Source organism: Paenibacillus sp. FSL H3-0469, from assembly GCF_038051945.1.
Lineage (GTDB): Bacteria > Bacillota > Bacilli > Paenibacillales > Paenibacillaceae > Paenibacillus_AQ.
Map to the genome: position 1 here is coordinate 4493855 of NZ_CP150302.1, position 57671 is coordinate 4551525.

At 52.0% G+C, this 57671-nt stretch carries 53 protein-coding genes, 3 rRNA genes and 1 riboswitch (2 of these 57 running past the window's edge); of the genes, 49 read left to right on the plus strand and 7 right to left on the minus strand.

Features of this window, described 5'->3' with window-relative positions:
• The 3 genes from NSS83_RS19800 to rpmH form a co-directional block, all read right to left on the minus strand.
• Nucleotides 1–585 carry the 5' portion of a YidC/Oxa1 family membrane protein insertase gene (locus tag NSS83_RS19800; RefSeq protein WP_341183175.1) on the minus strand. Its footprint begins 354 nt before the window's first position, so only the first 585 of its 939 coding nucleotides appear in the window; its start codon is at nucleotides 583–585; the stop codon falls past the left edge of the window.
• Nucleotides 586–672: 87 nt separating this feature from the next.
• On the minus strand, nucleotides 673–1023 hold the full coding sequence (gene rnpA / locus NSS83_RS19805) for a ribonuclease P protein component (protein ID WP_341183174.1): 351 nt from the start codon (nucleotides 1021–1023) through the stop codon (nucleotides 673–675).
• Between the two features lie 480 nt (nucleotides 1024–1503).
• Nucleotides 1504–1638: a 50S ribosomal protein L34 gene (rpmH, locus tag NSS83_RS19810; protein WP_039295761.1), complete on the minus strand. Its 135-nt coding sequence runs from the start codon at nucleotides 1636–1638 to the stop codon at nucleotides 1504–1506.
• A gap of 759 nt (nucleotides 1639–2397) precedes the next feature.
• Between rpmH and dnaA the strand changes: the two genes are divergently transcribed.
• The 6 genes from dnaA (at nucleotide 2398) to gyrB (ending at nucleotide 8722) form a co-directional block, all read left to right on the plus strand.
• A complete protein-coding gene (gene dnaA, locus NSS83_RS19815; RefSeq protein WP_036699882.1) occupies nucleotides 2398–3744 on the plus strand; it encodes a chromosomal replication initiator protein DnaA in 1347 nt (448 codons plus the stop codon).
• 196 nt (nucleotides 3745–3940) lie between these two features.
• On the plus strand, nucleotides 3941–5083 hold the full coding sequence (gene dnaN / locus NSS83_RS19820; RefSeq protein WP_036699883.1) for a DNA polymerase III subunit beta: 1143 nt from the start codon (nucleotides 3941–3943) through the stop codon (nucleotides 5081–5083).
• A gap of 47 nt (nucleotides 5084–5130) precedes the next feature.
• The gene (gene yaaA, locus NSS83_RS19825; protein ID WP_036699885.1) at nucleotides 5131–5361 is read left to right on the plus strand and encodes a S4 domain-containing protein YaaA; all 231 of its coding nucleotides are present in this window, start codon (nucleotides 5131–5133) and stop codon (nucleotides 5359–5361) included.
• Between the two features lie 20 nt (nucleotides 5362–5381).
• Nucleotides 5382–6500, plus strand: a complete 1119-nt coding sequence (gene recF / locus NSS83_RS19830) for a DNA replication/repair protein RecF (RefSeq protein WP_036728069.1) — start codon at nucleotides 5382–5384, stop codon at nucleotides 6498–6500.
• 16 nt (nucleotides 6501–6516) lie between these two features.
• Nucleotides 6517–6765, plus strand: a complete 249-nt coding sequence (locus NSS83_RS19835; protein ID WP_036728071.1) for an extracellular matrix/biofilm biosynthesis regulator RemA family protein — start codon at nucleotides 6517–6519, stop codon at nucleotides 6763–6765.
• A gap of 46 nt (nucleotides 6766–6811) precedes the next feature.
• Nucleotides 6812–8722, plus strand: a complete 1911-nt coding sequence (gene gyrB / locus NSS83_RS19840; protein WP_341183173.1) for a DNA topoisomerase (ATP-hydrolyzing) subunit B — start codon at nucleotides 6812–6814, stop codon at nucleotides 8720–8722.
• Nucleotides 8723–8819: 97 nt separating this feature from the next.
• Here the strand turns inward: gyrB and NSS83_RS19845 are convergent, their stop codons facing one another.
• A complete protein-coding gene (locus tag NSS83_RS19845) occupies nucleotides 8820–9707 on the minus strand; it encodes a YheC/YheD family protein (RefSeq protein WP_341183172.1) in 888 nt (295 codons plus the stop codon).
• A gap of 295 nt (nucleotides 9708–10002) precedes the next feature.
• Between NSS83_RS19845 and gyrA the strand changes: the two genes are divergently transcribed.
• From gyrA to NSS83_RS19875, 6 genes are all read left to right on the plus strand, one after another.
• Nucleotides 10003–12549, plus strand: coding sequence for a DNA gyrase subunit A (gene gyrA / locus NSS83_RS19850; RefSeq protein WP_341183171.1), 2547 nt, complete (start codon nucleotides 10003–10005; stop codon nucleotides 12547–12549).
• A 160-nt stretch (nucleotides 12550–12709) separates the two neighbouring features.
• Complete coding sequence (locus NSS83_RS19855; RefSeq protein WP_341183170.1) at nucleotides 12710–13810, plus strand: HD-GYP domain-containing protein; 1101 nt, start codon at nucleotides 12710–12712, stop codon at nucleotides 13808–13810.
• Nucleotides 13811–14186: 376 nt separating this feature from the next.
• A 16S ribosomal RNA gene (locus tag NSS83_RS19860) occupies nucleotides 14187–15747 on the plus strand.
• Nucleotides 15748–15997: 250 nt separating this feature from the next.
• A 23S ribosomal RNA gene (locus tag NSS83_RS19865) occupies nucleotides 15998–18923 on the plus strand.
• 144 nt (nucleotides 18924–19067) lie between these two features.
• Nucleotides 19068–19184 (plus strand): 5S ribosomal RNA (gene rrf, locus NSS83_RS19870).
• The 16S, 23S and 5S rRNA genes sit together here, the layout of an rRNA operon.
• 263 nt (nucleotides 19185–19447) lie before the next feature.
• Complete coding sequence (locus NSS83_RS19875; protein ID WP_341183169.1) at nucleotides 19448–19867, plus strand: hypothetical protein; 420 nt, start codon at nucleotides 19448–19450, stop codon at nucleotides 19865–19867.
• Nucleotides 19868–19950: 83 nt separating this feature from the next.
• Here the strand turns inward: NSS83_RS19875 and NSS83_RS19880 are convergent, their stop codons facing one another.
• Nucleotides 19951–20475 carry a hypothetical protein gene (locus NSS83_RS19880; RefSeq protein WP_341183168.1) on the minus strand — a complete coding sequence of 175 codons (525 nt, stop codon included), beginning with the start codon at nucleotides 20473–20475 and terminating at the stop codon, nucleotides 19951–19953.
• Between the two features lie 210 nt (nucleotides 20476–20685).
• Between NSS83_RS19880 and NSS83_RS19885 the strand changes: the two genes are divergently transcribed.
• From NSS83_RS19885 to rsmI, 10 genes are all read left to right on the plus strand, one after another.
• On the plus strand, nucleotides 20686–20871 hold the full coding sequence (locus tag NSS83_RS19885; RefSeq protein WP_036696352.1) for a sigma factor G inhibitor Gin: 186 nt from the start codon (nucleotides 20686–20688) through the stop codon (nucleotides 20869–20871).
• A gap of 217 nt (nucleotides 20872–21088) precedes the next feature.
• Complete coding sequence (locus tag NSS83_RS19890; protein WP_341346342.1) at nucleotides 21089–22819, plus strand: aminotransferase class I/II-fold pyridoxal phosphate-dependent enzyme; 1731 nt, start codon at nucleotides 21089–21091, stop codon at nucleotides 22817–22819.
• The gene (gene tmk, locus NSS83_RS19895; RefSeq protein ID WP_341183166.1) at nucleotides 22820–23461 is read left to right on the plus strand and encodes a dTMP kinase; all 642 of its coding nucleotides are present in this window, start codon (nucleotides 22820–22822) and stop codon (nucleotides 23459–23461) included. It begins immediately after the preceding gene.
• A gap of 114 nt (nucleotides 23462–23575) precedes the next feature.
• Nucleotides 23576–23905, plus strand: a complete 330-nt coding sequence (locus NSS83_RS19900; protein WP_036723983.1) for a cyclic-di-AMP receptor — start codon at nucleotides 23576–23578, stop codon at nucleotides 23903–23905.
• A gap of 38 nt (nucleotides 23906–23943) precedes the next feature.
• Nucleotides 23944–24387 (plus strand): YaaR family protein, encoded by a 444-nt coding sequence (locus tag NSS83_RS19905; protein ID WP_341183165.1) that lies wholly within the window; start codon nucleotides 23944–23946, stop codon nucleotides 24385–24387.
• 16 nt (nucleotides 24388–24403) lie between these two features.
• Nucleotides 24404–25378, plus strand: a complete 975-nt coding sequence (gene holB / locus NSS83_RS19910) for a DNA polymerase III subunit delta' (protein ID WP_036696363.1) — start codon at nucleotides 24404–24406, stop codon at nucleotides 25376–25378.
• Between the two features lie 149 nt (nucleotides 25379–25527).
• Nucleotides 25528–26328, plus strand: coding sequence for a stage 0 sporulation family protein (locus NSS83_RS19915; RefSeq protein WP_036696365.1), 801 nt, complete (start codon nucleotides 25528–25530; stop codon nucleotides 26326–26328).
• Nucleotides 26329–26359: 31 nt separating this feature from the next.
• Complete coding sequence (gene yabA / locus NSS83_RS19920) at nucleotides 26360–26722, plus strand: DNA replication initiation control protein YabA (protein ID WP_341183164.1); 363 nt, start codon at nucleotides 26360–26362, stop codon at nucleotides 26720–26722.
• 130 nt (nucleotides 26723–26852) lie between these two features.
• Nucleotides 26853–27629, plus strand: a complete 777-nt coding sequence (locus tag NSS83_RS19925) for a tRNA1(Val) (adenine(37)-N6)-methyltransferase (RefSeq protein WP_341183163.1) — start codon at nucleotides 26853–26855, stop codon at nucleotides 27627–27629.
• Nucleotides 27626–28531 (plus strand): 16S rRNA (cytidine(1402)-2'-O)-methyltransferase, encoded by a 906-nt coding sequence (gene rsmI / locus NSS83_RS19930; RefSeq protein ID WP_341183162.1) that lies wholly within the window; start codon nucleotides 27626–27628, stop codon nucleotides 28529–28531. Before NSS83_RS19925 ends, rsmI begins: the two co-directional genes overlap by 4 nt.
• Nucleotides 28532–29162: 631 nt before the next feature.
• On the opposite strand, the gene NSS83_RS19935 is transcribed toward rsmI, so the two are convergent.
• Nucleotides 29163–29417 carry an AbrB/MazE/SpoVT family DNA-binding domain-containing protein gene (locus NSS83_RS19935; RefSeq protein ID WP_019914502.1) on the minus strand — a complete coding sequence of 85 codons (255 nt, stop codon included), beginning with the start codon at nucleotides 29415–29417 and terminating at the stop codon, nucleotides 29163–29165.
• A gap of 275 nt (nucleotides 29418–29692) precedes the next feature.
• On the opposite strand from NSS83_RS19935, the gene NSS83_RS19940 reads away from it, so the two are divergent.
• The 13 genes from NSS83_RS19940 (at nucleotide 29693) to NSS83_RS20000 (ending at nucleotide 42274) form a co-directional block, all read left to right on the plus strand.
• Entirely contained in the window at nucleotides 29693–30976 is a 1284-nt protein-coding gene (locus NSS83_RS19940; RefSeq protein ID WP_341183161.1) for an HD domain-containing protein, read from the plus strand.
• A gap of 53 nt (nucleotides 30977–31029) precedes the next feature.
• Nucleotides 31030–31800 carry a TatD family hydrolase gene (locus NSS83_RS19945; protein WP_341183160.1) on the plus strand — a complete coding sequence of 257 codons (771 nt, stop codon included), beginning with the start codon at nucleotides 31030–31032 and terminating at the stop codon, nucleotides 31798–31800.
• A 199-nt stretch (nucleotides 31801–31999) separates the two neighbouring features.
• Nucleotides 32000–32224, plus strand: a riboswitch (cyclic di-AMP (ydaO/yuaA leader).
• 288 nt (nucleotides 32225–32512) lie between these two features.
• Entirely contained in the window at nucleotides 32513–33673 is a 1161-nt protein-coding gene (locus NSS83_RS19950; protein ID WP_341183159.1) for a 3D domain-containing protein, read from the plus strand.
• A 161-nt stretch (nucleotides 33674–33834) separates the two neighbouring features.
• Nucleotides 33835–34386, plus strand: coding sequence for a ribonuclease M5 (gene rnmV / locus NSS83_RS19955; RefSeq protein ID WP_341183158.1), 552 nt, complete (start codon nucleotides 33835–33837; stop codon nucleotides 34384–34386).
• A complete protein-coding gene (rsmA, locus tag NSS83_RS19960) occupies nucleotides 34383–35267 on the plus strand; it encodes a 16S rRNA (adenine(1518)-N(6)/adenine(1519)-N(6))-dimethyltransferase RsmA (protein WP_341346343.1) in 885 nt (294 codons plus the stop codon). Before rnmV ends, rsmA begins: the two co-directional genes overlap by 4 nt.
• 74 nt (nucleotides 35268–35341) lie before the next feature.
• Complete coding sequence (yabG, locus tag NSS83_RS19965) at nucleotides 35342–36250, plus strand: sporulation peptidase YabG (protein WP_341346344.1); 909 nt, start codon at nucleotides 35342–35344, stop codon at nucleotides 36248–36250.
• 270 nt (nucleotides 36251–36520) lie between these two features.
• The gene (locus tag NSS83_RS19970) at nucleotides 36521–36796 is read left to right on the plus strand and encodes a Veg family protein (RefSeq protein ID WP_036696386.1); all 276 of its coding nucleotides are present in this window, start codon (nucleotides 36521–36523) and stop codon (nucleotides 36794–36796) included.
• A gap of 144 nt (nucleotides 36797–36940) precedes the next feature.
• Nucleotides 36941–37120, plus strand: a complete 180-nt coding sequence (locus tag NSS83_RS19975) for a small, acid-soluble spore protein, alpha/beta type (RefSeq protein ID WP_036696389.1) — start codon at nucleotides 36941–36943, stop codon at nucleotides 37118–37120.
• Nucleotides 37121–37278: 158 nt separating this feature from the next.
• Nucleotides 37279–38133, plus strand: coding sequence for a 4-(cytidine 5'-diphospho)-2-C-methyl-D-erythritol kinase (gene ispE / locus NSS83_RS19980; RefSeq protein ID WP_340946788.1), 855 nt, complete (start codon nucleotides 37279–37281; stop codon nucleotides 38131–38133).
• Between the two features lie 110 nt (nucleotides 38134–38243).
• Nucleotides 38244–39071 (plus strand): pur operon repressor, encoded by an 828-nt coding sequence (purR, locus tag NSS83_RS19985; RefSeq protein ID WP_036723965.1) that lies wholly within the window; start codon nucleotides 38244–38246, stop codon nucleotides 39069–39071.
• A gap of 209 nt (nucleotides 39072–39280) precedes the next feature.
• Nucleotides 39281–39568 carry a septation regulator SpoVG gene (spoVG, locus tag NSS83_RS19990; RefSeq protein ID WP_036696395.1) on the plus strand — a complete coding sequence of 96 codons (288 nt, stop codon included), beginning with the start codon at nucleotides 39281–39283 and terminating at the stop codon, nucleotides 39566–39568.
• 243 nt (nucleotides 39569–39811) lie between these two features.
• Complete coding sequence (gene glmU, locus NSS83_RS19995; RefSeq protein WP_341183154.1) at nucleotides 39812–41212, plus strand: bifunctional UDP-N-acetylglucosamine diphosphorylase/glucosamine-1-phosphate N-acetyltransferase GlmU; 1401 nt, start codon at nucleotides 39812–39814, stop codon at nucleotides 41210–41212.
• Between the two features lie 108 nt (nucleotides 41213–41320).
• On the plus strand, nucleotides 41321–42274 hold the full coding sequence (locus NSS83_RS20000) for a ribose-phosphate diphosphokinase (protein WP_019914487.1): 954 nt from the start codon (nucleotides 41321–41323) through the stop codon (nucleotides 42272–42274).
• A 103-nt stretch (nucleotides 42275–42377) separates the two neighbouring features.
• Here the strand turns inward: NSS83_RS20000 and NSS83_RS20005 are convergent, their stop codons facing one another.
• Nucleotides 42378–42578, minus strand: coding sequence for a hypothetical protein (locus tag NSS83_RS20005; RefSeq protein WP_036696494.1), 201 nt, complete (start codon nucleotides 42576–42578; stop codon nucleotides 42378–42380).
• A gap of 91 nt (nucleotides 42579–42669) precedes the next feature.
• Here NSS83_RS20005 and pth point away from each other — a divergent pair, with 91 nt between their 5' ends.
• From pth to spoIIE, 14 genes are all read left to right on the plus strand, one after another.
• On the plus strand, nucleotides 42670–43230 hold the full coding sequence (gene pth, locus NSS83_RS20010; RefSeq protein ID WP_341183153.1) for an aminoacyl-tRNA hydrolase: 561 nt from the start codon (nucleotides 42670–42672) through the stop codon (nucleotides 43228–43230).
• A 90-nt stretch (nucleotides 43231–43320) separates the two neighbouring features.
• On the plus strand, nucleotides 43321–43551 hold the full coding sequence (locus tag NSS83_RS20015; protein WP_340750471.1) for an anti-sigma-F factor Fin family protein: 231 nt from the start codon (nucleotides 43321–43323) through the stop codon (nucleotides 43549–43551).
• A 132-nt stretch (nucleotides 43552–43683) separates the two neighbouring features.
• Nucleotides 43684–47208 (plus strand): transcription-repair coupling factor, encoded by a 3525-nt coding sequence (gene mfd / locus NSS83_RS20020; protein ID WP_341183152.1) that lies wholly within the window; start codon nucleotides 43684–43686, stop codon nucleotides 47206–47208.
• Nucleotides 47195–48244: a peptidylprolyl isomerase gene (locus tag NSS83_RS20025; RefSeq protein ID WP_341346345.1), complete on the plus strand. Its 1050-nt coding sequence runs from the start codon at nucleotides 47195–47197 to the stop codon at nucleotides 48242–48244. Before mfd ends, NSS83_RS20025 begins: the two co-directional genes overlap by 14 nt.
• 307 nt (nucleotides 48245–48551) lie before the next feature.
• Nucleotides 48552–49094, plus strand: coding sequence for a stage V sporulation protein T (gene spoVT / locus NSS83_RS20030; RefSeq protein ID WP_209879194.1), 543 nt, complete (start codon nucleotides 48552–48554; stop codon nucleotides 49092–49094).
• Between the two features lie 208 nt (nucleotides 49095–49302).
• Nucleotides 49303–50955 carry a polysaccharide biosynthesis protein gene (locus NSS83_RS20035; RefSeq protein ID WP_341183150.1) on the plus strand — a complete coding sequence of 551 codons (1653 nt, stop codon included), beginning with the start codon at nucleotides 49303–49305 and terminating at the stop codon, nucleotides 50953–50955.
• Between the two features lie 72 nt (nucleotides 50956–51027).
• On the plus strand, nucleotides 51028–52527 hold the full coding sequence (gene mazG / locus NSS83_RS20040) for a nucleoside triphosphate pyrophosphohydrolase (RefSeq protein WP_341346346.1): 1500 nt from the start codon (nucleotides 51028–51030) through the stop codon (nucleotides 52525–52527).
• Nucleotides 52528–52812: 285 nt separating this feature from the next.
• Nucleotides 52813–53085: an HU family DNA-binding protein gene (locus NSS83_RS20045; protein WP_076082787.1), complete on the plus strand. Its 273-nt coding sequence runs from the start codon at nucleotides 52813–52815 to the stop codon at nucleotides 53083–53085.
• Nucleotides 53085–53363 carry an RNA-binding S4 domain-containing protein gene (locus tag NSS83_RS20050; RefSeq protein ID WP_036723951.1) on the plus strand — a complete coding sequence of 93 codons (279 nt, stop codon included), beginning with the start codon at nucleotides 53085–53087 and terminating at the stop codon, nucleotides 53361–53363. Before NSS83_RS20045 ends, NSS83_RS20050 begins: the two co-directional genes overlap by 1 nt.
• A 141-nt stretch (nucleotides 53364–53504) precedes the next feature.
• Nucleotides 53505–53789 carry a sporulation protein YabP gene (gene yabP / locus NSS83_RS20055; RefSeq protein ID WP_341015453.1) on the plus strand — a complete coding sequence of 95 codons (285 nt, stop codon included), beginning with the start codon at nucleotides 53505–53507 and terminating at the stop codon, nucleotides 53787–53789.
• A complete protein-coding gene (gene yabQ / locus NSS83_RS20060) occupies nucleotides 53786–54349 on the plus strand; it encodes a spore cortex biosynthesis protein YabQ (protein WP_341183148.1) in 564 nt (187 codons plus the stop codon). The genes yabP and yabQ overlap by 4 nt, the downstream gene beginning before the upstream one ends.
• Nucleotides 54350–54380: 31 nt before the next feature.
• The gene (locus NSS83_RS20065) at nucleotides 54381–54716 is read left to right on the plus strand and encodes a septum formation initiator family protein (protein ID WP_341183147.1); all 336 of its coding nucleotides are present in this window, start codon (nucleotides 54381–54383) and stop codon (nucleotides 54714–54716) included.
• 125 nt (nucleotides 54717–54841) lie between these two features.
• Entirely contained in the window at nucleotides 54842–55342 is a 501-nt protein-coding gene (locus NSS83_RS20070; protein ID WP_036696437.1) for a S1 domain-containing RNA-binding protein, read from the plus strand.
• A gap of 521 nt (nucleotides 55343–55863) precedes the next feature.
• Nucleotides 55864–57671, plus strand: partial view of a stage II sporulation protein E gene (gene spoIIE, locus NSS83_RS20075; protein ID WP_341346347.1) — the 5' portion only. The gene runs 700 nt beyond the window's last position; the window shows 1808 of its 2508 coding nt (coding positions 1–1808); the start codon lies at nucleotides 55864–55866; the stop codon falls past the right edge of the window.

A 57671-nucleotide genomic window follows, 5' to 3' on the forward strand; every position in this document is an offset into this window, starting at 1 on the left:
ACGGGTCTGAATAAATGTCGTAGCAGCGGCAAGGAGCGGCAGGATGAACAGGTGATCGGGTTTGCCGAGCTGCAGCCACAGGAAGTCATGTAATCTAAGATCCGGATTGTAGTAGATCGAGTTGTATAGGGCGATGAAGATTGGCATTTGCACGATCAGCGGCAGACAGCCCGCCATCGGATTGACCTTGTTCTCCTGGAACAGGCGCATTGTTTCCTGCTGTACCTTTTCGGGCTCATCTTTATATTTTTTCTTAATCTTCTCAAGTTCCGGCTGAATTGCCTGCATGGCACGCGAGCTCTTGACCTGCTTAATCGTAAGCGGAAGAATCAGCGTGCGGACAATGATAACCATTACTAGAACGGCTAGACCATACTGGCCGTTGAACCACTTCGCGAAAGTATCCAGGGCAATGGCGAAATAATACACAACATTACTCTGCCAGAAGCCTCCATTTTTCAAATCCTCCGTAGTGTGCGTCACTGTTGTCGCAGACGGAGAGCATCCCGACAGAACAGCGATCATTAGAACCATTAACCCGAGGAGAAGAAACATTTTTCCTCGCTTAGTCTTCATTAGAGACACTTCAAAACCCCTCTCATAAACATTCCATTGCACCGTAAATCATAACATAATTATGGATACAAATAAACAAGCCCTCTTCAGGCTCTTTTACTTGCGTAAAGCCTTGAGCAGCTTGGCTTTGCGCAGCACATGCAGCACGCTTTTCTCCAGCTCGGCGTAATCCTTGGAGAGCGCTCCTTTTCTGACAATGAAAACGATATCCAGATTGCCGGCAATTTCCGCCTCGTGATGACGTACAATCTCCTTGACCAGCCTTCTCATCCGGTTGCGGACTACGGCATTCCCGACCTTCTTGCTGACGGATATGCCCACGCGGAATCGTTCCACTTCTCTTCTGGGGAACCAATATACCACATACTGATGATTCGCAAATGACTTCCCATGGCGGTATACGCGGCTGAAGTCGGCACGGTTTCGTAATCGTAAACTTTTGCGCACGGAAATCTCCTATTCAAATACCGGAATTGCTCCAGGCTCCGGAATTTCATCTTCTAATTAGTATTGTCATTCAAGGGAGACCATAAACAGTTACCTCGGCGGCCCTGGAGATCCCCTGCCGACAAACATAGACAGCTTGTGGAAGCTACAATCATGTGAATTTGAATTCTTATATCTTCAAGTGGAAACGGCTTTGCCGTCCTTTTTAAGGACGGTACCGTTTCAGCGAGAAATAGAAGGATAAGTTATCGTGTGCAACATATAAATTCTTATATTTTAAAAAAAGCCCCGCAGTAGCGTTAACATCCCCTGCAGAGCCTATCATTTATTGTTGCCGCAGCAGAAGTCATGCGTGGGTTATCCGCTCGCTGAGCGTCATCGCATTCTGCGCTATATATAGAAGAGAAATAAAAACAGCTGATGCATTCTGCAAATAAAGCGTAAAAAAGGACCACAGCAGTGGTCCCAAAGTGGCCTATCTTACGCACTCAAAACTTTTCTGCCTTTCAAGCGGCGGGCTGCCAGCACTTTGCGGCCGTTTTTCGTGCTCATTCTTTTGCGGAAACCATGCACCTTTTTGCGTTTGCTCACATTTGGTCTGAACGTCGGTCTCATGTATTGCACCTCCCTTACAGGAACTAATTACTGTCATATAAGCAGAAACGGACTAAGCCGTCCTTAAAGTAGGGACAGTATCTACAAGTATTATCAATTTAATTTGGAGACATATCCTCACAGAAAACACCTTTATATATTTAAACATATTTTTGCGCTAAAAGTCAACCATCTCTCTTTCTCCCTCTTTTTCAGGTTGCTCCCCTTGTGCCCTCATTTTTGGGACCAGCCCGAAAGCCTGAGTCTTATCCCCAGGGCGCCCCGCCTCTTCACTAATTCAAACCCTGAACCGCTTATCCACAAAGGAACACATCCAAAATAATAATCCACAGGCTTGTCCAGTTATCCACCTGTGATTAATTCCGGGCGGATTTTGCTCACAGGTGAGTACAACCTGTGTATAAAAAAATTGGCACGATCGCGGAAACTGTCGAACGGTAAACAAATTATCAACAATATGTAGTGGTGTGCCTAAAAATTATACACAAGTGATTGAATTTGTGGATAAAATAGCGTCGCTCATTGAAAAATAAGGGGCGTTTTGCTATGATGGTATTACTTTTGAATGTGAATAGATTTGTTTGTTCAATAAATTATCAACAAGCTGTGGATAAAGTTGTGAACAATTCAAATTTATCCATATTTTTTTGTCTCTTGAAGTTGCATACTGGGGATAAGATTCAGCACCAACCCATTTTCTTCGACATTTCCACTTCATGGCTGATGCCACATTTGGAAGATTTAAAGGAGTGACAGTCTGTGGACAGCCATACTTCCGAATTATGGCAGCAAATATTATCGATTATTCAAACCAAACTAAGCAAGCCGAGCTTTGATACCTGGTTCAAGGCCACCAAGGCCATGACGTTCAATTCCCAGGCTCTAATCATCTCGGCGCCTACAACCTTTGCCGTAGAATGGCTGGAAAGTCGCTATACCAAACTGGTAGGAGCAACGGTATATGAAGTTACCGGACAGCAGGTGGAAGTCAAATTTGTCATTGAGGAGAACAAACCCTCTGAGCCTGTGGTTCAGCAAAGTGCGCCTACTCCCGTTGTTTCGCGCGAAGAAGCACAGACGCATTTGCTCAATCCCAAATACACCTTCGACACGTTCGTGATCGGTTCAGGCAACCGTTTTGCGCATGCAGCCTCCCTTGCTGTAGCCGAAGCGCCGGCCAAAGCCTATAACCCTCTGTTTCTGTATGGAGGCGTAGGTCTCGGAAAGACTCACCTGATGCATGCGATCGGCCATTATGTGCTGGAGCATAACCCCAACAACAAGGTGATTTACATCTCCTCCGAGAAATTCACGAATGAATTCATCAACTCCATCCGTGACAACCGCGGCGAAAGCTTCCGCAACAAGTACCGCAACGTTGACATTTTGCTGATTGACGACATCCAATTCCTGGCCGGCAAGGAGTCAACGCAGGAGGAATTTTTCCATACGTTCAATGCTCTTCATGAAGAACGCAAGCAAATTATTATCTCCAGCGACCGCCCTCCCAAGGAAATTCCTACGCTGGAGGAACGGCTGCGTTCCCGGTTCGAATGGGGACTGATTACAGATATCCAGCCTCCTGATCTTGAGACGCGGATTGCCATTCTGCGCAAGAAGGCCAAGGCGGAGAACCTGGATATCCCGAACGAAGCCATGATGTATATCGCCAACCAGATCGACACGAATATCCGGGAGCTTGAAGGCGCGCTGATCCGTGTAGTGGCTTATTCTTCCCTGACGAACCAGGATGTGACGACACATCTGGCAGCTGAAGCGCTGAAGGATATCATTCCTTCGAGCCGTCCGAAGATGATCACCATTAACGATATTCAGCAAAAAGTCGGTGAATACTACAATTTGCGCATGGAGGACTTCAAAGCGCGGAAACGCACGAAGGCTGTGGCTTTTCCAAGGCAGATTGCCATGTATCTCTCCCGTGAGCTGACGGATTATTCGCTTCCTAAGATCGGCGAGGCCTTCGGAGGACGCGACCATACGACCGTTATTCATGCCCATGAGAAGATTACGCAGCAATTAAAGGTAGACCAGGAGCTCTATAAAGTGGTAAATAATCTTTCGGAGAAAATTAAAAATCCTTCCTAAGAGGAACAAAGAGCCTATACACAATCTATACACATGTGGGTAGGCTTAATTTTATGCTGTTTAGCGACTTATCCACATAAACGGAGCCCCTACTACTAATACTATTAAATAACTATAATAATTCATCTTCTAAGAGCAGGTTTCAAAGAGCATTTACGTACACCCATTTCCCAATTTTTCAGCTAGGAGTGAAATCATGAAAATCAGCATTCTCAAAAATGAACTTAACGAATCCATCGGACATGTCTCCAAAGCAATCTCCAGCAGAACAACTATCCCTATTCTGACCGGTATCAAGTTTGAGGTTAGCCATCAGGGCGTTACGCTGACTGCAAGCGATACGGATATTTCCATTCAGTCCTTTATCCCCGCCGAGAATGACAGCCAGACGATCGTCAAGGTAGAGCAGCCGGGCAGCGTAGTGCTCCCTGCCAAATTTTTCGTTGAGATTATCAAGAAGCTTCCCTCCAAAGAAATTCACATGGAAGTCAAGGAAGGCTTCCAGACCTACATCTCCTCCGGCTCTACGGAGATTCAGATTGTGGGTCTCGATCCTGAAGAATTCCCTGTTCTGCCAAGCATTGAGGAGAATGAAACCATCTCCATGCCCGGTGATTTGCTGAAGAATATGATCAAGCAGACCGCCTTCTCCATCTCCACTCAAGAGACAACACCGATCCTGACAGGCATTCTGTGGAATCTGGCCGACAATGAATTCAAATTCACGGCTACCGACCGCCACAGGCTCGCCACCAGAGCTGCACACCTGGAGGGTACAGAGAATATCCAGTTCGCGAATATTGTCATTGCCGGCAAAACGCTGAACGAGCTCAGCAAAATTATCCCTGATCAGAATATGCTGGTGGATATTGTCGTCGCAGATAACCAGGTGCTGTTCAAAATCGACAAAGTGCTGTTCTATTCGCGGATTCTGGATGGCATTTATCCGGATACTTCTAGAATTATTCCAACCACCTACAAAACAGAACTAACCTTGGACACAAAAAAATTAAGCGAATCGATCGACCGCGCTTATTTGCTGTCCCGTGAAGAGAAAACGAACATCGTCCGGATGCAGACCCTGGAGAACGGCGATGTGGAGATCTCCTCCAGCTCCTCCGAGCTAGGGAAGGTTCGTGAAGAGCTGGAAGTCATGGATTTCAAAGGCGAGCCGCTGCGCATCTCCTTCAACTCCAAATATATGCTCGATGTGCTGAAGGTGGTCGAGAGCGAGCAGCTCGTAATCGCCTTCACCGGCATGATGAGTCCGATTATTCTCAGACCGCTCGATGAGAGCCGCAGCCTGTATGTGATTTTGCCATACCGGACAACTAATTAACGCCCTGTTCATGAACATGTGGATAAGTGGCCGAAAGGATCAAAAACATGAAAAAAATAGTTATCCACAGTGGATATATTAAGCTCGACCAGTTCCTGAAGCTCTCTGATTGTGTATCCACAGGGGGGATGGCCAAGGCGCTGCTGCAGGAAGGACATGTGCAGGTGAACGGTGAGGTGGAAGAACGGCGTGGCCGGAAGCTCTACCCGGGTGATACTATCGAGGTACAGGATAACGGCGTGTTTGAAGTTGAGGGCGGCGGAGTCAAGGAGGAGTAACCCTAAGGAGGAACAGGCTCTTGTTTGTCAAAAATATCGGACTGCAGGATTACCGCAACTATGGGCTGCTGCGTCTTGAGCATCTGGGCGATGTGAATCTCATTCTCGGACAGAACGCCCAGGGTAAAACCAATCTCATGGAGGCTTTGTTTGTCCTCGCGATGACCAAAAGCCACCGGACCTCCAAGGACAAGGAGCTGATCTCCTTCGATGCCCCGGCGGGCTCCGCGCAGATTGTTGCTGAAGTAGAGCGCAAATATGGGGATCTTAAGCTGGAGCTGACCCTGTCCCCGCAGGGCAAGAAGGCCAGAATTAACGGACTGGAGCAGCGCCGGCTCAGTGAATTCGTAGGCTCGCTGAACGTGGTGATGTTTGCCCCGGAGGATCTGGAGATTGTCAAAGGTACCCCGGGCATCCGGCGCCGGTTCCTTGATATGGAGATTGGCCAGGTTCAGCCGAGCTACCTGTTTCATCTGCAGCAGTACCAGAAAATTCTCCTCCAGCGCGGCAATCTGCTGAAGCAGTTATGGGGCAAGGAGGCTGGCGGCCGGGAGCTTCTGGACATCTGGGATGCCCAACTTGTAGAACATGGTGTTAAAATCGTCAAAAAAAGGAAACAATTCATAAAGAAGCTGCAGATATGGGCAGAAAGCATCCACCGTGGCATCACAAACGGCGGAGAAGAGCTCAAACTGCTCTATGTCCCCTCGTTTGGTGAGCGTGAAGAGGAAGATGAAGCTGTCTTATTGGACAAATTTATGTTAAAGTTATCACAAACAAGAGATCAGGAAATCAGGCGCGGCATGACGCTGACGGGTCCCCATCGGGATGACCTGTCCTTTTTTATCAACGGAAGAGAAGCTCAGGTCTACGGTTCCCAGGGGCAGCAACGTACGGCAGCTTTATCGCTCAAGCTGGCGGAAATTGAACTGATCCATGAGGAGATTGGAGAATACCCTGTGCTGCTTCTTGATGATGTTTTGTCCGAACTTGATCCCTATCGTCAGACCCAGCTTATCGAAACTTTTCAGAGCAAGGTGCAGACCTTCATCACTGCGACCGGTGTTGAGGGACTGAATGCTGATAAATTAAAGGGTGCAATCCTGTATCATGTTCATGGCGGCAAAGTGGGGTTATAAAGAGCGGAGGAAGACCATGTATATTCATTTGGGCGGAGAAAAAATTATTCGATCCTCAGAGCTGATTGCTATATTTGATATATCGATTGAGAAATCCTCCAAGGTATCGAAGCAGTTTATGACTCATTCCCAGCAGGATAAGAAGCTGGAACGCATTGGTGAAGAGGAAGCGAAGTCTATTGTCGTGACCAGGAATACTGTCTACTACTCCCCGATCTCCTCCTCCACTCTCAAAAAAAGAGCCAAGATCTTGTTAGAAATATAAGGTTCCACAAGTTACATGAGATAATCTGAAAGAAGTAGGTGAAGGCATGTCAATGAATCAACCGACATATGATGAGAGCCAGATTCAGGTACTGGAAGGGCTGGAAGCAGTTCGGAAACGTCCCGGCATGTACATTGGCTCCACCAGCTCCAAAGGTCTGCATCATTTGGTCTGGGAGGTTGTCGATAATAGTATCGATGAGGCGCTGGCAGGTTTTTGCGACCGGATTCAAGTCATAATTACTGAAAATAATAGTGTGACTGTTATTGACAACGGGCGCGGAATTCCTGTTGGTGAGAACGTCAAGCTGAAGAAGTCCACACTTGAAGTGGTCATGACTGTCCTGCATGCAGGCGGTAAGTTCGGCGGCGGGGGTTACAAGGTGTCCGGCGGTCTTCACGGCGTAGGGATCTCTGTGGTTAATGCCTTGTCCGAGAAGGTAGTTGTCACTGTCAAACGTGACGGGCATGTCTACCAGCAGGAGTACAACCGCGGCGTGCCGCAATATGACATCAGAGTGATCGGGGATACAGAGGAGACGGGGACCACCACGACCTTCCACCCGGACCCGGATATTTTCACCGAAACGACTACGTTTGAATACTCCACGCTCCTTACCCGTATCCGAGAGCTGGCCTTCTTGAACAAGGGCATTGAGCTGTCACTTCTGGATGAACGGACCGGAGTCAGCAATACGTTCAAGTATGAAGGTGGTATTGTGGAGTATGTGAAATACCTTAACGAGAAAAAAGAAGCTCTTCATGAGGATCCCATCTACGTGGAAGGCTCACGGGATATGATCGCGGTTGAAGTGGCTCTCCAATATAACGATTCATACACAGAGAACATCTATTCGTTCGCTAATAATATCAATACCCATGAAGGCGGAACGCATGAATCCGGCTTCAAGAGTGCCTTGACGCGGATCATTAATGACTACGCACGCAAGGCCGGCGTAATCAAGGACAGCAGTCAGAATCTGACCGGGGATGATGTCCGGGAGGGTCTGACGGCAATTATCTCGGTCAAGATTCCTGAGCCGCAGTTCGAAGGTCAGACCAAGACCAAGCTCGGCAACAGTGAAGTCCGGGGGATTGTAGAATCGCTGTTCGGCGAGAAGCTGCAGGAGTTCCTGGAGGAGAACCCTGCCGTCTCACGTAAGGTGCTGGAGAAGTCATTGCAGGCTTCCCGTGCCCGTGAAGCGGCCAAAAAGGCCCGTGAGCTGACTCGCCGCAAAAGTGCGCTTGAAGTCAGCGCCCTGCCTGGCAAGCTGGCAGACTGCTCCTCCAAGGATGCGTCCATCAGTGAGCTGTATATCGTCGAAGGTGACTCCGCCGGCGGATCTGCCAAGCAGGGCCGGGACCGCCACTTCCAGGCCATCCTGCCGCTGCGCGGCAAGATTCTGAACGTGGAGAAGGCCCGGCTAGACCGGATCTTGTCCAATGCTGAAATCCGGGCGATTATTACCGCACTCGGAACCGGGATCAGTGATGATTTCGACCTCTCGAAGGCGCGTTACCACAAGGTTGTCATCATGACCGATGCGGACGTCGACGGCGCCCATATCCGAACACTACTGCTGACCTTCTTCTACCGCTATATGCGGAAGATTGTCGACGCAGGGTATATCTATATCGCCCAGCCGCCGCTCTTCAAGATTGAGCGCAACAAGGTGGTGCGCTATGCACAGACCGAGAAGGAGCGCGATGAGATCATTGCTGCCTTCGGCGAGAACGTGAAGGTTAACGTACAGCGCTACAAGGGTCTGGGTGAGATGAATGCTGCTCAGTTATGGGACACGACGATGGACCCTGAGAGCCGCACCATGTTGCAGGTAACCATTGAGGACGCCATGCTAGCGGACAGCATCTTTGATACCCTGATGGGTGACAATGTTGAACCGCGCCGCGAATTCATTCAGGAGCATGCCCAATCGGTTAAGAACCTGGATATTTAAAGAGCACATAGCGAACCTCCGGATTATCCCTTGCGGATGAAGCCGGAGGTTTTTTAGTGAGAGAGAGTTTATAGCCTTGCCGCTTGAATACATAGAGCTAGACGTTCGATATTCGCTTGCGGCGGCTGCTTACGGACTTCCGGTTAGGCTTCAACCGGCCATAGGCCACAGCATAACGGTGGATTCTGCGGTAAATTGCTTTGTTCGGGAACAATTTGAAGACAATGATGGAGGGTAAGGTGTTTACTTCAAGCAGCCATAGATCGTGATGCTGGTCGATGGCTACATCAAGCCCCAGCTCCTTAAGACCTGGATAAGCCGTTTCGAGCTGAGCTCCGATCCGGACGCCCAGAGATTTGAGCTGCTGGGTAGTCGCAGACAGTTCGTCACTGGTCATATGCTCCTTGAACAGGGTATCTACCGGAAAAACACTGCCCCCGCTGTGATAATTCGTGATTACCTTCTGCGGTGCGGCGACCCTTCCAAGCATGCCCGTAGTCTCCCAGCTGCCCTGGGGATTCTTCTGGGTAAGCACCCGCAGGTCGAAGGGACGATCCTGATGCTGCAGCAGATCAATGCCCTGCTGGACCAGATAGCTGCGGTCTCTAATCCGTGGTACCAGTGCGGCATGAAGCTCTTCGGGGCTATTAAAGACCTCGGCGTCCTTCGCATACCTGAGAATATACATCAGCTTCGGCTCTGCCGGTACTTCTGCTTCACTGTCCGGAGCAGCTGTCACCGGTTCACGTGTCTCCGGCTGCTGTCCACTGGGACTTAGGTGTACAATCCTCTGCTCGGCTCTCATTACTCCGCTGCCATAGGTGCCGCGGTCGGGCTTTATATATACCGTGCCGTGCAGATGAAGCATTTCTTTCAGATCCTCCAGGCTGTATTTGCGCGTTTCCGGGATATAGACCGAGAGCTGACGGTTTTGCAGAATGACTTTCGTTTTTGCCCATTTGCTGGACACGCGTTGAATCCTCATGTTCTGCCTCCGTTTCTTTATTCATAGCGAATTTTCAGGACAAGAAAGCAAAATAATGTTATAATATAAGGATATGAGATTATGCTTTTTGGGACGAAAACAGGGGCATGAAGCCAATTCTCTTGTCTCTACAGTCTATGTACTGAAGACAGCTGCGGAGAGGGCGTATACCCTTATCCGTACTAAAAGAAAATCAATATAGACGATAACAGGCTATCATGTTTAATTGTGCTGGTTTTGTGAAAGTAATATAATATAGGGTAGCGGTTTTTAACTGAAGGAGGTCCACCAACTCATGGCTGAACAAAATAACCCGCAAGTCAAAGATCGGGACATTGGCGTGGAAATGCGCGAATCCTTTATGGATTACGCAATGAGCATCATTGTAAGCCGGGCTTTGCCGGATGTGCGGGATGGACTTAAGCCTGTTCACCGACGCATTTTGTTTGCGATGTCGGAACTTGGTATGTCCTCGGATAAGCCACATAAGAAGTCGGCTAGAATCGTCGGTGAGGTTATCGGTAAGTATCATCCTCACGGTGACTCAGCAGTCTATGAAACAATGGTACGTATGGCACAGGACTTCTCCATGCGCTATATGCTTGTAGACGGTCATGGTAACTTCGGTTCCATAGACGGAGATATGGCGGCTGCAATGCGTTATACAGAAGCACGTTTGTCCAAAATTGCCGGAGAAATGCTCCGTGACCTGAACAAGGAGACCGTTGACTTCGCGCCTAACTATGACGGTGAAGAGAACGAGCCTGTAGTCTTGCCGGCGCGTTATCCCAATCTGCTGGTTAATGGTGTAGGCGGGATTGCGGTGGGGATGGCAACCAATATTCCTCCGCATAATCTCGGTGAGGTAATTGACGGTGTGCAGGCGATGATCAAGAATCCTGATATTACGCCTATGGAGCTTATGGAATATATTCAAGGCCCGGATTTCCCGACGGCCGGATATATTCTGGGCCGTGAAGGCATCCGTCAGGCCTACCGCACTGGACGCGGATCGGTTACTATGCGTGCCAAAGCGGTTATTGAAGAGAATAACGGCAAGGCCCGGATTATTGTGCATGAGCTTCCTTACCAGGTCAATAAGGCCCGGCTCGTGGAGAAGATTGCGGAACTGGTGCGTGAGAAGCGCATCGAGGGCATTACGGATCTGCGTGATGAGTCTGACCGTAACGGAATGCGCGTAGTGGTTGAAATGAGACGGGATGTGAATCCGAGCGTTGTACTCAACAATCTCTACAAGCATACTTCCATGCAGTCCACCTTCGGGATCAACATGCTGGCTATTGTCAACAATGAACCGAAGATTCTGAATCTGCGCGATGTACTGTATCACTATCTGCAGCATCAGATCGAAGTCATCCGCCGCCGGACAATCTTCGACCTTAAGAAGGCGGAAGCACGGGCGCATATTCTGGAAGGGCTGCGTATTGCCCTGGATCATTTGGATGAAGTCATTGCCCTGATCCGCGCCTCACGCACAACCGACATTGCCCGGGAAGGTCTGATGGAGACCTTCAGTCTGAGCGTAGAGCAGGCCCAGGCGATCCTCGATATGCGGATGCAGCGACTGACCGGTCTGGAACGTGAGAAGATCGAGAATGAATATAACGAGCTGTTGGCCAAAATAGCCGAATACCGTGAGATTCTGGCCAATGAGCATCTCGTGCTGGATATTATCAGCAATGAGCTGCAGGAGATCCGGGATAAATACTCCGATGACCGCCGTACAGAAATCACCGTTGGGGAAGAAAGCATCCTCGACGAGGATCTGATTCCGCGTGAAGAGGTTGTCATCACGATTACCCACACCGGTTATATCAAACGTCTTCCGGTCAACACCTACCGCAGCCAGAAGCGCGGCGGACGCGGTGTCATCGGGATGGACACCAAGGACCAGGACTTTGTGGAGCATCTCTTCGTGAGTAACTCCCATAACTACCTGATGTTCTTCACTGATAAGGGTAAGGTGTACCGGATTAAGGCCTATGAGATTCCGGAGCTTGGACGGACTGCCCGGGGAACGCCGATCATCAACCTGATTCAAATCGAGCAGGGCGAGAAGATCAGCGCGGTCATCCAGGTGGAGGAAGCGGACAGTGACAAGTACCTGTTCTTCGCTACCCGTGAGGGGATTGTGAAGAAGACGCCTCTGGAGGATTACAACAACATCCGTAAGGGTGGTCTGATTGCAATCAATCTCCGTGAGGAGGATTCACTGATTGAGGTGAAGCTGACGGATGGTGAGCAGAATCTGATAATCGGTACTGCACGCGGAATGTCGATTACCTTCTCGGAGAATGATGTACGTTCCATGGGCCGCAGTGCTACGGGGGTTAAGGGGATCACGCTTGATTCCAATGACCATGTTATTGGCATGGACTGCGTAGACCAGGAGCTTGAGGTACTGATCGTAACCACCAAGGGCTATGGTAAGCGGACACCTGCTGCTGACTACCGGTCCCAGACCCGCGGGGGTAAAGGTATCAAGACTATTAACCTTACGGATAAGAACGGGCCGGTTGTCGGGCTGAAGGTCGTCAAGCAGGACGAGGACCTGATGATTATTACGACCAGCGGTACCCTGATCCGTACCAGCATGGACGGAATATCCACCATGGGCCGTTATGCGCAGGGTGTTAAGCTGATTAACATCCGTGAGGATGATGCTGTAGCTACACTATGCAGAGCGGACAAAGAGGATGAAGAGCTGTCTGAGCATGAGGACGGCGAAGACATTCAAGGAGCTCCTGTAGAAGGCGAAGGCGGTATTGAAGCCAGCCAGCCTGAAGCGGATGCCTTGAACGAAGAAGACAACCTCGAATAAGAATTGCAAGAGAGCATGGATTTCTGATATATAGAAATCCATGCTCTTTTTTTATACCCTATCAACTGATGAACGGGGAATTCTCTATCTAGCCGCTTCCCCTGTTCCATACTATAATTAGAGAATTACAGGTGTCACCGACATAAAGGGGCTTAGGCTAATGCCAAACATATCCGTTGGAGAGATTAAAGCGGGTTCAAAGATTATAAAGGATGTAATTACTCCTTTAGGAGGGGTATTGTTCGGGAAGGGCAAGATCATTCTCCCCCGGGATATTGAGATTTTGCAGGCTTTTTTAATCGGACAGGTTGAGATTGAAGGGGCTCAAGGGGAAGACAAACCGGCAGAGAGCGCTAAACCGGCAGTGAAGCAGCAAGCGGCCAAGGCAGGTGCTCTGATTAATGAATCAGTGCTGGCCAAGAGTAATTCTCCGCTTCACGATGAGTATGAGAAAATGCTGGTGCTTATCAAGCAAAGCTACCGTGCAGCGGCCGCTGCGGCTCTTCCGATCTTCGAACTGCGGAGTCAGCTGGAGCTGCTGATTACCCATTTGAAAGATTACCATGTCTTAAAGTTTGCTCCGCGTGTGCTAATTGACCAGGAATATAACTATCATAATGCTGTTTTGTCTGCCTTGACCTCCTACCGAATTGCCCAGTGGTGCGGATATCCGCAGAAGGACTGGATGCAGGCTGCTTTTGCCGGCTTGCTGCACGATATAGGTAACATTAAGGTAGACGAAGCGCTGCTGCAGAAACCAACCCCTCTAAGCGGTGCAGAGATTGACGAGGTACGCAGGCACACTACATACGGTTATCAGTTGCTGCGCAATGTTACAGCCATTAACGAAGGGGTAAGACTCGCCGCCTTGCAGCACCATGAGAAGATAGACGGTTCAGGGTATCCGCTTAGGCTGGATGGCAGCCAGATTCATTTCTACGCCAAGATTGTGGCAGTCGCCGATATCTTCCATGCCATGACGCTGGGAAAAGCCTACAGAAAGGCACAGTCGCCATATCTGGTATTGGAGCAGCTGCAGAAGGAGAGCTTCGGGAAGCTCGATCCGGTAATCGTACAGACCTTCATTCAAAAGACGACAGACCTATATAACGGTACACGGATACGGCTCAGCGATGGACGTCACGGGGAAATCATCTTTACCGATCGTAACAACCCGACAAGACCCATGATTCAAGTTGAAGGAAACATCGTTAATCTGATCAATGAACGGGAGCTGCACATTCAGGAGATTATTGCTTAAGTACGCGGACAGAGGAGTAGAGCTATGCTAACTTACTTGCCGGACTAAGGGCGGTTAGGGAAGCGTAGCTTTTTAGAGAGTGAAATAGAAATAAAAGCTTGCAATGAATCTCTATCCGTGATATATTCTATTTCTGGCCGCGAAACATCAACGCCGAGCTCGAAAAGAAGTTAAAAAAGAGCTTGCATTGATCGGCTGGATGTGATATATTATAAGAGTTGCTGGTGACGCGATGAGCGGCGCTGACAACGAGCTTGATCTTTGAAAACTGAACAACGAGTGAGTATCTGGAGATCACTTCGGTGAGATCCAAATTAGAGGATGTAACAATTCTCGTCAGATGTTTCAAAATGAGCAATCGCTCTTTCTAAATACTAATTTGGAGAGTTTGATCCTGGCTCAGGACGAACGCTGGCGGCGTGCCTAATACATGCAAGTCGAGCGGAGTTTGAAAGGAAGCTTGCTTCCTTTCAGACTTAGCGGCGGACGGGTGAGTAACACGTAGGCAACCTGCCCTCAAGCCTGGGATAACTACCGGAAACGGTAGCTAATACCGGATAATTTCTTTCTTCTCCTGAGGAGAGAATGAAAGGCGGAGCAATCTGCTGCTTGGGGATGGGCCTGCGGCGCATTAGCTAGTTGGTGGGGTAACGGCCCACCAAGGCGACGATGCGTAGCCGACCTGAGAGGGTGAACGGCCACACTGGGACTGAGACACGGCCCAGACTCCTACGGGAGGCAGCAGTAGGGAATCTTCCGCAATGGGCGCAAGCCTGACGGAGCAACGCCGCGTGAGTGATGAAGGTTTTCGGATCGTAAAGCTCTGTTGCCAGGGAAGAACGTCCGGTAGAATAACTGCTACCGGAGTGACGGTACCTGAGAAGAAAGCCCCGGCTAACTACGTGCCAGCAGCCGCGGTAATACGTAGGGGGCAAGCGTTGTCCGGAATTATTGGGCGTAAAGCGCGCGCAGGCGGTTATTTAAGTCTGGTGTTTAAACCTTGGGCTCAACCTGAGGTCGCACTGGAAACTGGGTGACTTGAGTACAGAAGAGGAAAGTGGAATTCCACGTGTAGCGGTGAAATGCGTAGATATGTGGAGGAACACCAGTGGCGAAGGCGACTTTCTGGGCTGTAACTGACGCTGAGGCGCGAAAGCGTGGGGAGCAAACAGGATTAGATACCCTGGTAGTCCACGCCGTAAACGATGAGTGCTAGGTGTTAGGGGTTTCGATACCCTTGGTGCCGAAGTTAACACAGTAAGCACTCCGCCTGGGGAGTACGGTCGCAAGACTGAAACTCAAAGGAATTGACGGGGACCCGCACAAGCAGTGGAGTATGTGGTTTAATTCGAAGCAACGCGAAGAACCTTACCAGGTCTTGACATCCAACTAACGAAGCAGAGATGCATTAGGTGCCCTTCGGGGAAAGTTGAGACAGGTGGTGCATGGTTGTCGTCAGCTCGTGTCGTGAGATGTTGGGTTAAGTCCCGCAACGAGCGCAACCCTTGACTTTAGTTGCCAGCAGGTTGAGCTGGGCACTCTAGAGTGACTGCCGGTGACAAACCGGAGGAAGGTGGGGATGACGTCAAATCATCATGCCCCTTATGACCTGGGCTACACACGTACTACAATGGCCGGTACAACGGGAAGCGAAGCCGCGAGGTGGAGCCAATCCCAGCAAAGCCGGTCTCAGTTCGGATTGCAGGCTGCAACTCGCCTGCATGAAGTCGGAATTGCTAGTAATCGCGGATCAGCATGCCGCGGTGAATACGTTCCCGGGTCTTGTACACACCGCCCGTCACACCACGAGAGTTTACAACACCCGAAGTCGGTGGGGTAACCCGCAAGGGAGCCAGCCGCCGAAGGTGGGGTAGATGATTGGGGTGAAGTCGTAACAAGGTAGCCGTATCGGAAGGTGCGGCTGGATCACCTCCTTTCTATGGAGAATCGTCACCTGCAACGGTGACATTCAAATCGGAAGCTTCGCTTCCAAACCAATCAGGTTTAGGCCTGTTACTCACTCGTTGGTCAGTTTTGAGAGTTTAAGCTCTCATCTTTACCTTTGATCCTTGAAAACTGGATACCGAAACGAATTTGCGTTTTAGAACATCTTTTAGCTGAAACTTGTGTAAGCAAGTGGAAATAGTTATTAGTTGCTACCGTGATTTTCCTTAGGGAAAACACATTGGTTAAGCTACTAAGAGCACACGGAGGATGCCTAGGCGCCAGGAGCCGACGAAGGACGTGGCGAACAACGAAACTGCCTCGGGGAGCTGTAAGCAAGCTTTGATCCGGGGGTGTCCGAATGGGGAAACCCAGCTGTGGTAATTCGCAGTTACTCGTATCTGAATACATAGGATACGCAGAGGCAGACCAGGGGAACTGAAACATCTAAGTACCCTGAGGAAGAGAAAACAATAGTGATTCCGTCAGTAGCGGCGAGCGAACGCGGAACAGCCTAAACCAAGAGGCTTGCCTCTTGGGGTTGTGGGACGTCTCACATGGAGTTACAAAGGAATATGGTAGGCGAAGAGGTCTGGAAAGGCCCGCGATAGAGGTAAAAGCCCTGTAGCCGAAATGGTATTCTCTCCGAGACGGATCCCGAGTAGTGCGGGGCACGTGAAACCCCGTATGAATCCAGCAGGACCATCTGCTAAGGCTAAATACTACCTGGCGACCGATAGTGAAACAGTACCGTGAGGGAAAGGTGAAAAGCACCCCGGAAGGGGAGTGAAATAGAACCTGAAACCGTGTGCTTACAAAAAGTCAGAGCCCTTTCTATGGGTGATGGCGTGCCTTTTGTAGAATGAACCGGCGAGTTACGTTTAACATGCAAGGTTAAGGTGAGAAGCCGGAGCCGCAGCGAAAGCGAGTCTGAATAGGGCGATTTAGTATGTGGACGTAGACCCGAAACCGTGTGATCTACCCCTGTCCAGGGTGAAGGTGCGGTAACACGCACTGGAGGCCCGAACCCACGCATGTTGAAAAATGCGGGGATGAGGTGGGGGTAGCGGAGAAATTCCAATCGAACTCGGAGATAGCTGGTTCTCCCCGAAATAGCTTTAGGGCTAGCCTCGGTGAATGGAGTGGTGGAGGTAGAGCACTGATTGGGTGCGGGGCCCGCAAGGGTTACCAAGCTCAGTCAAACTCCGAATGCCATTTACTTCTTGCCGGGAGTCAGACAGTGAGTGCTAAGATCCATTGTCAAAAGGGAAACAGCCCAGACCATCAGCTAAGGTCCCCAAGTGTGTGTTAAGTGGGAAAGGATGTGGAGTTGCACAGACAACCAGGATGTTGGCTTAGAAGCAGCCACCATTGAAAGAGTGCGTAATAGCTCACTGGTCGAGTGACTCTGCGCCGAAAATGTAACGGGGCTAAACACACCACCGAAGCTATGGCTAGATACTTTGTATCTGGGGTAGGGGAGCGTTGTATATACGTTGAAGGTGTACCGTAAGGAGCGCTGGAGAGTATACAAGTGAGAATGCCGGTATGAGTAACGAAAAGATCAGTGAGAATCTGATCCGCCGAAAGCCCAAGGTTTCCTGAGGAAGGCTCGTCCGCTCAGGGTAAGTCGGGACCTAAGGCGAGGCCGAAAGGCGTAGTCGAAGGACAACAGTTTGAAATTACTGTACCACCGTAATCCGCTATGAGCGATGGGGTGACGCAGGAGGGTAGTGACGCGGACTGATGGATGTCCGTCTAAGCAGTGAGGCTGGTGTGTAGGCAAATCCGCACACCGTAAGGCTGGGCTGTGATGGGGAGCGAAAATTACAGTAGCGAAGGTCATGATCTCACACTGCCAAGAAAAGCCTCTAGTCAGGAGAAGGTGCCCGTACCGCAAACCGACACAGGTAGGCGAGAAGAGAATTCTAAGGCGCGCGGAAGAACTCTCGTTAAGGAACTCGGCAAAATGACCCCGTAACTTCGGGAGAAGGGGTGCCTCGGTAGGGTGAATAGCCCGAGGGGGCCGCAGTGAAAAGGCCCAAGCGACTGTTTAGCAAAAACACAGGTCTGTGCGAAGCCGTAAGGCGAAGTATACGGGCTGACGCCTGCCCGGTGCTGGAAGGTTAAGGGGAGCGGTTAGGAGCAATCCGAAGCTGTGAACCGAAGCCCCAGTAAACGGCGGCCGTAACTATAACGGTCCTAAGGTAGCGAAATTCCTTGTCAGGTAAATTCTGACCCGCACGAATGGCGTAACGACTTGGGCGCTGTCTCAACGAGAGATCCGGTGAAATTTTAATACCTGTGAAGATGCAGGTTACCCGCGACAAGACGGAAAGACCCCATGGAGCTTTACTGCAGCTTGATATTGAATTTGGGTACGATCTGTACAGGATAGGTGGGAGCCGTGGAGGCAGGAGCGCAAGCTTCTGCGGAGGCGCCGTTGGGATACCACCCTGATCGTATCTAGGTTCTAACCTAGTGCCCTTATCGGGTACGGGGACCGTGTCAGGCGGGCAGTTTGACTGGGGCGGTCGCCTCCTAAAGAGTAACGGAGGCGTTCAAAGGTTCCCTCAGAATGGTTGGAAATCATTCGCAGAGTGCAAAGGCATAAGGGAGCTTGACTGCGAGACCTACAAGTCGAGCAGGGACGAAAGTCGGACTTAGTGATCCGGTGGTACCGCATGGAAGGGCCATCGCTCAACGGATAAAAGCTACCCTGGGGATAACAGGCTTATCTCCCCCAAGAGTCCACATCGACGGGGAGGTTTGGCACCTCGATGTCGGCTCATCGCATCCTGGGGCTGAAGTAGGTCCCAAGGGTTGGGCTGTTCGCCCATTAAAGCGGTACGCGAGCTGGGTTCAGAACGTCGTGAGACAGTTCGGTCCCTATCTGTCGTGGGCGCAGGAAATTTGAGAGGAGCTGTCCTTAGTACGAGAGGACCGGGATGGACGTACCGCTGGTGCATCAGTTGTTCCGCCAGGAGCATGGCTGAGTAGCTACGTACGGACGGGATAAGCGCTGAAAGCATCTAAGCGTGAAGCCCCCCTCAAGATGAGATTTCCCAGTATGTAAGACCCCTTGAAGACGACGAGGTAGATAGGTTGGAGGTGGAAGTGCAGCAATGCATGGAGCTGACCAATACTAATCGGTCGAGGGCTTATCCAAAAGCTACCCCAAAAAGTGAAGAAGAGGCTGACGAAGCCGATTCCGAATACTTTCCGGGGGCCCCGTAAGAAGGGCAAACACAAATTCGTTTCGGATTCAGTTTTCAGGAATCAATTCCTGAAGCATTTACGCTGTAAATGCCCGTTTGGTGGCGATAGCGGAGGGGTTCCACACGTACCCATCCCGAACACGACCGTTAAGCCCTCCAGCGCCGATGGTACTTGGACCGAAGGGTCCTGGGAGAGTAGGACGTTGCCAAGCACACATGAGCCATTGTCGAATTGTCGACAATGGCTTTTTGGTATACCCGCATATATAAAAAGCGGGAAGGGGCAAGGAATTTTAATATAAAAACGCTTACAAACGAGTGACATTTTTGTTACCGACGAGGCGATGGTTCCAAGTATAATGGAAAAGTGCAATAAATAAGCAAAAGCCTTAATACGAATGAACTACGTATAAATTCTATCTTGGAATTTTCTTGCGTCTTTAGATGCATGGTAGAGGTAAGGAGGATTTAAGGTATGAAGCGAACCCAACCTTTGTGGATATTAGTTATTCTTTGTATAGTCGGAGCAATGCTGGTGGGTTGCAGCACGAAGGAGCCGGCATGGGAGACTTTTAACGGTGCACTTAATGAGGAAGACTTCCCCGTTCCCAAAGAGGCAAGCTCACCCGACAGAACAACTACAAACGTAGCCATGGACTATGTACGGTACTCCCTCCCGGGGATGAAGGAGAAGAACGGTGTGCCGGATCCTTATCTTGCAGCCATTAAGGCGTGGGGCTGGGAAGAGCAGGAACAGAAAGCAGACGATTCAGGGAGTTCACGTGTTTTTCAGAAAGAAGGACTTATTGTACACCTGACCGTGTATGACGACTATTTCATCGTGATGATTCCGAAGGAAAAGAAGGTCACCACTAAAGGCTTGAAGAACAGATAAAAAATCGCCGTCCGGTTATGGATGGCGATTTTTTGCGTGCATGCTGGGCCGCTTAAATACAGCGCTATGTATATCTGGTTGGATTACTGGGCGTAATAGGAGGCGTCTCCCGCACCAAACTTGAGCATCCCGTCTTTGGCTACACTTCTTAACCGCAGCAGCGCATACAGACGGGGGAGCAGCAGCCACAGGTGGCATACCGCCAGCGAAGCCGTGAAGGCGGGCGGAGCCCAGACGATGAAGAGTGCAGCTATACAGAGACCGATCCAGAGATTATGCAGCTGTACCGTGCGGAAGATGCCGTAATTGATATATTGATCAGGCATGTAACCGGGCCAGGGCAGGCGCAGGGACAATCTCCAGCGCTTGGCGATAGGGTGTCCGCTAATCACCAATACAGAGCGTGAGATGACATACTGAATCCACAGCATGACAGGTCCGGCTATAATCATGAACAGGATACTCAGCCAGGAGAGAAAGACACTTTCGAGTACAAGACATATAAACGGTAGGGTGATATAGACCCGCAGCAGGAAGGCTGTAATAGTAATTTTTTTGATAAGCTTGTATTGATAGAATGTAGCGGCACCTTTGGTGTTTGGTTCCATACCTGGAATTCGGACCTCCTCGCAAGTTCTCTTGTTATTATTATCGGCCTGCTCCTGCGTTTTATTAAACAACGGGTTCAGATTCACCGAATGGGTAGCAGGCGAATATATATATTTCAGGCTATGAAGGATTAGGAAAAAACTATGAAAAGGTTTAAAATGATAGAAGGTGTACCATACTGTTCTTAAAAGAGTCAAGGTGGGATGAAAATGGAACAGCAAACCGGGCAGGCCTGCATTATCTGCGGGCAGGAAAAGGAAGAAGGCATTGTGATTGTCTCGCATTTCATCTGTGAGGACTGTGAGAGTGAGATGGTGCGTACGGAGGCTGAGGATGTGAAGTACAACTTTTTCATTAGCCGGATGAAGAAGATCAATCTGCGTATGCATGCTTAATGAACGAATTGCAGTACCTGTAACAAGCAACATATAAAGAGCGGGCGGTGAATCTGTGTCGCGTTGGCTGCAAATACAAAGTTCCTCTTAACGGCTTCTCCGCCCTGACCGGGTGAGAGAGGCCGTTTTATTGCCTGTGCGGTCCTTTACGGAAGTGATAGGCGTTTGGGTGTATTTACGTTAAAATAGATGGTAACCCCCAGGGGAGGAAGAATCTATGGACAAGCTACAGCCTGGCAGGGCACCTGTATACGAAATGCTGGAAAAATATAGACTTAAGGGTAATATATCTTATCATGTGCCGGGTCACAAGAACGGGGAGGCTTACCGGAGTACTGTCAGTGCAGAGAGTGCGGGGTATCTCACGGAAGTGATGCGTTACGATGTGACGGAAATTACCGGAACGGATGACCTTCATCATCCGGAAGGGGTAATAAGAGAAGCGCAGGAGCTGGCCGCAGACTGTTATGGAGCGGAGGAGAGCTATATGTTGGTAGGCGGCAGCACCGCGGGTAATCTGGCACTGATCCTGACGGTCTGTGCTGAGCCCGGAAGGCTGCTTCTTTTGCAGCGCAACGTCCACAAGTCCGTTATTCATGGACTGATGCTGGCAGGAGCGCGTGCAGTCTTCCTGGAGCCGGAGATTGATCCGGGCAGCGGACTCGCCGTGGCTCCGTCTGCTGAGACGGTGCAGGCGGCGCTGAATGCCTATCCGGAGGCAGCCGGCGTTCTGGTCACTATGCCGAACTACTACGGCATGGGCATTGACCTTGCGCCCCTCGCGCAGGCCTGTCACGCCAGCGGCGTGCCGCTGCTGGTGGATGAGGCGCACGGGGCGCATTACGGGCAGCACCCGGCGCTTCCGGCCGGGGCACTTGCGGGGGGCGCGGACGGCGTGGTGCAGTCCACGCATAAGATGCTGACGGCGCTGACAATGGGCGCCATGCTGCATGTGCAAGGGCCATGGCTTGACCGCGCGCTGCTGCGGCAGCGCCTGGCCATGGTGCAGAGCTCCAGCCCATCGTACCCCGTGATGGCTTCGCTCGATCTGGCCCGGCGCCTGCTGCACAGCCAGGGCGCCGGTGCCTTCACGGCGGGGCTCGCCGCCGTGGATGTCCTGCGGCGCGGCCTGGCGGCGCTGCCGCGCTTCGGGCTGCTGCAGCCGGCTTCGCTGCAGCAGCCTGTCTGCGGCGGGGCCAGCGCCGCAGGAGTGAGTACGCCGCCGCTGCGCGGGGCGGCGTACGTGACCCAGGACCCCTTTAAGGCGGTCATATATGACGCCGCAGGGGTCCTGGGGGGCTTCGAGCTGCAGCGCAGGCTCGAAGAGAGGGGAATCGTGCCGGAGATGAGCGACGACCGGCACGTGGTACTGGCCTTCAGCCTCGGCTCGAAGGCTGAAGAGGCAGCTGCGCTGCTGACAGCGCTGCAGGACATTGCGGCGCAGACTACCTTGGCAGCGCCGCAGACAGGCGGGACCGCAGCCCATTCAGACCGTGAACCTACCGCTGGACGCGGCCAGTCTACTTACACGGACACCGCAGCTCCTGCTCCCCAAGGCGGAGAATCCTTCTCCAGCACACGGACCGCAGCCCAGTCAGCCTCATATAATAGCAGAGGAGGGGACTCAACCTTCTCTGCCAATATTTCCACGTGGAACAATTTCGATATTCCGGCGGTATCAGCTCCGGTTGCGTTCTCTACCCGGCCGGTGGCTGCCGGTGAGACAGAGAGCATAGAGCTTGAGGCAAGTGAGGGCAGGATTGCGGCAGAGATGGTTATTCCTTATCCGCCAGGCATTCCGCTCTTATATCCCGGAGAGTGCATTACAGCGTCTGTCTGTGACAGGCTGATCCGCCTGCGTACAGGCGGGGCGAAATTCCAGGCCTGTGCTGATCCGGCCTTACAGCATATTAAGGTATACAACATTCAGAAGGGCGGAGAAGTATAAGTGAAGCGAGAAGGATTCTTCATTACACTGGAGGGAGGCGACGGCTCCGGCAAAACAACCGTACTAGGCAGGGTGGCAGCTTATCTGCAGAACCATTCCATGCCCTACTTAATCACCCGTGAGCCGGGAGGGATTGAGATTGCCGAGAAGATCCGCTCTATTATCCTCGACCCGGCACATACGGCAATGGATGCCCGGACAGAGGCACTCCTGTATGCGGCGGCAAGAAGCCAGCATCTGGCGGAAGTAGTCGAGCCTGCTTTGCAGGAGGGAATTACTGTGCTCTGCGACCGTTTTGTAGACAGCAGCCTAGTCTATCAAGGGTACGCCAGAGGGCTGGGCATCGAAGAGGTGTGGGGGATTAACCGGTTTGCAACTGGCGGGAGAATGCCTGATCTTACCTTTTACCTGGATGTAGATCCCGAGGTGGGTCTGTCCCGGATTGCCGCCAATCAGAACCGGGAAGTGAACCGGCTGGATCTGGAGAGCCTTGAGTTCCACCAGAAGGTGCGGGCGGGCTATGAGCTGGTTAACAGCTCCAATCTGGAGCGGATTGTAGTGCTTGATGCCAATCGTCCCATCCATATGGTGGAGCAGGATATTGTAGGTGTGCTGAAGGACAGGATATTAAAGGATTTCTAAGGTGTTTTGTCAAATAAACAATAGAGGTATAATGATTGAACAGGGCTTCTCTGCAGATTGAATCAATGCTGTGCGGAAAGCCTGTGAACATAACTAATAGGAGGGGATACGTAGATGAATTTGATCATTGCAATTATCCAGGATAAAGACAGCAACCGGCTATCCAGTGAACTGGTGAAGGCGAACTTCCGTGCCACCAAGCTGGCCAGTACAGGCGGATTTCTCCGTGCGGGTAACACTACCTTTTTAATTGGGGTAGATGATATTCAGGTAGACGCCGTACTCAGTGTAATCCGTAACAGCTGTAAAGTGCGTGAGCAACTGGTCACTCCGGTCACCCCGATGAGCGGCACGACAGATTCTTATTTGCCGCTTCCTGTTGAAGTGCAGGTGGGCGGAGCTACCGTATTCGTACTTCCCGTCGATCGTTTCGAGCATTATTGAGCATAATGAGCATTAGACCATAAGGGCGGTAGATATCCTTGAAGATCAACCCGGGCTACAGGCCCTTAAAAAGCGAAATGCTGACCACGGAGGCTGAGAGGCGTCCGGTTCAGCAAAAAAACTTCAACGATGTATTTCAACAGCAAAGCCAGCAGAAAACTATAGATGAGTTGAACCGTCAGATTAAAGATATCCAGCTGCAAGGCGACCGGCTCTCCAAATCCATGACTGTACGTGAGCTGGCGATCTACCGGAATCTGATTAAACGGTTTCTGGAGGAGACGGCCCGCCGCGGAGTGATCCTGAAGGACACCAAAGGCTGGGACCGTCGGGGCCGCGGCAAACGCTACAAGCTGCTCGAAGAGGTTGATGCCGCTCTGCTGAATATGGCAGATGATCTGCTGGACAGCGAGCAGGGCAGAATCGACCTCCTGGGACGGGTTGGAGAGATCCGCGGGCTGCTGATTAACCTTTCTTTCTGACAACTTGGAGGAACCTATGTCTTTTCATGAACTATTAGGCCAGGAGGACGCCAAGCGGCTGCTTCAGAATGCCCTGCGTAAGGATGCTGTCAGCCATGCCTATCTGTTTACGGGTCCAGCAGGCAGCGGGCAGGTGAAGATGGCACTGACGTTCGCCCAGGCGATATTCTGTACCGCCAGTAAGGATGATGCCTGCGGAGAGTGCCTGGAATGCCGCAAGGTGGAGCATGGCAATCATCCTGATCTAACTCTGCTGCGTCCCGACGGGGCCAGCATTAAGATTGACCAGATTCGTGAGCTTCAGCGTGTTTTTTCCTACCGCTCGGAAGGGATTAACCCGAAGGTTTATATTATAGAAGGAGCGGACAAAATGACGGTGCAAGCCGCCAATAGTCTGCTGAAATTCTTGGAGGAGCCGCCAGCCCCGGCGGTTGGCATTCTGATTTCGGATAACAGCAGTTCCCTGCTTCCAACGATCCAGTCCAGAACCCAGCGTATTCCGTTTAGCCCGCTGCATCCGGATATTATGCTGCAGGCGTTGTCCGGCGAAGGGGTTCCGGTGCCGCTGGCGCGATGCGCGGTATCACTGACGGCCGGTCTTGACGGCTGCAGGGAACTTTTGGCACAGAATTGGTTTGCAGAAATGAGAAATCTAGTGTTACAATTAGCGAAGGAGTCTCTGGGCAAGGGCAGCACTGCGGTGGCAACCGCAGGTTCGAAGCTGTTCAAGACCGGACTTGGTGAACATTTGGATACTCTATTCAGCATGTTCCACTTATGGTTCAAAGATATGCTCTACTTCCTGTACCGAAAGCACGAAAGTATCGTTTTCATAGATCAGTTAGACTTTATTTCGAGGGCTGCCCGTCAGAGGAGTACGCAGCAGTGGGTGGCTTATATGGAGTATGCGGCGGAGAGCAAGCGGAAGCTGCGTTCCAATGCCAATGCCCAGCTGTGTCTGGAGCAGTTTTTAATCCGGCTGGAAAGCTAGAGGTTCGGGTTATTTATAATAGATCCTCCGGGATATAATCCTCAGCCCTGGAAAGACCGGGTATAGCGGACGAGGAAGGACAAGCATGGATCATCAGGGAAGCAGTCTTGCTTAAGGGTTCCTTTACCGTCAAACAAGGGGGTTAATTTTTGTACAGCGTAGTAGGTGTCCGCTTCAAAAAAGCGGGTAAAATATATTATTTCGATCCACTTGATTTCCCGATTGAACGCGATCAATGCGTCATTGTTGAGACTGCAAGAGGGGTCGAATACGGTAAGGTTGTCGTTGGCAAAAAAGAGGTGCAGGAAGCAGACGTTGTACTGCCGCTCAAGAAAGTCATGCGTATTGCCGGCGAGACCGACGCGCGTGTGGTGGAAGAGAACAAGGGTGCAGCGAAGGATGCTTTTACCACCTGTTTAAATAAAATCCGCGATCATGGCCTCAAAATGAAGCTGGTGGATGTGGAGTTTACGTTTGACCGCAACAAGATTATTTTCTATTTCACGGCCGAAGGCCGCGTGGATTTCCGCGAGCTGGTGAAGGACCTGGCCAGTATTTTCCGTACCCGCATTGAGCTCCGGCAGATTGGTGTGCGTGATGAAGCTAAGATGCTGGGCGGACTAGGCCCATGCGGACGGGTGCTCTGCTGCTCCTCCTGGCTTGGTGATTTCGAGCCGGTGTCCATCAAGATGGCGAAGGATCAGAATCTGTCGCTTAACCCGACCAAGATCTCGGGATTATGCGGACGGCTGATGTGTTGTCTGAAGTTTGAGCATGATAATTATGAGAGCACGAAGGAAGAAATGCCGGCTGTAGGCAAAATGGTCGTTACTTCACTGGGGGACGGCAAGGTAGTCGGTATCAATGCCGGCAGCCGTACAGTTCATGTGCAGCTGTTTGAAGTGGGTAAAGTTAAAGAACTTCCAATGGATGATGTTGTCGTCAAGTAAACCATTATAAGGTTACTTTCGGGGTGGAAACTTGGAGAAGAAAAATATATTTACACACATGCAGGAGATGGAAGCGCAGATGGATGAAATGCGCACCACTCTGGGCGATTGGAAGCAGACGGTCAAAGAGCTGATGGAAACGAATCAGAAGCTGAGTCTGGAGAACGAGCAACTTCGTATCATATTGAAAAGGGAAGCGCCTGTAGATAAGGCCGCACTGTCTGCGGAGGCGGAGGCTATACTCGCTGCCGAAGGGAAAGAGGAGGTTGTCGGAGAAGGCTATGATAACCTGGCCCGGCTATATCACGAAGGCTTCCACATCTGTAATGTCTACTTTGGGCATTTGCGGACGGAAGGCGATTGTCTGTTCTGCCTTTCTTTTCTTAATAAATGAGGATATCCAGCCGTAGGAGATTGTCGCCTACGGTTTTTTTGAATGTAAGGCTATGCTTCCGAAGCAAGTTTTGTTTCGAAGAATATTCAGATTGAAGCATACGCTCAACAAAAACTTTTAGGAGATTACAATGACCCATTCAATGAACAATACACCTGTACCCTTGCATGATGCAGAACGGATCGATGACCTGCTCACCCATGATCTGAGAATTATTCAGAGTGACGAAGTATTCAGCTTCTCGATGGACGCCGTGCTGCTGGCACGGTTCGCCAGTGTACCTCCACGCGGACGGGTGCTTGACCTGTGTACGGGTAACGGAGTAATTCCTATGCTACTGACTACACGGACGAGGGCTTCCATTGAAGGAATCGAACTTCAGCCCCGTCTGGCAGACATGGCCCGTCGCAGTGTATCGCTTAACGGTCTGGAGGAGCGGGTGCAGATTCATGAGGGTGATTTGCGGGAGCTTCATCTTACAGCCGGCTATGGTGTATACGATGCGATTACGGTGAATCCCCCTTATATGCCGCTGAACGGGAGCGATCTGAAGCTGAATTCCCATCAGGCGATGGCCCGCCATGAAATCGGTTGTACCCTGGAGGAGGTCATTCAGGCCTGTGTCCGGCTGGTCCGTACTGGAGGCAAAGTCAGCATGGTGCATAAGCCGCAGCGCCTTGTGGATATTATCAGTCTGATGCGCAAGCACCGGCTGGAGCCGAAGCTGATCCGGTTCGTACATCCCCGCGCCCATCTGGAAGCGAATATGGTTCTAATCGAGGCTGCACGCGACGGGAAGCCGGAGGTGCGTTTACAACCGCCTTTAATCGTATATAATGAGGACAATCAATATTGCCCTGAGATTATGGATATTTATTACGGGAACAAAGAGGATACGAGCCAATGACCATACAATGCCAAAGCAGCTTTCAAAACAACCATGACGGAGCGAAGCCCGAAGGATGCGGGTGCCTGTATCTGGTGGCTACACCGATCGGCAATCTGGAGGATATGACTTACCGGGCCGTGCGCATGCTGAAGGAATGCGATATTATCGCCGCAGAGGATACGAGACAGACGCGTAAGCTGCTGAGCCATTTTGAAATTACACCGTCCATGCTGTTCAGTTACCATGAGCATAACAAGGCTGCCAGTGGACCGGAGCTGATACGCTATATAATAGAAGGTAAAAATCTGGCACTCGTCAGCGATGCTGGTCTGCCGGCGATTTCCGACCCTGGTGCCGATTTGGTAGCCCTGGCTGTCAGCCATCAGATTCCGGTGATTCCGGTGCCTGGGGCGAATGCCGCACTGTCGGCTTTGATTGCCTCAGGGCTGCCTACGGCCAGCTTCACGTTCATCGGCTTCCTGCCCAGAGAGCGCAAGGATATCCGGGCCGTGCTGGCACCTCTCCGTTCTGCCCAAGGGACACTTCTCTTCTATGAGTCCCCGCACCGCGTGGCCAAGACCCTTGTTCATTTGCAGGAGGCCTTCGGTAACCGCCGTATCACACTAGCGCGTGAGCTGACTAAGCGGTATGAGGAGTTCCTGCGCGGAAGCATTGAGGAGTGCCTGGCCTGGCTGGAGGAGCATCCCCCGCTTGGCGAATACGTGATCGTGCTGGAGGGAGAGAGTAAAGAGGAGGCCGAGCTGGCCGAGTCTTCCTGGTGGCGTCAGCTTAGTACCAGTGAGCATGTGGCTCACTACGAAACCTCAGGCTTAACTCGTAAGGATGCTATGAAAAAGGCAGCGTCTGACCGTGGATTGTCCAAGCGCGATATTTATAACGAACTCCTGGAGCGGGGTTAGAACACTGTGGTGTTGTAGTTATTACAATTCCAGTAAAAACCTAAAGATGGGTTTAATCATCTGAACATCCAATGAAATAAATGTATTCCATACACTTATATGGATTATATTAATCCTTTTATTGAAGAATTCCCCTTCAAATTGCAACTTTTCCAAGCGGGGTTGTTCTTTAGTGGTGTTTGGCTTAGCGTACGGACTGAGGAGCTCTTATCCGGGAAGAAAGTCGTCAATTGGGCGATTAACGGACCCCAAGGACCTTATCCCCTGCAATTCAGCTCCAAAACGACTCGTAGAAGGACGATAAGGTCGTCTGAGTCCGTTACGCTGCAAAAGGTGGCGTTCTCGTGGGAATAAGGTCTTTTCGGTCCGTTAGATTTTTTGGGATGATAGGGTTTCATTAGGGAGGGTTTGGGAAGGTAAGAATCAGTATTTTAATAAGTAGATGAGAGATTTAAGAAGTAGTTTTACGAAGAAGTGGTTTAGTGAGCAGACAGGGTTAGGAAAAAGGGGTATCCGGAGAAAGTCCCCGAAAAACACCTAAAAAAATACCTCCCGCGCGAACGGGAGGCCAAGGAGATATAAAAAGGTTAGAATTAACAATTGGATTAGTTCCTATTATACCCTATTTATTTTAGTTTGTCACAGGGGTAGGGATAGCCGAAATGCATTCATGACAAACAATTTTACCTTTGAAGTAAGTTACATTCTCAGCATTACCGCAGAAAATGCAAGCAGGCTCGTATTTCTTAAGCATGATCCGCTCACCGTCCACGTAAATTTCGAGCGCATCTTTTTCTCCAATGCCCAGGGTGCGACGCAATTCAATTGGAATAACGACCCGTCCAAGCTCATCTACCTTACGTACAATTCCTGTTGATTTCATCATTACAATCGTTGCTCCTCTCAATGTTCAAAAGCGTCATTATTCGACATTCTTCACTGTTTTATGATATTTATAATACCAACCATTCCCAAAACAGTCAACCTTTTTTCAGGCTAATTTTAAGGAATCTTTTGAGACTACATTTATTCCGCGTTTGACCGGGCAAATCACTCTAAAATTGCTTATGAAGATGTTTGTCGATTTGGCAGTGTACGAATCGCTAATATTCGACAAAGAGCGACAATATATTATATAAAACAAGAAAAGGAGATGATTTCATGAAGCAACCGCTGTCAGAAGAGAAGGTATTTAAGGACCCGGTTCACAACTATATCCACGTACAGGACACTATTATCTGGCGACTGATCAATACTATGGAGTTCCAGCGACTGCGGCGCATCCGGCAGCTGGGCACCTCCTATTTGACCTTTCACGGGGCGGAACACAGCCGGTTCTCCCATTCTCTGGGGGTATATGAGATTACGCGGAGGATTATTTCCCAGTTTGAACGGAGCGGCTACAAGGATTGGATGCCAGAGGAGAGACTGCTTACCCTGTGTGCGGCATTGCTGCATGATTTGGGGCATGGCCCCTTTTCCCATTCTATAGAAGAAGCTTTCGAAATGGATCATGAAGACTGGACCTGCCGTATCATTCTGGAGGATACTGAGATCACTGCTATTCTGCGTGATGTGGCTGAAGATTTCCCCGGTAAAGTGGCCTCGGTCATCTCCAAAACCTATGAACATGAAATTGTTGTCAATTTGGTGTCGGGACCGCTCGATGCTGACCGGATGGATTATCTGCTCCGGGATGCATATTATACAGGGGTGAATTATGGAACCATAGACATCGACCGGATTCTGCGGATGTTGCGTCCTTATGACGGCCGGGTGGTTGTGAAGGAATCGGGGATGCATGCGATTGAGGATTATCTGATGTCGCGGTATCAGATGTACTGGCAGGTCTATTTCCATCCGGTAACCCGCAGCTCGGAGATTATTCTCAGACAGATTCTCCGCCGGGCCAAGGAGCTGGTGCAGCAGCAGCATGCCTTCCGCTTCATGATCGAGCCCTTAAGCGATCTGTTCAGCGGAGAGGTAACGGTAGGGCAGTATCTGCTGCTGGATGAAGCCTTGATGCAGACTGCCTTCATGCAGTGGACGCTTGAGGAGGATGCCATCCTGAGCGACTTGTGCAGCCGGTTTATCCATCGTAAACTGTATAAATATGTGGAGATGGAGCATTTGGATTCTGACATGATTGGCGAAATCCGCCGCAGCTTCGCCGGTGCGGGACTCCGGCCCGATTATGACCTGGAAATTGATTATCCCACCGATCTTCCCTATGATGTATTCCGTCCGGGAGACGGCTTTGACAGCAAGCAGATCCTGCTTCTGGACAAGCATGAGCGGCTGAGGGAAATCTCCGAGGTCTCGGATATTGTACGCTCCATCAGCGGTATTCACCGCGGCAGACACCATCTGTATTTTCCGCAGGACAGGCTGCAGAAAGCCCTTCCACAGCTGCCGCCATCCATCGCAGAGATTTTTGCCAAATAACCAATCAAGCTTGGAATTATAGATACAATAACAGGCCGAAAGGATGTAATGTAATGCAGTTATTCGACACCCATACCCATCTCGATGCTCCACAATTCGACGAAGACCGCGAAGAGGTCATTGCCAGGGCACTGGAAGCCGGCGTCAGCAAGATGATCAACATTGGCTTTAACCGGGACACGATACCGACCACCATGCAGCTTGCCGAGAAATATGATTATATTTATGCAGCTGTTGGCTGGCATCCCCAGGATGCCATCACGATGAAGGACGGAGACCTGGAATGGATCGCTTCCTTATGCGCTCATCCCAAGGTGGTTGCCATCGGTGAGATCGGGCTGGATTACTACTGGGACACCTCTCCTAAGGATGTACAGCATGAAGTATTCCGCAAGCAGATCGGGCTGGCCCGTGAGCTGAAGATGCCGATCTGTATTCATAACCGCGATGCTCATGAAGATGTGATCCGCATCCTCCGCGAGGAGAAGGCGGGCGAGGTTGGCGGTGTAATGCACTCCTTCTCCGGCAGCTGGGAAAGTGCCAAGATGTGTCTTGATTTGGGCTTCCATCTTTCTTTTGGAGGACCGGTTACGTTCAAGAATGCACGGGTGCCTAAAGAGGTGCTTGCCCAGACTCCGCTGGACCGGCTGTTGATCGAAACCGACTCCCCTTATCTGACTCCGCACCCCTTCCGGGGCAAGCGAAATGAGACCGCTCATGTGAGGCTGGTAGCGGAGGCGGCCGCGGCAATAAAAGGGATTGAATTACAGGAATTGGCGGAAATTACGTATGCGAACGCACTGGAACGATTTGGTATACTCTGAAAACGGGAGTAAATGCGGTGAAAAATGAAGTATAGCGGATATATTAAACTTTTATAACGGAAAAACGGTCGATTATTACAATATTTTAATCATTTTTTTACGTAAACGTGGTTGAATCGTCCTTTACAACATGTATCAAAACAGGATATCATCTTTTCAGTGCAGTGAGCTGTTGTAACTGTGACAGTCACTAATTTCATGGATCGTCTCGCTGAGTCTCCGGATATGGAGAATGGGGGAACCAATAATGCTCTGCCGCATGAACGTAGTACAAATGCAGAATTGCCGCAGGCATTGTTTGATTTCTTTACGTGGTCTTGGGGTGAATTTGAGGGCAACCGCCGTGAGCGGGTGACCTGAGATAGGGCGTCTCTCTTATGTCCGAACCCGACAGCTAACCCCGTAAGCGCAAGTAAGAGAGGAAACCTCGTGCATAAGCATTCCGACGTATTCGATACCGGGAAGCCACGAAAGAGTCCTCTATGAACTCTTTTTTAGGCTTCTTTTGTTTTGAATAATGAGAATGCTCCCGGCATACTGTTATATAACAGATCTCCGGAGTAACTATGCCGAGCAGGCGATCCATGAGCAGGAAACGCTGAAGCAAGTGCGGGCGTATCCTGTTGCAAACTCAAACCTAGTTTCGTCAGAAGTGATACAGTCTACCTTGATATAACTTGGACGACGGGGCTATGTAAGGAGGATGGAAAGAGTGGGCGTATTCCAACCAGAGGTATCCCATGATTCGCAATCATCCAGCAGGTCTTTCGCATTACGGTTGAAGCAAGTAAATCCCCGCGTAGTTTTACTTGCCGGTGTGGCATCGATTGTTATCGCACTGTTAATACTGCTGTACGTACACGGTCAGAGCAAGAAAGAAATTACTCTAGTAATAGACGGACAGGTACAGACACTGGAGACGCGGGAAACGCTGTTCAGTGATGTGCTGGCTAAGGAACAGATTTCGCTGCAGGCGCATGATGAATTATCTATTGGCCTTAGTGATGAAATAAAAGACGGCGACCGTATCGTGATTAACACTGCGCAAAAGTTCGCTCTTACCGTAGACGGAAAGACCGAGACGTTATTTACGACCGAGGATACCATTGGTCAGGCCATCGGCAAGCTGGGCTACAGCCTCGAAGGCTTAGACAAGATTTACCCTTCGCTAGAAACCGCAGTATCTGCAGACATGGAAATCAAAATTGTCCGGATTAACAAGCATGTGGTTCAACGGACAACTAATTTGCCTTTCCGGGTCATTAAGACAGCAGACCCCTCATTGACTAAGGGAACCGTAAGAGTAGCGCAGGCAGGTAAGCCTGGCGTAATGATCCAGCACATCGAGAAGATCTATCAAGATGGCGAGCTGGCATCCATGCGCATGATCGGCAAGGAAGTACAGACGGTTACCAAGGACAAAGTCATTGCCATTGGAACCAAGCCGCTTCCTAAGCCCGTTGTAGTTACTGCCAAAGTCTCCAAACCTGTAACAACCTCCAAGTCATCTAAAGCCAGCGCAAAGGCCAGCAATGTTACCAGTAAGGCTGGTGTGGATTTTGAGTACAAAAGAATGATCAAAAACGTATCCATGACTGCGTATTCGTCGCAGGAACCGGGTATTGGAACACGTACTGCCTCCGGCACACGCGTAACGGAAGGCCGCACTATAGCTGTAGATCCTAGTGTTATACCAATTGGCTGGTGGGTGTACATTGAAGGATTAGGGTTTCGCCGAGCAGAGGATACCGGCGGTGCCATCAAAGGCAACAAGGTGGATGTCTATTACGATTCACTGAGTCATGCCCGTAATTTCGGCCGCAAGTCGCGCACACTTTATGTGATCGGACCTGTGAAGCCGGAGCTGAACTAAACGTAATGCCTTTTGCAAATTAGCGGTTAATACGATATAGTGAGGGAAGCACTTACGGAATTTTTGAGAGCTGCCGCTCATCACTTATACATTCTTTAGCCAAAAAGAAGGGGAGCGAATCCTCTTCTTTTTGCGTTCTGGAGTAAGGAGTAAAAATATTTATGATTAAAGAGCTAATTGTAGTTGAAGGGAAAAGCGATACCGTTGCCGTTAAGCGGGCGGTAGAGGCCGATACGATTGAAACCGGGGGTTCGGCAGTGGATAGCAGGGTCATTGCCAAGATCAGGCTGGCCATGGAGCGCCGGGGTGTAATCATTCTTACCGACCCGGATCATGCCGGAGAGCGAATCCGCAAAATTGTTGCGGCCAAGGTGCCGGGCTGCAAGCATGCCTTCATCCCGGAGAAGGATGCCACCCGCAAAGGCGATATCGGAATAGAGAATGCTTCGCCTGAAGCTATCCGCCATGCGCTGGAGCACGTACATACCTCCTTCGAGGGGGCACCGGCTATCATCGGGCTGGATGAGCTTATGACCGCAGGTCTAATGGTGCATCCCCGGGCGGCTGAGCGCAGAATGCAGCTTGGCAATCTGCTCGGTATCGGTTATTGCAATGGCAAGCAGCTGTACAAACGTCTGGCGATGTTCGGCATTACCCGCGAAGAATTCGCGCAAGCCCTCGCCCAAATTGATCAGGGAGGCATCACTTCATGAGCGGTATCGACAATATCTCGTCCCCAACAAGAACCAAAGCGATAATTCAGCGTTACGGCTTCTCCTTTAAAAAAAGCCTGGGCCAGAACTTTCTGATTGATCAGAATATTCTGGATAAAATCGTGGATGCCGCCGGTCTGGACAGCACAGCCGGTGCGCTTGAGATTGGGCCGGGGATCGGAGCACTGACGGAACGGCTGGCGATGACGGCCGGGGCTGTCACAGCGGTAGAGATTGACCGCAGGCTGATTCCGATTCTTAGAGATGTCCTGTCGCCATACTCCCATGTGAAGATCCGTAATGACGATGTACTGAAGGTGAATCTGCAGGAGCTGTTCGCTGAGGATTTCGCGGGCAGGGAGCGGGTTAGTGTCGTAGCTAACCTGCCGTATTATGTGACTACACCCATCCTCATGAAGCTGCTGGAGGAGAAGCTGCCGCTGGATAATATCGTAGTCATGATCCAAAAGGAGGTTGCTGAGCGTATGGCGGCCTCTCCAGGCGGCAAGGAGTACGGCAGCCTGAGTATTGCCGTCCAGTATTACAGCGAGCCTGAGCTGGTCTGTATGGTGCCGCGTACGGTGTTCATCCCGCAGCCGAACGTGGAATCGGCTGTGATCCGGCTGAAGGTCAGAGAACGTCCTCCGGTGGAGGTAGCGGACGAGAAGCATTTCTTTGGTGTGGTTCAAGCCTCATTCACCCAACGGCGCAAGACAATTGCCAATAATCTTAAGGCCCGCTTCTTCCCGGAAGAAGGGCGTGAGCGCCTGGAGGCGCTGCTCTCCGAAGCCGGAATTGAACCGTCGCGGCGCGGTGAGACGCTTAGCATTGAAGAGTATGCGAGGCTCAGTGCGGTTCTTCTGGCCGCAGGCATCGCATAGAATACAGAAAACCCTCCCGGCGGATGAACCAACCGGGGCCTTTGCCCATAACATGGGGTAGAGGTGGTGTTGTGATGAATCTAGGAGACTTGGTCATTCGTAAATCCTATGGCGGCGATGTGACCTTCCGGGTAGACAATATATTGCAGAATAGAGCAGTCATTAAAGGCACGGAGTTCCGTCTGCTGGCGGATTCTCCGCTGGAGGATCTGGTTCAGGTGCCTCCTACAAGGGTTACCGAGCGGGGAGCGCGCGCGCAGATCAAGGCAACAGAATCTCTTACCTGGCTGCGTAAAGACCGGCAGATCCAGAGCCAGCGAAGCGGAGAGAGCGTATCGGGGTCCACGGGAACCTGGGGCCCGTCTCCGAAGGAAGCGGCATACTTTGAAGTGCCGGGCAAGGTCCTGCATTTGGATGGGGATGCGCTCTATCTGAAGAAGAGCCTGAGCCTCTACGAGCAGCTGCGCATACCGGCGGAGGGACATCATGTCAACGAATCCAAAATGGCGGAGACGCTGTACCGTCTGCTGCCCCGTGTGCGTCCCGATATCGTAGTGATTACCGGCCATGATGGAGTACTTAAGCAACAGCAGAATTATGATCTGTACAGTCTGAGCAGCTATAAGAATTCACAGAATTTTGTGGCAGCCATCCAGGTGGCCCGTGAATATGAGCGGAATTTTGATGCTTTGACGATTGTAGCCGGAGCCTGCCAGTCGCACTTTGAGGCTCTTCTGGGCAATGGCGCCAACTTCGCCAGCTCTCCGGGCAGAATACTCATTCACGCTCTGGACCCGGTGTATATTGCGGCCAAGGCCTCTTTTACCTCTATCCGGGATACGGTGAACTTAAGCGATGTCCTGAGCCATACGATCAGCGGCAATCAGGGGATGGGCGGAATAGAGACGCGGGGCAGCTTCCGGATCGGAATGCCCCAGCTGCAGAACCTGGCTACGCTGAAGGTTGCACCTTCCGTGCTGTAGCCGGGCAAGCGATAACTGAACAGGTCGAAGGAATAGGGTAAGCATTCGTGCTTATCCTATTTTTGCTGCGACGAAAGCCGCTTATGACACAAGATGAGCCAGGGGGAAGCCAGTCATCATTACGGATAACAAGGTGCTTAAGTCAGGACTTTCCCCGTCTAAAAAAATTCCGTTGACAACTTTTTTATCATCATCTATAATTATTTATTTAATTTGACAAGTGGTTATAGAAGTTGTATAATGGACAAGGAAAGAGGTGGTCGTCAGGCAATGGCTAATAACGCGCTGTTGGAAATTAAACGCAGTCTTGAAGCTCACGTCGGTCATAAGATCACGTTGCGGGCTAACGGTGGCCGTCGGAAGACCGTTGAACGCACCGGTGTCCTGGAAGAAACGTACCCTTCTGTATTTATTGTCAAACTCGATCAGGAGCAGCAGACATTCAAGCGTGTCTCCTATAGCTATGCCGATATACTTACTGAATCTGTGGAAATCACAGTTACCGAAGACGATGGGCAGATGCGGATTATGTATATCAAAGCTTAGCGTCAGGGCAGTCCCCCTTACAGGGGGCTGTTTTTTGCATGTACGGGGTCTTCCTGAATTATGCTGCATGACGCTGGCCTTCTGGCTGCATACTACATAGGCAGTACGTTCATCATAGGGCAGCATACAAGGGAGGAATTCGTAATGAGCCGCAGAAGACGGAGCATGATGTCGGAGGAATTGAAGACGGAGCTGGCGAAGGAGCTTGGGTTCTACGAAACGGTTGAGCAGGAGGGCTGGGGCGGGATCCGGGCAGTCGACGCCGGGAATATGGTGAAGCGGGCGATTCAGCTGGCAGAGCAGGCTGCTGCGAGGAAATCGTAGGTTGCAATAGCGGTGTTATGCCGCACCGGGTATCGCCTGCGGGCGGTACCTTTTCTGCTTTATAGAACCGGATGTATATTTAATGGACTTCATTGTCAGTTTCTCATATAATATGTTAAGTTGTTTTGTACGGGAAAAGCTGAGGGTGGGTGAACGCCTTGAAAATGTATGAGAAGGCACCGGCAAAAATTAATCTGATGCTGGATGTGCTGCATAAGCGGGCTGACGGATTTCATGAAGTGGAAATGATAATGACAATGGTCGATCTGGCGGACCGTCTGGAGCTGTCGGAGCTGAAGCGGGATTCGATTATTATCTCAAGCCAGGCCGGATATATTCCGCTGGATGAGAAGAATCTGGCCTTCCAGGCGGCAAGGCTGATCAAGGACCGGTATAACGTCAGAAGCGGAGTACATATCCATCTGGACAAAAGAATTCCGGTCGCTGCCGGCCTCGCCGGCGGCAGCAGCGATGCCGCGGCTACGCTGCGCGGCCTGAACCGGCTCTGGCGCCTGGGCATCCCGGTGCAGGAGCTGCAGGAGCTGGGCGCTGAGCTGGGCTCAGACGTTCCGTTCTGCGTCACAGGAGGTACTGCCCTGGCTACGGGCAGGGGCGAACGGCTGACCCAAATCGCGAATCCTCCGCAAATGTGGGTCATCCTGGCGAAGCCGCCGATCAATGTATCGACGGCTGAGGTATACGGACGCGTGCGCGCCGGCAACATAGCGGTGCATCCGTCCGCGCTCCGCATGCAGCAGGCTCTGGAGGCCGGCGACTTCTCAGCCGTCTGTGAGGGCCTCGGCAACGTGCTGGAGGATGTGACTCTGAAGCTGCACCCTGAGGTGCAGCAGCTCAAGGAAGCGATGCTGAAGCTGGGGGCGGACGGTGTGCTGATGTCGGGGAGTGGTCCGACCGTATTTGGCCTTGTCTCCAAGCACTCTAAGGTGGCCAGAATTTATAACGGGCTGCGCGGATTCTGTAAGGAAGTCTATGCAGTGCGTTCGCTTAGCTAAGCGGAACGGACTATGCTCAGATAACGGCGGCAAAGCGGTTTCCGCTTGTGTAAATCCGTACAATAATGATATTATTCATAGTAATATTCGGTTTTGGCGAGGAGCATTCCGTGAAAAAACTTAAACGAAGCCAACGGTTAGTTGACATGACCCAATTTTTACTGGAGAAGCCGCATGATCTGCTGCCGCTGTCTACTTTTGCAGAGCGGTACGGTGCGGCGAAGTCATCGGTCAGCGAGGACCTGGCTATTATAAAAGAGGTATTTGAAGGCGAAGGGATGGGCGAGCTGCAGACACTGGCCGGGGCAGCGGGCGGAGTACGGTATATTCCGCGCATGCCCATGGATATGGCGCTTGCCTTCGTGAATCGTCTGTGCGGGCAGCTTGAGCAGAGTGACCGGATTCTGCCCGGCGGTTATCTGTATATGTCGGATTTGCTCGGCCTCCCGTCCCTGATGGAGCAGGCCGGCAAGATTATTGCCACCGCCTTCTACGGCGTGGAGATTGATGTCGTCATGACGGTGGAGACCAAAGGGATTCCACTCGCGTACGCAACCGCTGCGCAGCTGGGGCTGCCTGTCGTGCTGGTACGCCGTGACCATCAGGTAACGGAGGGCTCGGCTGTAAGCATCAACTATGTATCTGGCTCCCATAAGAGCATCCATACGATGTCCCTGTCCAGACGGGCGCTGCGCGAGAAATCGCGGGTGCTGATTGTCGATGACTTCATGAAGGCGGGCGGCACCGTACGCGGAATGGTCGATTTGCTGGGTGAGTTCAATGCAGAGGTCGCAGGTGTAGGCGTGCTGGTGGAGTCCGGCGACGTGGAGAATGAAGAGCGTCTGCTGCATGACTACGTGTCACTGGTGAAGCTGACAGAGGTGGACTCCAAGGTGCGGCGTATTTCGGCGTTTCCGGGCAACTATTTCTCCTCTTAAACGAAGGGAATTGCCGGTTCTGAAAAATAGGGCATAATGTCGAAACTGTGAGGATTCTTAAGATAACTGCACGAAATCTGTCGAAATCGACGATTCTGCAAAAATAATCTTCTTAATCAGGCATTATTTGGAATGAAAAAGAAGGAATTCGCTTTGCTGTGTGGAATTATACACCAAGTCTCTGATGGAAAAAGGTGGTGAACACACACATGCAAATTACGGATGTCAGACTCCGCCGCGTCAACTCTGAGGGGAGAATGAAAGCAATCGCATCCATTACAATCGATAACGAGTTTGTTGTTCATGACATTCGCGTCATCGACGGGAATAACGGGATGTTTGTTGCAATGCCCAGCAAGCGTACACCTGACGGAGAATTCCGCGATATCGCACACCCGATTTCTTCGGGAACGCGCGAAAAGATTCAATCTGCGGTTCTGGCCGAGTACGAACGTGCCGCTACGGAAGAAGAGGAAGTTATTGAAGAGGGAGCTTAAGCGGTGAACCGCTGACTCTCTGGGACTTGCTGCCTCCCCAGGGCGGCAATAGGCCATACCGTTTTATATGTTTCGGGGTCCCGGCAAAGTGCCTGGGTCAGCCCCGGAGCCAAAGCCCCACTTAGTGGGGAGATTTTATTGGGGTTCGAAGAAAAGGGAACCATGCCTGCATGGTTCTCTTTTCTTTTTGCCCGGAATGAGATATATTCAGTAGTGAGCTCAAGAAGTAGGAGGTTGGCATTCTTGAAAAGAATGGCTGTTGTACTTGCTGCAGGTCAAGGCAAGCGCATGAAATCTAAATTATACAAGGTGCTGCACCCTGTCTGCGGTAAACCGATGGTAGGGCACGTGCTTGATACAGTGAAGGCGACCGGATGCCAGCGTAATGTAGTTGTTGTAGGCCACGGCGCCGAGAAGGTTAAGGCATACTTAGGCGGGGATGCCGAATATGTGCTGCAGGATGTCCAGCTTGGAACCGGCCATGCCGTCAAGCAGGCCAAGGATCTCCTGGGCAGTGAAGAAGGAACCACCATTGTGATCTGCGGAGATACGCCGCTTGTCATGAGCGAGACACTTGAAGGCATGATGGCTTTGCATGAAGCACAGAATGCTGCTGCAACAGTCCTTACTGCTGTTATGGAGCAGCCTGCCGGATACGGCCGGATTATCCGCGGTGAAGACGGCGGAGTGCTGAAGATTGTGGAACAGAAGGACTGCACAGAGAGTGAAGCTGCGGTTCACGAGATCAATACAGGGACGTATTGTTTTGATAATGCTAAGCTCTTTGCCGCTCTGGAGAAGGTTACGAACACCAACAACCAGCAGGAGTATTATTTGACGGATGTTATCGGCATACTCCGGGCGCAAGGTGATATCGTTCTGGGTTATCAGGCCCATGATGCAGCGGAGTCCATTGGTGTAAATGACCGGCTGGCGTTGTCTGAAGCCGAAGGCTATATGCGTCAGCGCATCAACCGGGGGCATATGCTCGGCGGAGTCACTATCATCGATCCGGCTTCAACCTACATCGGGGCAGAGGTTGAGATTGGAGCAGATACGGTGCTGTATCCAGGCACGGTACTCAAGGGCAAGACAGTGATCGGCGAAGATTGTATGATCGGTCCGGCAAGTGAAATTGAAGACTGCGTGATTATGGACGGAGCGGCTGTGAAGCATTCCGTGCTGAATCAGGCTCAGGTCGGCACACGGGCTTCCGTTGGGCCTTTTGCGTATTTACGTCCGGGCACCGTTCTGGGTGAGGGTGTTAAGGTCGGCGACTTCGTAGAGATCAAGAATGCTACAATCGGCGACGGCTCCAAGGTATCTCATTTAAGCTATGTCGGTGATGCTGAGGTCGGCAAGAATGTTAATATCGGCTGCGGCGCAATCACCGTTAATTATGACGGCTATAATAAGTTCAGAACCGAGATTGGCGATGATGCCTTTATCGGCAGCAACGTGAACCTTGTTGCTCCGGTTACAGTGGGCAAGGGCGCATTCATTGTTGCCGGTTCCACGATTACGCGTCCGGTTTCGGAGAACGATCTGGCGATTGCCAGAGCAAGGCAGGAGAATAAGCCGGGGTATGCAGAGAAGATCCGCTCCCGGGCCAAGTCGAAGAAAGACCAGCATAGTCCATCGTAAAGCGTGTAAGCAGAAATCAGCAGTAGGCTTAGAGCGCCGGACGGACTTCTTGCACATCCGCGCCGGTGCTTTGGCCAGTTAAATTCCGTCACGGAGGGTTTATATTTTATGACTTATTGTGATTCCAAACTCAAGATTTTCACCTGCAACTCCAATCCTAAGCTGGCCAGCCAGATTGCTGATTATATCGGCATTCCGATGGGCGAGTCCCATACGACCAGCTTCAGTGACGGAGAGATTCAGGTTAAGCTGTCGGAGAGTGTCCGGGGCTGTCATGTCTATATCGTACAGTCCACCTGCGGACCGGTGAACGACAATCTGATGGAGCTTTTGGTGATGGTAGATGCGCTTAAGCGTGCCTCCGCGAAGAGCATCAATGTCGTGATTCCTTACTACGGGTATGCCCGTCAAGACCGTAAGGCCCGTTCCCGTGATCCGATTACGGCCAAGCTGGTAGCGAACCTGATTGAGAAGGCGGGTGCACACCGCGTCATTACTATGGACCTTCATGCGATGCAGATTCAAGGCTTCTTCGACATTCCTGTGGATCATCTGCTGGGTGTTCCGATTCTGGCCCAATACTTCCGTTCGAAGCAAATTCAGAACCCTGTGGTCGTATCTCCTGACCATGGCGGCGTGGTGCGTGCCAGAAAGCTGGCCGACTTCCTTAACGCTCCGCTGGCGATTATCGACAAGCGCCGTCCTGAACCGAACGTCAGTGAGGTTATGAACATTATCGGTAACATTGAAGGCAAAACGGCGATCCTGATCGATGATATTATCGATACGGCAGGAACGATTGTTCTCGGAGCCAATGCACTGATGGAAGGCGGCGTGAAAGAAGTCTACGCCTGCTGTACGCATCCTGTATTGTCCGGTCCGGCGCATGAACGTCTGGAAAACTCTCCGATCAAAGAAATTATCGTGACGGATACCATTCCAATTCGCAGCAGCAACCCGACCTCGAAGCTCAAGGTGCTGTCCGTAGCCCCGCTGATGGGCGAAGCTATCATTCGCGTGCATGAAGAGCTGTCGATCAGTAAGCTGTTCGAAATCGAATAGGCCGCAGGCAGATCAGCAGAAAAAGGGTTACACCTTTCGTCAAGCGGAAGGTGTAACCCTTATCGGCGTGATGCAGCGGCCGGACTAAAGGCTCTTATAAGCTTCAATATCCCGGACGGGAGATGAAGGTGAAGAGGCTGCGGTTGTACAGCGTACCCTGCAGCTCTACGAAGCCTTCGTCCACCGCTGTAATTACACCGATGTCTACGTGCGCGTTCCCCCTATAGACTTCAACAGGCACAGCATATTGAATATGGTACTGGAAATGGCGCTGCAGTGTTAAGATATCGCCCTGATGTGGCATGTTCATCACCTGTCTCCGGAGTATAAGCTTATTGTACCAAAAACGGAACTCTTCTGCTGAGAGTACCGGGCGGAAAGGAAAAACCTTAAATATGAAATGGATTGTTGGACTCGGGAATCCCGGAACGCAATATGCGAAGACCAAACATAATGTCGGCTTCATGGCCCTCGATGAGCTTGCGTCCAGACACGGAATTGTCTTTAACCAGAATAAATGCAAATCGGTAATCGGTGAAGGGGTGATCGGCGGTGTAAAGACGGTGCTGATCAAGCCGATGACCTTCATGAATTTGTCCGGGGAAGCGGTCCGGGCTTATATGGATTATTATAAGGTCCAACTGGAAGATATGATTGTGGTCTATGATGACCTGGATACGGAGCTGGGTAAGATCAGGCTGCGTTATCAGGGAAGTGCCGGCGGGCACAATGGCATCAAGTCCATCATTCAGCACACGGGCACTCAGAGCTTCAACCGGGTGCGGATGGGCATATCCCGTCCGGAGCCGGGTTTTGCTATAGTGGATTACGTACTGTCTACCTTCGCCAAGAAGGATGGAGCAAGGCTTGAGAGCATGATAAGTGATACATGCGATGCTGTGGAATTCAGCCTGCAGCATACCTTTGAACAGACCATGGCCAAATTCAACGGATGAAATACAAGGCATAGGGTTCAGCACCCTGCGGCTAAAGCTCTCCCGGGCGGGGCATACTGAAGGTATATACTACCTTCAGGAGGCATATAGATGGCAATACACTATGTATGCAGGCACTGCCGGACGTTCTTGGGAAGCATTGGCAGAAGCGATATGACAGAGATGCAGCTGGGGCTGCAATCCTTGACCCCTGCGGAGCGCAGAGATATAATAGCGTATGATTCAGAAGGCGAGATTACGGTGAAGGTGACCTGCGATTACTGCAAGCAGGCGCTGGACAACAACCCCGAGCTCAGCCTGCTGGCCAGTCCGCTTCAGTAAGGTGGAAGCGCCTGTCTCTATCGTCATCCGCAAGCCTTGGCCTTATCCGCTGAGGCTTGTTTTCGATTCCAATTATAATAGGTGACAGCGGCGCTGCCGCTGTCAGCCTGTTTAGTAAGAGAGGTGCACCTGTTGTTACAAGGTCTTATAGAAGATTTTTCCAAGGATACTGATTTCCAGTCTGTCACCCGTGGCATCGCAGCAGGGATGAAGGAGCAGCTTATCTCCGGTCTGTCCGGCTCGGCCAGACAAATCATGCTTGCAGCATTGCATGAAGAGACGCAGCGTCCGCTGCTGGTTGTGACCCATAATATGTTCTCAGCCCAGAAGATGGCCGATGATTTACAGGAAGCGCTTTCCCCGGAGAGGGTGCTGCTCTATCCGGCCAATGAGCTGGTGGCGGCGGAGGCCGCTGTCTCAAGCCCGGAGACGCTGGCCCAGCGGATTGATGTGCTGACGCGCTGCGCCCAGGGCTTCCGGGGAATTGTAGTTGTTCCCTACTCCGGCGTTCGGAGGCTGCTCCCTGCTCCGCATGTCATGGCTGAAGCCCAGCTTACGGTTTCGCAGGACGGAACCTTGCCGCTGGATGACTTCCTCATGTCCATGATTGAGATGGGCTATGAGCGGGTGGAGCGTGTAGAGAACCGCGGTGAGCTTAGTGTACGCGGCGGTATTATCGACTTCTATCCCATGACCTCTCCACTGGCTTACCGGGTGGAGCTGTTTGATGATGAAGTAGATTCCATCCGTACCTTCGATCCAATGGATCAGCGCTCCATCGATAAGGTCCGCAGTGTGAAGATTACACCGGCCAAGGAGATTATATTCGATCAGCTCCGCCAGGATGCGGCTTCTACCGCTGCGTCTGCGATGCTGGAGCGGCAGCTTGAGAAGATGAGTGACCGCCAGGCCAAGCTGCGTCTGCGTGAGGAGATGGGCCGGGAGCTGGAGATGCTGCGGCAGGGCACCTATTTCCCGGAAGTCTATAAATATATCAGTCTGCTCTACCCTGAACGCATTCATCTGTATGATTATATGGCTCAGGATACTTTGCTTGTCCTGGATGAGCCGGCCAGACTTCTGGAGACCGCCAAGCAGCTGGAGCGGGATGAATCGGAATGGAATATGCACTTGCTGCAGAACGGCAAGACGCTGCCTGAGCTGCAGCTCTCTGTCGACAGCGATGTTATTATGTACCAGCGTCCGTTCCAGAGCCTGTTTATGTCGATATTTCTGCGTCAGGTTCCGCATATTCAGCCACAGAATATCTTAGGCTTCATCAGCCGCGGAATGCAGGACTTCCATGGCCAGATGAATGTGCTGAAATCCGAGATGGAGCGCTGGCACAAGTCTGGTGTGAAGGTGATCATGCTGGCGAACGGCGAGGAGCGGATGGAGCGTATCCGCCGGGTACTGGATGACTATGGCATTGAGGAGCCGACGATCCTGCAGGGCAACCTGGGCTCCGGCTTCGAGCTTCCTTCGATTCATCTCGCGGTGATCACTGAAGGCGAGATGTTCTCGCAGAAGCAGCGCAAGGCGCGTAAGGTCTCGAAGGGCATTGATAATGCCGAACGGATTAAGAGCTATACCGAGCTGAAGATCGGGGATTATGTGGTTCACCAGAATCACGGGATCGGTAAATATATGGGCATCGGGACGCTTGAGGTCAGCGGCATCCACCGCGACTATATGCATATCCTCTATGCCGGAGGCGACAAGCTCTCTGTTCCGATTGAACAGATTGACCTGATTCAGAAATATGTCGGCTCGGAAGATAAGGAGCCGAAGGTATATAAGCTGGGCGGTAATGAATGGACCCGGGTTACCAGCAAGGTGCGGAGCTCCGTTCAGGATATCGCCGATGATCTGATCAAGCTGTACGCAGAGCGCCAGAGCGCACTTGGCTATGGCTTCGAGAAGGATACTCAGGAACAGCGCGAATTCGAAGAGATGTTCCCGTATGAGGAGACCCGTGACCAGCTGCGGGCAATTGAAGAGATCAAGAAGGATATGGAGCAGAACCGTCCGATGGACCGGCTGCTTTGCGGGGATGTCGGCTATGGCAAGACAGAGGTGGCAATCCGGGCTGCTTTTAAATCTGCGATAGAGGGCAAGCAGGTGGCGGTGCTCGTGCCGACGACGATTCTGGCCCAGCAGCACTACGAGACCTTCCGCGAGCGCTTCGCCAATTATCCGCTGAATATTCAGGTGCTGAGCCGGTTCCGCAGCCGCAAGGAGCAGAATGATACGATCAAGGGAGTACGCCAGGGGACAGTGGATGTCATTATCGGCACACACCGTCTGCTGTCACAGGATCTGGTCTTCAAGGACCTCGGCCTTCTGATTGTCGATGAAGAGCAGCGTTTCGGCGTGACCCACAAGGAGAAGCTGAAGCGGCTGAAGACCAATGTCGATGTATTGACTCTGACGGCTACACCGATTCCCCGCACGCTGCATATGTCAATGCTCGGGGTGCGTGACTTGTCAGTTATTGAGACACCACCGGAGAACCGCTTTCCCGTACAGACGTATGTGGTGGAGCATAGCCAGACGCTGACCCGGGAAGCTGTGGAGCGCGAGCTGGCCCGTGGCGGGCAGGTCTACTATCTGTACAACCGTGTACAGGGCATTCAGGAAATGGCGGCACAGATCTCCATGCTGGTGCCGGAGGCAAGAGTGGGTATCGGGCATGGACAGATGTCGGAATCGGAGCTTGAGAAGACGATTCTCGACTTCCTGGACGGAGAGTATGATGTGCTGGTCAGCACCAGTATTATAGAGACGGGTGTCGACATTCCTAATGTAAATACACTGATTGTTCATGATGCTGACAAAATGGGCCTGTCCCAGCTCTACCAGCTGCGCGGCCGCGTCGGCCGTTCCAACCGGATTGCTTATGCCTATTTCACCTACCAGCGCGATAAAGTGCTGACAGAGGTGGCTGAGAAGCGCCTGCAGTCGATCAAGGAATTCACCGAGCTCGGGTCCGGCTTCAAAATTGCTATGCGCGATCTCTCCATCCGGGGAGCAGGCAATCTGCTGGGGGCGGAGCAGCATGGCTTCATCGCCTCGGTCGGCTTCGACCTGTATTCGCAGATGCTGGCGGAGGAAATCCGCAAACGCAAGGTGAGCGTGCTGGGCGAGGAGGATACTTCGCTGAAGCAGGGGAATACGGTCATTGATTTGTCGATTGACGCCTATCTTCCTTCCGAGTATATTTACGACAGTATCCAAAAAATAGAAATCTATAAAAAAGTAGCTGCAGTAGCCTCCTTCGAGGATGCCTCGGAGCTTGAGGATGAGCTGCTGGACCGGTTCGGCGAATTGCCGGAATCCGTTATTAATCTGCTCTCTGTGGCCCGGCTGAAGGTGTACGGCAAGCTGTACGGCATGGAATCTATGGTCCGGCGCGGCGATGAGGTCCTGCTTAATTTCCACGAGGGCAGCCTCGGGGCCTTTGATACGGCAAAGCTCGCCAAAGTTGGTAATAGCTTTGAAAGGCGTGTACAATTTGATAAGGATGCCAAGGCAACGATCCGCATCAAAGCGAAGGATTTAGGTGACAAGGAGCTGCTGGATGTGCTGGAGCAATTCCTGGCGGCAGCCAAACAGTCTTTAAAATCGAAGGGAGAATTACACAATGTCGTTAAATAAAAAATCCTGGAAGGTTCTGGTGGTCTCGCTGACCGCAGCCCTGTCCTTCTCCATGCTTGCTGCCTGCAGCAATAAAAGTGATGATACTGCGGTGGCAACGTATAAGGGCGGCACCATTACCCAGAAGGAATTCAATCTGGATACCCGCGTAATGAAATTCCTGTCCCCTGAACAGGCGCAGTATCTGGAGATTGATATGTTCAAGGAGTCCATCCTGAAGCAGGAGGTCGCGTTCGAATACCTGGCGGACAAGGCCACGGATGAAGCGAAGAAGGCTGCGGAGAAAGAAGTCGATACTCAGATCGGCTCGATCAAAACTGCGCTGGGCGACAAATACAAAAGCACGCTGAAGGAACAGGACCTGAGCGAGTCGGATCTGCGTTCTTATATGCAGCGCGTACTTACCGTATATCAGGACATGCTGCTGAAATTAACGGATGAGCAGGTCAAGACCCATTATGAAGCCACTAAGGCCGATTATAGCGTGGCTACGCTGCGCCATGTCCTGGTTGGCCTAACCGATAGCGCGGGCAAGGAGCGGACAGATGCCGATGCGCTGAAGCGCGCCCAGGAAGTGAAGGCGAAGCTGGATGGCGGTGCAGACTTTGCAGCCGTTGCCAAGGAATACTCGGATGATACCGGCACGAAGGAAACCGGCGGTGAATATAAGGACAAGGCTCTGGGGGAATATGTAGCAGAGTTCAAGGCTGCGGCCCACAGTCTTCCGCTGAATACGATCAGTGAGCCGGTTAAGACTACTTACGGATATCACATTATCAAGGTGGAAGCCCGCAAGGACACTACCTTCGATACGCTGACTGCCGACCAGCTCAAAGCCGTGAAGAACGCTGCGGCTTCTGCCAGCCTGGAGACCTTCCTGGAGAAGGACCTGGATAGTCTGGAGATTAAAATTAATCTGCCGAAGAGCTCTGCTGCTGCAGGCGATACGGGAGCCACAGCTACACCGGCTCCGGCTGCGGGTAGTGACACGCCAGCCGCTACAGATGCGCCGGCTGCTACGGAAGCCGCTAAATAAATCTATATAAATTGAACAAGCCGCCCGATGCGCCACGCATCCGGGCGGATTTTTTTTCGCTACAGCAGGAAATGGGAAGAATGGTGCGGTGGTATAGAAACTCCAATTACTGATCATAACTGGAATGATGCCGGGCCAGGGCGTGCTCATTCTCCATGAACAATTATATGCGGGCTGACCGATGTATAAGGAACTGGGAAGAGATGAATACTATGGTCAGATATTACGATAAATCACCGGGATTAACCATTCCCATAATGGACAGTAGTTGGACCATACTTCTTAAGAAAGCGGGGCAACATGTGAAATGAAAGCTACTGGTATTGTAAGACGTATTGATGACCTCGGACGAGTTGTTATTCCCAAAGAGATCAGACGCACCTTGCGGATTCGTGAGGGCGATCCTCTGGAAATTTTTGTTGACCGCGATGGTGAGGTTATCCTGAAGAAATATTCACCGATTGGTGAATTGGGTGATTTCGCCAAGGAGTATGCAGAGTCGCTGTATGAAGGAACAGGGCATATTACCATGATTACGGACCGGGACACGTTCATCGCGCTCGCCGGCGGCTCCAAGAAGGATTATCTGGAGAAGCAAGTGGGTGTGCTGCTGGAAAAGGTAATGGAAAGCCGTAAAACAATGCTTGAGACCAATGCAGGCAGCTATGACATCAGCAAGGACCACTCAGAGCTGTTATCCACGTATGTGGCAGCGCCTATTATCTCCGGAGGAGATCCCATCGGCTGCGTAGTGCTGCTGAATAAGGATGATTCGGTCAAAATGGCCCAGATGGAAGTAAAAATGGCAGAGACAGCCGCAGCCTTCCTGGGCAAGCAAATGGAACAGTAATTAATTGGTGCTGGAGAGTCCCGCTTTTCCTTTGGTTATGATGACCGTAGGGAATGGCGGGTTTTTGTTGTGGAATCGGCCCGCTCACCAATGAAAGCAGGAGCATTTACACTTCTACCCTTAGATAAGTTATAATATAGAAATTCATTTGCTTAGTTTAAAATAAGCTCTATATTATGGCAGTTATGGCTGTAGAAGCAGGTAAACGATGACATCCAATACTCAAGGCTCGAAGCTGCTGCAGGGCGCTTTTATTCTTAGTGCGGCAGCGATCTTCTCGAAACTGATCGGTACGCTCCAGAAGATACCGCTGCAGAATCTGGGCGGCGACGCCGCGTTCGGCATCTACAATACGGTCTATCCGTTGTATACGATTCTGGTGACGGTGGCAATGCTCGGACTGCCTGCCGCCATCTCACGGTTCGTGGCTGAGGCTTCGGCGGCACAGGACGTGCAGAAGGGGCGGCGGGTGCTGCTGCTATCAGCCGGAATTACGGCGGCCAGCGGCCTTCTGCTCGGCATTCTGGTCTACGCGGGGGCTCCGCTCATTGCGGTATGGGTCGGCAGCTCCCATATTGTTCCCGCTCTGCGCAGCAGCGCCTGGGGGCTGGCGGTGGTACCGCTGATGGCGGCGCTGCGCGGCTATTTCCAGGGACTGCATAATATGATGCCGACCGCCGTGTCACAGGTGGTTGAGCAGTCGGTACGTGTCGCGGTCATGATCGCGCTTCTGCTGTACCTGACGGGTGCTGGCGCAGATGCGGCAGGAATTGCTGCCGGTGCGATGCTGGGGCCCGCTGGAGGCGGGATCGCGGGTCTTGGCGTCATGCTGCTGTATTGGCGCAGCCACCGCCGGGGCTTGCCGGATAGGCTGCCTCAAGCTCCGCTTAAGAACAGCACGGCATCGGCCGTGCGAAGTGCAAAGCAGGGCGTTCCTGCCCGCGAGCTGCTGTCCTACGGCCTCCCGGTGATGCTGGGTGCGCTGGCGGTTCCGTTAATCGGACTGGTTGATGTCTTCACAGTTCCCCGTCTGCTTACGGGGAGCGGCAGCAGCGAGACAGCAGCGATGGCCCAGTTCGGCATCTATAACCGCGGGTTGCCGCTCGTGCAGATTGTAACGATGCTGGCGACCTCGCTCTCGGTCGTCTTCATCCCGGCGCTGGCCGAAGCGAAATACCAGCGGGATGAGGCCTTGATCCGTACGCGCATCACGCTGTCGCTGCGCTGGTTCTGGCTCCTTGGGCTGGCCGCCTCCGTAGGCCTGGCCGTGCTTGCAGAGCCGGTGAACACGGCTCTGTACGGGGACGCCGCCGGCAGCGGCGCGATGACCTGGCTGGCCTTCACCGCCGCGGGCGGGACGGTCAGCATCATCTCCGCCGCGCTGCTGCAAGGCCTGGGCGCCGTGCGCGCGCCGGCGCTGCATCTCCTGGCCGCCGCTCTGCTGAAGGCGGCCCTCAACCTGCTGCTCGTCCCGCAGCAGGGCATTACCGGTGCGGCCATCGCCGGCGTGGCCGCACATCTCTTCGCAGCAGCGCTGAACGTGCTGCTGCTCTACCGGCAGGGACATTTGCGGCTGCGCGCCGCAGATGTCCTGCTGAAGCCCGCGGCGCTGCTCGCGGGCCTGGGGCTGGCCGCCGCGGCCGTGAGCCACGGCGCAGCCTGGGCGGCAGACGCTGCCGGCTTCGGCGGCGGGCGGACCGCGGCCCTGGCGCAGAGCCTGCTCGGCGTGCTCGCAGGCTGCGCCGTCTTCGCACTCGGCGCAGTGGCGTTGCGGCTGCTCAGCGAGAGCGAGCTGCGCCAGCTTCCGGGCTTCGGCCCCCGCTTAGCGGACAAGCTAAAAAAGCTGCGCCTGTTCCCTTAAGGCGCTGACCATACATAGTGCAGCCGCCCTCGCGAATAGCAGCAGGCGGCTGCCTGGAAGGAGTAGACTGGCATGAGCGCAACATTAACGATCGTCGGCCTGGGCTCCGGGAACCCGGACCGGCTGACACTCGGCATTATTAAGAAGCTGAAGGCGGCCTCGGCCGTATACGTGCGGACCGCAGAGCATCCTGTTATGGCTGCACTGGCGGAGATGGAGATCGCCTGGGAGTCCTTCGACGGGCTGTATGAGTCGCTGTCGTCCTTCCCGGAGGTCTATGAAGCCATTACGGCAACGCTGATTGAGAAAGCTGCGGCCGCTCCGCAGGGCACGGAGATCGTCTATGCCGTTCCGGGTCATCCTATGGTGGCCGAATCCGCTGTCTCCCTGTTGCGCGGGCGCTGCCCGGAGGCGGGCATTGAGCTGAATATCCTCGGCGGCGAGAGCTTCCTGGATGAAGCATTCGTCCGTCTGGGCTTTGATCCGATTGAAGGCTTCCAGCTGCTGGATGCCTCCGGTATCCGCAGCTCCCAGCTTCACCCGGAGCTGCATACCCTGATCGGGCAGGTCTATGACAGCTTCACCGCGTCTGAGACCAAGCTCTGCCTGATGGAGCTCTACCCGCCCGAGTATGAGGTGATTGCCGCACATGCGCTTGGGGTGGAAGGCGAGGAGCAGATTCTCCGTGTGCCGCTGTACGAGCTGGACCGGCTGGACGGCTATGGTAATCTGTCGCTGGTCTATGTTCCGGCGAGCCGTGCGGATGAAGCGCGTAACCGTACCTTTGCCCGGCTGCATGAGATTGTCGATATTCTGCGGAGCCCCGAGGGCTGTCCCTGGGACCGTGAGCAGACGCATGAATCCTTGCGCAAAAATCTGATCGAAGAGACCTATGAGGTGCTGGAGACGATTGACGAGGATGATCCGGACCATATGAAGGAAGAGCTGGGCGACCTGCTGCTCCAGATTATGCTTCACTCCCAAATGGAAGAGGAGCTGGGAACCTTCAGTGTCTACGATGTCATTGAGGGGCTGAATGAGAAGCTGCTGTTCCGCCACCCGCATGTCTTCGGGGATCAGGCGGCCGGCAATGCCGAGGAGGCGCTGCAGAACTGGGAAGGGATGAAGGCCGAGGAGAAGCGGCGCAAAGGCGTGGAGCCCGAAGCCCTGTCCGCACTTAGCGGGGTTCCAAGGGATCTGCCGGCACTGATGAAGGCGTACAAGCTGCAGAAGAAGGCCTCCAAAGTCGGATTCGACTGGGACAATACAAGCGATGTGCTGGCTAAGATCCGCGAGGAGATTGACGAGCTTCAGGAGGCGATTGAGACGGGACAGTCTGCCGAGGAGCAGATGCTGGAGCTGGGCGACCTGCTGTTCGCAGCCACCAATGCGGCCCGCTTCATCGGAGCCGATCCGGAAGAAGCACTGACCCGCACCAACCGTAAGTTCGTAGCCCGGTTCGAATATATTGAGCGGCGTCTGCGCGATCAGGGGGTCCGGCTGGAGGACAGCCCGCTCGAAGAGATGGAAGCCCTCTGGCAGGAAGCCAAGGCGGAAGAGCGGAAGCAATAGATTCTAGAATTATAGTCATAGGCGGTATATCCCGTGCTTTTCAAGGCAATGCTGTGACTACGGCGCGAATCTCTGATTTAAAATGCATTGAGAGGTTTATAATGTTATAGTGCTAAAAGCCCCATATCCTACGCAAGATGTTACTTTTTCAAAAAAAACGGCGGATCGTGGCAGGAATTGAGGGCGGAATCCAGAATATCATAAAGACGAAATGACGATTTGCCGTGATTTTCCGGTAAACCTGATTTTCATTTATTTTTTGTATCCTAGGAGGAACTTCAAATTATGAACAAAACAGATCTGGTAAACAACATTTCCGAGAAAAGCGGACTATCCAAAAAAGACGTAGAAACCGTACTTAACGGAATGCTGGGCGAAATTACAGAAGCTCTTGCAAGCGGAGATAAAGTACAGCTGATCGGCTTCGGTACTTTTGAAACGCGCAAACGTTCCGGCCGCACCGGCCGTAACCCGCAATCGGGCACACCTATCGAAATTCCTGAATCCACAGTGCCGGCCTTCAAGGCAGGCAACAAACTCAAAGAAGCCGTTAACTAATGCGTCTGGACAAGTTCCTGAAGGTCTCCCGTCTGATCAAGCGCCGCACCGTGGCCAAGGATGTGTCCGAACAGGGCCGGGTGTTGATCAATGGACGGGAGTCCAAACCGAGCAGCACGGTGAAGATCGGTGACGAGATTACCGTGCAGTTCGGCCAAAAGCTTGTGACGGTCAAAGTGGAAAAGCTGGTGGAAACCACCCGTAAGGATGAGGCCGCCGGAATGTATACCCTGCTCCGTGAAGAGCCGGTTGCCAAAAGCACGGGACTCGACTGGTAGCAGATCATCGCAGCATAAGGTTAAGAGGTATCCCTGAAGCCGGAAGACGGCGGAGCGGGATGCCTCTTTTTTCTTGTTTCCACCTGTTCTATACCCTGTCCTTCCTTCATAGATTAGAACCAAGAAGGAGGGGTACATGCTATGATCGAACCAGCCAAAGTCAACAAACAGCATGATCTGCACATGCGCAGCCGCAAGCAGATTGAGCTTACCGGTGTGCAGAATGTGGAGAGCTTTGACAGTGAAGAGTTTCTGCTGAGTACAGAACTTGGTCAGCTGACTATTCGGGGGACTCATTTACATATTAAGAATCTAAGTCTGGAGAATGGAATGCTGTCCCTTGAAGGCAATGTTCATTCCCTGATTTATCTGGACCCCGGGGCGCAAGGCAAAAATAAAGGGATTCTCCGCAAGCTGTTTAAATGAATCCCTCCGTTCAATGGATCACCCTGCTCTATATGATTCTGTCCGGCATTGCCATGGGACTGGCCTATGACAGCTACCGGGTGCTGTCGCAGAAGCTGAGATTTCCCAAATGGCTGAATGCGCTGCTGGATTTGCTGTATTGGATAGGGGCGGCCCTGCTGGTCTTTCGCATGCTTTATGCCGGAAACCAGGGACAATTGAGGTTTTATGTCGTTCTTGGCCTCTTTCTAGGTGTATGGATCTATTTTTTGATCTTCAGTATTACGGTGCAGCGTTTTGTGGTAAGGTTAATTCAGTCGGTTCAGTATGTATGCAGGATGCTATGGCGGTTCGTTACCATAGTCATCGGAGGTCCGATTCTCTGGCTGTGGCGCCTGGTTAAGGGAACAGTGCTGCTGATCGGCCGGGTCCTTCTTTATATTTTTAAGCTGCTGCTGCGTCTAACCAAGCCAATCTGGGTACTTCCTGTAAGGTGGGCCTCTCCGTATGCATCCCGGTTCGTTCATAGCGCCCGGATCGTGAGGATCACCGAGTGGATATCAGGGTGGCGGAAGCGCTGACCTTGAAACCCTGGAACTGGAGGTAAGCTGAATGAACAGATTCTCTGCGGAAGAAAAGAATACGAACCAGAGTGCTTCGGCCGCAGGCGCGAAGAGAAGAAAGTTTATATGGATTCTTGTGATGGCTGTTTTCTTCGGCTGGGCCGGATTTACTTTCTTTGCCCAGAGCGCAGCAATCGCCGACAAGAGCGAACAGCTCGCCCGTAAGAGAGAGAACAGTGAGAGTGTAACAGCCACGCTGAATCAATTGAAATATGAGGTCTCGCGGCTGAATGACGATGAGTATATCGGACAATTAGCGCGTAAATGGTACAATATGTATCCTGCAGGGGAATCACCTATCCGTACCGAGCAATCCGGGCAATAAAAGCAGGCGAAAAGAGGCTTACGCTGTGTTGCCTTGCTTTGCTCTTTACTGTATAATCAAATCACCGCAGACAGGATGGACATTATATTCGTCTGTATATTTTTAAGGGAGGATCATTTTATTCTATGGCAATTGAAGTGGGCACCAAGTTAGAGGGCAAGGTGACAGGCATCACGCATTTCGGAGCATTTGTGGATCTGTCAGGAGGTGTCACAGGTCTCGTTCACATCTCGGAGATCGCCGATAACTACGTCAAGGATGTTAACGATCATTTGAAGATTGCGGATGTAGTAACCGTTAAGGTGATCAATGTTGACAAGGACGGCAAGATCGGACTTTCCATTAAGCAAGCCGTTGATAAGCCGGCATCGGAAGTACGTCCCCCCAGAGCTCCAAGACCTGAACGTCCAAGCGGTGGAGACCGTTTCGGCGGTGGTGGCGGCAGTGGCGGAGGCGGCGGTGGATTCAATCGTGAACGGGGTGGGCGTCCATTCAAGCCTGCAGCCGGTAAACCTTCATTCGAGGATAAAATGTCACGCTTCCTGAAAGACAGCGAAGAACGGATATCTTCGATCAAGAAGAACACAGAAGGAAAGCGCGGCGGCCGTGGAGCCAAGCGCGTATAATCTGAGTCTTGCACATCATAAATAAACCGCAGGGGCGCTAACGTCCTTCGCGGTTTTTTTGTGTTTGTGCCCGGGGCCGAATGAAGGCGAAAAACCCGAACACAATCGGCAACGTGGAGGTGCGTGAACCAAATGTAATCGGAAAACCGATTACATTCTGCTCGCAACGCAGAGTATGAGCAGCCCAGCCCGCTCCAGCTCTATACCGCGCACCCAGGCTTCCGGCTATTTTTGTCGGGCTTTGAACAAATTGCCGACAGCATCCATGCCATTCTCACATAACTCTAGGGCAATCGCTGACGAATGTCCGCGCGGACACTATCTGCAACAGGCAGTGTGACTGCGGCAGCCAACAGCCAATCTTGTACCCCGTACGGGATTGAAAGGCTTTTCCACAGAATGTCGGGACAGGCTTTTTTGTCGGAAATTTTTTACAGATTGCTCTCCGTTTCTGACAAACTTTCTTAAGACCCCCGCTATATAATGAGAACCATAAAATTCATAAACGGGTGGTGCAGGGAATGAGTAAAAGCAATGTGGTGAATTTGCCGGAGTGGACAAGAGCAGGAAGCAAAGACAAAAATCAGAAAGAAGCCTTAGGTACGCGCTTGAAGGCATGGGGCACCAGGCTGCCGGTTGTCCAGTTCTTCGCGGTCAAGAAGTGGGTGCTGCTCCTTAGCCTAATGGGCTTTTTGCTGGGACGGGCTATGATCCTGGATGAGCTTACTCCGTTTGCTGCTGCTTACTTCGCCGTCATTGTATTTATGCGCAGGGATTCCATGCTGCCTGTGGCCGCAGCTATCGTGCTCGGCAGTCTCTTCACACCGTTTCCGGGTGCCATCGTGGTTGCGGCAGAGCTGATTATTTTTTATCTGATCTACAAAGGGCTGGAGAACTTCCAGCGGGTGGATCTGTCCTATGCCCCTCTGATGGTGTTCGTGTCTTCCTTTATGGTGGGACTGTTCCAGGTCGTTATCGGTCCTTCACTCACGTGGTATCCGCTGATGATGGCGGCCATTGATGCTATACTCGGGTTCGTGTTGACGCTTGTATTCCTGCAGGCGCTTCCTTTATTCACCTATAAGCAGAAAAGCAGGGCACTCCGCAATGAGGAGGTACTCTGTCTGATCATCCTGCTGGCTTCCGTCATGACCGGTCTTGTCGGCTGGACCATTAACGGTCTATCGCTGGAGCATGTCTTATCTCGGTTTCTGATTCTGATCTTTGCTCTGGCCGGAGGAGCGCCGCTTGGTGCTGCGGTTGGCGTAGTGACCGGGCTGATTCTCAGTCTGGCCGATATCGGAGCCATCTATCAAATGAGCCTGCTGGCCTTTTCCGGGATGCTGGCAGGCATGATGCAGTCCGGACGCAAAGGGGCCGTCTCCATCGGGATGCTGCTGGGATCAACGATTCTATCTGTCTATTTCATGGGACCGGGAGATGTCATGAATTCCACCTGGGAGACCTGTGCAGCCGTAGTACTGTTTCTTCTAACACCCAAGGGGCTGATTACTTCCATTGCCAAATATGTACCAGGTACGGCGGATCACAGCCGTTCCCAGCATGAATATGCCCGGAGGGTCCGGGATATTACAGCAGACCGGGTGACCCAGTTCTCGCAGGTATTCCAGCAGCTCTCCAGCAGCTTCGGGCAGATTCCCCGGGCCGCAGAGGCGGGCAAAAGCGACCGCGAGATGGAGGACTTTATGAATACGGTAACAGAAGGAGCTTGCGCCGGGTGCATCCGGCGGACTCACTGCTGGGATGCCAAGTTCTATCAGACCTACAGGTATATGACGGACATGATGACCACGGTTGAGGAGTGCCCGGACATTACCGCTGCCCAGCTGCCGCCGGAGTGGAGCCGGATCTGCGGCAGGACGGGGGAGGTGCTTGAGGTGATGAAGGGCCAATATGAGCTATACCAGCATGATATGCGCTGGAAGCGGCAAATATACGACAGCCGCCAATTTGTGGCCGAGCAATTATCTGGTGTCTCGCAGGTCATGGAGGACCTGGCGAAGGAGATTAAGCGGGAAGGGCAGGCGATGTACCGTCAGGAGAGCCAGATCCGGGAGGCGCTGGAGAAGCTGGGCCTCTCCATTCACAGCATTGAGATTCTGAGTCTCGATCCCGGCAGGGTGGAGATTGAGGTCGTGCATGCCTACACCCGGGGCTTCGATGAATGCCGCAAAATGATCGCTCCGCTGCTCTCGGATATTCTGGAGGAAAATATTGCAGTGGTCAGTGAGACCGCCGTCCATCCCCGCGAGGGCCTGTCGATGGTGACCTTTGGCTCGGCCAAGGCTTACGAGATAAGCTCCGGCGT

Bases quoted from the DNA above. Each gene is read 5' to 3' on its own strand.
- NSS83_RS19940 (WP_341183161.1), top strand. From the start codon at position 29,693: ATGAAGCAACCGCTGTCAGAAGAGAAGGTATTTAAGGACCCGGTTCAC.
- NSS83_RS19845 (WP_341183172.1), bottom strand. From the start codon at position 9,707: ATGAGGATTCAACGCGTGTCCAGCAAATGGGCAAAAACGAAAGTCATT.
- NSS83_RS19890 (WP_341346342.1), top strand. From the start codon at position 21,089: ATGGACAAGCTACAGCCTGGCAGGGCACCTGTATACGAAATGCTGGAA.
- NSS83_RS20015 (WP_340750471.1), top strand. From the start codon at position 43,321: ATGGCAATACACTATGTATGCAGGCACTGCCGGACGTTCTTGGGAAGC.
- spoVG (WP_036696395.1), top strand. From the start codon at position 39,281: ATGCAAATTACGGATGTCAGACTCCGCCGCGTCAACTCTGAGGGGAGA.
- NSS83_RS20025 (WP_341346345.1), top strand. From the start codon at position 47,195: ATGTCGTTAAATAAAAAATCCTGGAAGGTTCTGGTGGTCTCGCTGACC.
- mazG (WP_341346346.1), top strand. From the start codon at position 51,028: ATGAGCGCAACATTAACGATCGTCGGCCTGGGCTCCGGGAACCCGGAC.
- yaaA (WP_036699885.1), top strand. From the start codon at position 5,131: ATGAAAAAAATAGTTATCCACAGTGGATATATTAAGCTCGACCAGTTC.
- NSS83_RS20045 (WP_076082787.1), top strand. From the start codon at position 52,813: ATGAACAAAACAGATCTGGTAAACAACATTTCCGAGAAAAGCGGACTA.
- rsmA (WP_341346343.1), top strand. From the start codon at position 34,383: ATGAGCGGTATCGACAATATCTCGTCCCCAACAAGAACCAAAGCGATA.
- NSS83_RS19855 (WP_341183170.1), top strand. From the start codon at position 12,710: ATGCCAAACATATCCGTTGGAGAGATTAAAGCGGGTTCAAAGATTATA.
- NSS83_RS19875 (WP_341183169.1), top strand. From the start codon at position 19,448: ATGAAGCGAACCCAACCTTTGTGGATATTAGTTATTCTTTGTATAGTC.
- NSS83_RS20000 (WP_019914487.1), top strand. From the start codon at position 41,321: ATGACTTATTGTGATTCCAAACTCAAGATTTTCACCTGCAACTCCAAT.
- gyrB (WP_341183173.1), top strand. From the start codon at position 6,812: ATGTCAATGAATCAACCGACATATGATGAGAGCCAGATTCAGGTACTG.
- NSS83_RS20050 (WP_036723951.1), top strand. From the start codon at position 53,085: ATGCGTCTGGACAAGTTCCTGAAGGTCTCCCGTCTGATCAAGCGCCGC.
- pth (WP_341183153.1), top strand. From the start codon at position 42,670: ATGAAATGGATTGTTGGACTCGGGAATCCCGGAACGCAATATGCGAAG.
- NSS83_RS20070 (WP_036696437.1), top strand. From the start codon at position 54,842: ATGGCAATTGAAGTGGGCACCAAGTTAGAGGGCAAGGTGACAGGCATC.
- NSS83_RS19900 (WP_036723983.1), top strand. From the start codon at position 23,576: ATGAATTTGATCATTGCAATTATCCAGGATAAAGACAGCAACCGGCTA.
- NSS83_RS19835 (WP_036728071.1), top strand. From the start codon at position 6,517: ATGTATATTCATTTGGGCGGAGAAAAAATTATTCGATCCTCAGAGCTG.
- rnmV (WP_341183158.1), top strand. From the start codon at position 33,835: ATGATTAAAGAGCTAATTGTAGTTGAAGGGAAAAGCGATACCGTTGCC.
- NSS83_RS19885 (WP_036696352.1), top strand. From the start codon at position 20,686: ATGGAACAGCAAACCGGGCAGGCCTGCATTATCTGCGGGCAGGAAAAG.
- NSS83_RS19975 (WP_036696389.1), top strand. From the start codon at position 36,941: ATGAGCCGCAGAAGACGGAGCATGATGTCGGAGGAATTGAAGACGGAG.
- NSS83_RS19945 (WP_341183160.1), top strand. From the start codon at position 31,030: ATGCAGTTATTCGACACCCATACCCATCTCGATGCTCCACAATTCGAC.
- rsmI (WP_341183162.1), top strand. From the start codon at position 27,626: ATGACCATACAATGCCAAAGCAGCTTTCAAAACAACCATGACGGAGCG.
- NSS83_RS19970 (WP_036696386.1), top strand. From the start codon at position 36,521: ATGGCTAATAACGCGCTGTTGGAAATTAAACGCAGTCTTGAAGCTCAC.
- NSS83_RS19935 (WP_019914502.1), bottom strand. From the start codon at position 29,417: ATGATGAAATCAACAGGAATTGTACGTAAGGTAGATGAGCTTGGACGG.
- dnaN (WP_036699883.1), top strand. From the start codon at position 3,941: ATGAAAATCAGCATTCTCAAAAATGAACTTAACGAATCCATCGGACAT.
- rpmH (WP_039295761.1), bottom strand. From the start codon at position 1,638: ATGAGACCGACGTTCAGACCAAATGTGAGCAAACGCAAAAAGGTGCAT.
- NSS83_RS20005 (WP_036696494.1), bottom strand. From the start codon at position 42,578: ATGCCACATCAGGGCGATATCTTAACACTGCAGCGCCATTTCCAGTAC.
- NSS83_RS20035 (WP_341183150.1), top strand. From the start codon at position 49,303: ATGACATCCAATACTCAAGGCTCGAAGCTGCTGCAGGGCGCTTTTATT.
- yabP (WP_341015453.1), top strand. From the start codon at position 53,505: ATGATCGAACCAGCCAAAGTCAACAAACAGCATGATCTGCACATGCGC.
- yabQ (WP_341183148.1), top strand. From the start codon at position 53,786: ATGAATCCCTCCGTTCAATGGATCACCCTGCTCTATATGATTCTGTCC.
- gyrA (WP_341183171.1), top strand. From the start codon at position 10,003: ATGGCTGAACAAAATAACCCGCAAGTCAAAGATCGGGACATTGGCGTG.
- yabG (WP_341346344.1), top strand. From the start codon at position 35,342: ATGAATCTAGGAGACTTGGTCATTCGTAAATCCTATGGCGGCGATGTG.
- NSS83_RS19925 (WP_341183163.1), top strand. From the start codon at position 26,853: ATGACCCATTCAATGAACAATACACCTGTACCCTTGCATGATGCAGAA.
- NSS83_RS20065 (WP_341183147.1), top strand. From the start codon at position 54,381: ATGAACAGATTCTCTGCGGAAGAAAAGAATACGAACCAGAGTGCTTCG.
- spoVT (WP_209879194.1), top strand. From the start codon at position 48,552: ATGAAAGCTACTGGTATTGTAAGACGTATTGATGACCTCGGACGAGTT.
- holB (WP_036696363.1), top strand. From the start codon at position 24,404: ATGTCTTTTCATGAACTATTAGGCCAGGAGGACGCCAAGCGGCTGCTT.
- NSS83_RS19880 (WP_341183168.1), bottom strand. From the start codon at position 20,475: ATGGAACCAAACACCAAAGGTGCCGCTACATTCTATCAATACAAGCTT.